General features: G+C 59.9%; 57 protein-coding genes and 1 pseudogene (1 of these 58 cut by a window edge). 28 read left to right on the top strand and 30 right to left on the bottom strand.

Features of this window, described 5'->3' with window-relative positions; translation table 11 throughout:
* The 3 genes from I4W09_RS02595 to I4W09_RS10355 form a co-directional block, all read left to right on the top strand.
* Window positions 1-189, top strand: partial view of a hypothetical protein gene (locus tag I4W09_RS02595; protein ID WP_196031581.1) — the 3' end only. The gene continues 1,833 nt to the left of window position 1, outside the view; the window shows 189 of its 2,022 coding nt (coding positions 1,834-2,022); the start codon falls outside the window, past its left edge; its stop codon occupies window positions 187-189.
* A 250-nt stretch (window positions 190-439) separates the two neighbouring features.
* Window positions 440-1,075 carry a GyrI-like domain-containing protein gene (locus tag I4W09_RS02590; protein ID WP_196031579.1) on the top strand — a complete coding sequence of 212 codons (636 nt, stop codon included), beginning with the start codon at window positions 440-442 and terminating at the stop codon, window positions 1,073-1,075.
* A 47-nt stretch (window positions 1,076-1,122) separates the two neighbouring features.
* Window positions 1,123-1,374 carry a histidine kinase dimerization/phospho-acceptor domain-containing protein gene (locus I4W09_RS10355; protein WP_230318634.1) on the top strand — a complete coding sequence of 84 codons (252 nt, stop codon included), beginning with the start codon at window positions 1,123-1,125 and terminating at the stop codon, window positions 1,372-1,374.
* Between the two features lie 79 nt (window positions 1,375-1,453).
* Here the strand turns inward: I4W09_RS10355 and I4W09_RS02580 are convergent, their stop codons facing one another.
* From I4W09_RS02580 to I4W09_RS02555, 6 genes are read right to left on the bottom strand one after another with little or no spacing between them, the layout of a single operon-like run.
* Window positions 1,454-2,890 (bottom strand): sensor histidine kinase, encoded by a 1,437-nt coding sequence (locus I4W09_RS02580; RefSeq protein ID WP_196031575.1) that lies wholly within the window; start codon window positions 2,888-2,890, stop codon window positions 1,454-1,456.
* Window positions 2,878-3,540 carry a response regulator transcription factor gene (locus I4W09_RS02575; protein WP_196031573.1) on the bottom strand — a complete coding sequence of 221 codons (663 nt, stop codon included), beginning with the start codon at window positions 3,538-3,540 and terminating at the stop codon, window positions 2,878-2,880. Before I4W09_RS02575 ends, I4W09_RS02580 begins: the two co-directional genes overlap by 13 nt.
* Before the next feature lie 45 nt (window positions 3,541-3,585).
* Entirely contained in the window at window positions 3,586-3,963 is a 378-nt protein-coding gene (locus tag I4W09_RS02570; RefSeq protein WP_196031570.1) for a hypothetical protein, read from the bottom strand.
* Between the two features lie 16 nt (window positions 3,964-3,979).
* Window positions 3,980-4,789, bottom strand: a complete 810-nt coding sequence (locus I4W09_RS02565) for an ABC-2 family transporter permease (protein ID WP_230318633.1) — start codon at window positions 4,787-4,789, stop codon at window positions 3,980-3,982.
* Window positions 4,790-4,794: 5 nt separating this feature from the next.
* Entirely contained in the window at window positions 4,795-5,565 is a 771-nt protein-coding gene (locus I4W09_RS02560) for an ABC-2 family transporter permease (protein ID WP_196031565.1), read from the bottom strand.
* Window positions 5,562-6,290, bottom strand: a complete 729-nt coding sequence (locus tag I4W09_RS02555; protein WP_196031563.1) for a lantibiotic protection ABC transporter ATP-binding protein — start codon at window positions 6,288-6,290, stop codon at window positions 5,562-5,564. Before I4W09_RS02555 ends, I4W09_RS02560 begins: the two co-directional genes overlap by 4 nt.
* Before the next feature lie 195 nt (window positions 6,291-6,485).
* Here I4W09_RS02555 and I4W09_RS02550 point away from each other — a divergent pair, with 195 nt between their 5' ends.
* The 4 genes from I4W09_RS02550 (at window position 6,486) to I4W09_RS02535 (ending at window position 10,124) form a co-directional block, all read left to right on the top strand.
* The gene (locus I4W09_RS02550) at window positions 6,486-6,587 is read left to right on the top strand and encodes a TetR/AcrR family transcriptional regulator (protein WP_230318632.1); all 102 of its coding nucleotides are present in this window, start codon (window positions 6,486-6,488) and stop codon (window positions 6,585-6,587) included.
* A gap of 43 nt (window positions 6,588-6,630) precedes the next feature.
* Entirely contained in the window at window positions 6,631-6,870 is a 240-nt protein-coding gene (locus I4W09_RS02545) for a restriction endonuclease subunit S (protein ID WP_196031561.1), read from the top strand.
* A gap of 999 nt (window positions 6,871-7,869) precedes the next feature.
* Window positions 7,870-9,204 (top strand): hypothetical protein, encoded by a 1,335-nt coding sequence (locus tag I4W09_RS02540; protein WP_196031559.1) that lies wholly within the window; start codon window positions 7,870-7,872, stop codon window positions 9,202-9,204.
* A gap of 2 nt (window positions 9,205-9,206) precedes the next feature.
* Entirely contained in the window at window positions 9,207-10,124 is a 918-nt protein-coding gene (locus tag I4W09_RS02535) for a YecA family protein (protein WP_196031557.1), read from the top strand.
* A 410-nt stretch (window positions 10,125-10,534) separates the two neighbouring features.
* Here I4W09_RS02535 and I4W09_RS02530 read toward each other — a convergent pair whose 3' ends face one another.
* Window positions 10,535-10,726 (bottom strand): DUF6019 family protein, encoded by a 192-nt coding sequence (locus tag I4W09_RS02530; protein ID WP_196031555.1) that lies wholly within the window; start codon window positions 10,724-10,726, stop codon window positions 10,535-10,537.
* Between the two features lie 213 nt (window positions 10,727-10,939).
* Complete coding sequence (locus I4W09_RS02525; protein ID WP_196031553.1) at window positions 10,940-11,359, bottom strand: YjdF family protein; 420 nt, start codon at window positions 11,357-11,359, stop codon at window positions 10,940-10,942.
* A gap of 268 nt (window positions 11,360-11,627) precedes the next feature.
* On the opposite strand from I4W09_RS02525, the gene I4W09_RS10350 reads away from it, so the two are divergent.
* Window positions 11,628-11,861: a P-loop NTPase family protein gene (locus tag I4W09_RS10350; protein WP_230318631.1), complete on the top strand. Its 234-nt coding sequence runs from the start codon at window positions 11,628-11,630 to the stop codon at window positions 11,859-11,861.
* Window positions 11,777-12,016, top strand: a pseudogene (locus I4W09_RS10650) (AAA family ATPase); the annotation flags it as partial. The gene I4W09_RS10350 and the pseudogene I4W09_RS10650, both read left to right, overlap by 85 nt.
* A gap of 207 nt (window positions 12,017-12,223) precedes the next feature.
* Here I4W09_RS10650 and I4W09_RS02515 read toward each other — a convergent pair.
* Window positions 12,224-13,387 (bottom strand): iron-containing alcohol dehydrogenase, encoded by a 1,164-nt coding sequence (locus I4W09_RS02515; protein ID WP_196031551.1) that lies wholly within the window; start codon window positions 13,385-13,387, stop codon window positions 12,224-12,226.
* Between the two features lie 44 nt (window positions 13,388-13,431).
* Complete coding sequence (locus I4W09_RS02510; RefSeq protein WP_161115259.1) at window positions 13,432-14,283, bottom strand: aldo/keto reductase; 852 nt, start codon at window positions 14,281-14,283, stop codon at window positions 13,432-13,434.
* A gap of 287 nt (window positions 14,284-14,570) precedes the next feature.
* On the opposite strand from I4W09_RS02510, the gene I4W09_RS02505 reads away from it, so the two are divergent.
* The 4 genes from I4W09_RS02505 to I4W09_RS02490 all read left to right on the top strand — a co-directional run bounded on the left by I4W09_RS02505 (window position 14,571) and on the right by I4W09_RS02490 (window position 17,840).
* Window positions 14,571-15,560: an aldo/keto reductase gene (locus I4W09_RS02505; protein ID WP_196031549.1), complete on the top strand. Its 990-nt coding sequence runs from the start codon at window positions 14,571-14,573 to the stop codon at window positions 15,558-15,560.
* A gap of 6 nt (window positions 15,561-15,566) precedes the next feature.
* A complete protein-coding gene (locus I4W09_RS02500) occupies window positions 15,567-16,274 on the top strand; it encodes a RibD family protein (protein ID WP_196031547.1) in 708 nt (235 codons plus the stop codon).
* Window positions 16,271-17,272: an alpha/beta hydrolase gene (locus I4W09_RS02495; protein ID WP_230318630.1), complete on the top strand. Its 1,002-nt coding sequence runs from the start codon at window positions 16,271-16,273 to the stop codon at window positions 17,270-17,272. Before I4W09_RS02500 ends, I4W09_RS02495 begins: the two co-directional genes overlap by 4 nt.
* A gap of 118 nt (window positions 17,273-17,390) precedes the next feature.
* Window positions 17,391-17,840 carry a flavodoxin family protein gene (locus I4W09_RS02490; protein WP_196031545.1) on the top strand — a complete coding sequence of 150 codons (450 nt, stop codon included), beginning with the start codon at window positions 17,391-17,393 and terminating at the stop codon, window positions 17,838-17,840.
* A 224-nt stretch (window positions 17,841-18,064) separates the two neighbouring features.
* Here I4W09_RS02490 and I4W09_RS10645 read toward each other — a convergent pair whose 3' ends face one another.
* From I4W09_RS10645 to I4W09_RS02470, 4 genes are all read right to left on the bottom strand, one after another.
* A complete protein-coding gene (locus I4W09_RS10645) occupies window positions 18,065-18,910 on the bottom strand; it encodes a prolyl oligopeptidase family serine peptidase (RefSeq protein ID WP_271756710.1) in 846 nt (281 codons plus the stop codon).
* Between the two features lie 67 nt (window positions 18,911-18,977).
* Window positions 18,978-19,772: an EFR1 family ferrodoxin gene (locus tag I4W09_RS02480; protein WP_196031543.1), complete on the bottom strand. Its 795-nt coding sequence runs from the start codon at window positions 19,770-19,772 to the stop codon at window positions 18,978-18,980.
* A 42-nt stretch (window positions 19,773-19,814) separates the two neighbouring features.
* Entirely contained in the window at window positions 19,815-20,441 is a 627-nt protein-coding gene (locus I4W09_RS02475) for a flavodoxin (RefSeq protein WP_196031541.1), read from the bottom strand.
* 46 nt (window positions 20,442-20,487) lie between these two features.
* A complete protein-coding gene (locus tag I4W09_RS02470) occupies window positions 20,488-21,336 on the bottom strand; it encodes an aldo/keto reductase (protein WP_196031539.1) in 849 nt (282 codons plus the stop codon).
* Between the two features lie 129 nt (window positions 21,337-21,465).
* Here I4W09_RS02470 and I4W09_RS02465 point away from each other — a divergent pair, with 129 nt between their 5' ends.
* Window positions 21,466-22,365 (top strand): LysR family transcriptional regulator, encoded by a 900-nt coding sequence (locus I4W09_RS02465; protein WP_161155290.1) that lies wholly within the window; start codon window positions 21,466-21,468, stop codon window positions 22,363-22,365.
* A gap of 229 nt (window positions 22,366-22,594) precedes the next feature.
* Here the strand turns inward: I4W09_RS02465 and I4W09_RS02460 are convergent, their stop codons facing one another.
* The gene (locus I4W09_RS02460) at window positions 22,595-23,050 is read right to left on the bottom strand and encodes a MerR family transcriptional regulator (RefSeq protein ID WP_230318629.1); all 456 of its coding nucleotides are present in this window, start codon (window positions 23,048-23,050) and stop codon (window positions 22,595-22,597) included.
* Between the two features lie 259 nt (window positions 23,051-23,309).
* On the opposite strand from I4W09_RS02460, the gene I4W09_RS02455 reads away from it, so the two are divergent.
* The 3 genes from I4W09_RS02455 to I4W09_RS02445 all read left to right on the top strand — a co-directional run bounded on the left by I4W09_RS02455 (window position 23,310) and on the right by I4W09_RS02445 (window position 25,727).
* Complete coding sequence (locus I4W09_RS02455) at window positions 23,310-24,074, top strand: carboxymuconolactone decarboxylase family protein (RefSeq protein WP_161155286.1); 765 nt, start codon at window positions 23,310-23,312, stop codon at window positions 24,072-24,074.
* A gap of 2 nt (window positions 24,075-24,076) precedes the next feature.
* Window positions 24,077-25,048, top strand: coding sequence for an alpha/beta hydrolase (locus I4W09_RS02450; protein ID WP_196031537.1), 972 nt, complete (start codon window positions 24,077-24,079; stop codon window positions 25,046-25,048).
* Window positions 25,049-25,196: 148 nt separating this feature from the next.
* Window positions 25,197-25,727, top strand: coding sequence for a flavodoxin family protein (locus I4W09_RS02445; protein ID WP_196031534.1), 531 nt, complete (start codon window positions 25,197-25,199; stop codon window positions 25,725-25,727).
* Window positions 25,728-25,836: 109 nt separating this feature from the next.
* Here the strand turns inward: I4W09_RS02445 and I4W09_RS02440 are convergent, their stop codons facing one another.
* The 4 genes from I4W09_RS02440 to I4W09_RS10640 form a co-directional block, all read right to left on the bottom strand.
* On the bottom strand, window positions 25,837-26,931 hold the full coding sequence (locus I4W09_RS02440) for a DUF8462 domain-containing protein (RefSeq protein ID WP_196031531.1): 1,095 nt from the start codon (window positions 26,929-26,931) through the stop codon (window positions 25,837-25,839).
* A 248-nt stretch (window positions 26,932-27,179) separates the two neighbouring features.
* Window positions 27,180-29,420: a DNA gyrase subunit A gene (locus I4W09_RS02435; protein ID WP_196031530.1), complete on the bottom strand. Its 2,241-nt coding sequence runs from the start codon at window positions 29,418-29,420 to the stop codon at window positions 27,180-27,182.
* A 45-nt stretch (window positions 29,421-29,465) separates the two neighbouring features.
* Window positions 29,466-31,463 carry a DNA gyrase/topoisomerase IV subunit B gene (locus I4W09_RS02430; protein WP_117820832.1) on the bottom strand — a complete coding sequence of 666 codons (1,998 nt, stop codon included), beginning with the start codon at window positions 31,461-31,463 and terminating at the stop codon, window positions 29,466-29,468.
* Between the two features lie 157 nt (window positions 31,464-31,620).
* Window positions 31,621-33,003, bottom strand: a complete 1,383-nt coding sequence (locus I4W09_RS10640; protein ID WP_196031529.1) for an ATP-binding protein — start codon at window positions 33,001-33,003, stop codon at window positions 31,621-31,623.
* A 414-nt stretch (window positions 33,004-33,417) separates the two neighbouring features.
* On the opposite strand from I4W09_RS10640, the gene I4W09_RS02420 reads away from it, so the two are divergent.
* Window positions 33,418-34,425, top strand: a complete 1,008-nt coding sequence (locus I4W09_RS02420) for a DUF4352 domain-containing protein (protein WP_196031528.1) — start codon at window positions 33,418-33,420, stop codon at window positions 34,423-34,425.
* A 110-nt stretch (window positions 34,426-34,535) separates the two neighbouring features.
* Here the strand turns inward: I4W09_RS02420 and I4W09_RS02415 are convergent, their stop codons facing one another.
* Window positions 34,536-38,903: a hypothetical protein gene (locus I4W09_RS02415; RefSeq protein WP_196031527.1), complete on the bottom strand. Its 4,368-nt coding sequence runs from the start codon at window positions 38,901-38,903 to the stop codon at window positions 34,536-34,538.
* 155 nt (window positions 38,904-39,058) lie between these two features.
* Window positions 39,059-40,063 carry a helix-turn-helix domain-containing protein gene (locus I4W09_RS02410; RefSeq protein ID WP_230318628.1) on the bottom strand — a complete coding sequence of 335 codons (1,005 nt, stop codon included), beginning with the start codon at window positions 40,061-40,063 and terminating at the stop codon, window positions 39,059-39,061.
* 340 nt (window positions 40,064-40,403) lie between these two features.
* On the opposite strand from I4W09_RS02410, the gene I4W09_RS02405 reads away from it, so the two are divergent.
* From I4W09_RS02405 to I4W09_RS02390, 4 genes are all read left to right on the top strand, one after another.
* Window positions 40,404-40,724, top strand: coding sequence for a PadR family transcriptional regulator (locus I4W09_RS02405; RefSeq protein ID WP_006234594.1), 321 nt, complete (start codon window positions 40,404-40,406; stop codon window positions 40,722-40,724).
* Complete coding sequence (locus tag I4W09_RS02400) at window positions 40,696-41,334, top strand: DUF1700 domain-containing protein (protein WP_230318627.1); 639 nt, start codon at window positions 40,696-40,698, stop codon at window positions 41,332-41,334. The genes I4W09_RS02405 and I4W09_RS02400 overlap by 29 nt, the downstream gene beginning before the upstream one ends.
* Window positions 41,335-41,349: 15 nt before the next feature.
* Window positions 41,350-41,631, top strand: a complete 282-nt coding sequence (locus I4W09_RS02395) for a hypothetical protein (protein WP_161155314.1) — start codon at window positions 41,350-41,352, stop codon at window positions 41,629-41,631.
* 174 nt (window positions 41,632-41,805) lie between these two features.
* Window positions 41,806-42,111 carry an ATP-binding cassette domain-containing protein gene (locus I4W09_RS02390; protein ID WP_161155269.1) on the top strand — a complete coding sequence of 102 codons (306 nt, stop codon included), beginning with the start codon at window positions 41,806-41,808 and terminating at the stop codon, window positions 42,109-42,111.
* 169 nt (window positions 42,112-42,280) lie between these two features.
* On the opposite strand, the gene I4W09_RS02385 is transcribed toward I4W09_RS02390, so the two are convergent.
* The 4 genes from I4W09_RS02385 to I4W09_RS02370 form a co-directional block, all read right to left on the bottom strand.
* On the bottom strand, window positions 42,281-42,730 hold the full coding sequence (locus I4W09_RS02385) for a PH domain-containing protein (RefSeq protein WP_161155268.1): 450 nt from the start codon (window positions 42,728-42,730) through the stop codon (window positions 42,281-42,283).
* A gap of 267 nt (window positions 42,731-42,997) precedes the next feature.
* Window positions 42,998-43,405, bottom strand: coding sequence for an arginase family protein (locus I4W09_RS10635; protein WP_371732491.1), 408 nt, complete (start codon window positions 43,403-43,405; stop codon window positions 42,998-43,000).
* A 30-nt stretch (window positions 43,406-43,435) separates the two neighbouring features.
* Complete coding sequence (locus I4W09_RS02375) at window positions 43,436-44,575, bottom strand: HAMP domain-containing sensor histidine kinase (RefSeq protein ID WP_196031525.1); 1,140 nt, start codon at window positions 44,573-44,575, stop codon at window positions 43,436-43,438.
* Complete coding sequence (locus tag I4W09_RS02370; protein ID WP_230318626.1) at window positions 44,572-45,264, bottom strand: response regulator transcription factor; 693 nt, start codon at window positions 45,262-45,264, stop codon at window positions 44,572-44,574. Before I4W09_RS02370 ends, I4W09_RS02375 begins: the two co-directional genes overlap by 4 nt.
* Window positions 45,265-45,393: 129 nt before the next feature.
* Here I4W09_RS02370 and I4W09_RS10715 point away from each other — a divergent pair, with 129 nt between their 5' ends.
* From I4W09_RS10715 to I4W09_RS02355, 4 genes are all read left to right on the top strand, one after another.
* A complete protein-coding gene (locus I4W09_RS10715) occupies window positions 45,394-45,483 on the top strand; it encodes a CD1871A family CXXC motif-containing protein (protein ID WP_022094046.1) in 90 nt (29 codons plus the stop codon).
* Window positions 45,476-46,378: a 4Fe-4S binding protein gene (locus tag I4W09_RS02365; RefSeq protein ID WP_196031521.1), complete on the top strand. Its 903-nt coding sequence runs from the start codon at window positions 45,476-45,478 to the stop codon at window positions 46,376-46,378. Before I4W09_RS10715 ends, I4W09_RS02365 begins: the two co-directional genes overlap by 8 nt.
* A 29-nt stretch (window positions 46,379-46,407) precedes the next feature.
* Complete coding sequence (locus I4W09_RS02360; protein WP_196031519.1) at window positions 46,408-47,379, top strand: TlpA family protein disulfide reductase; 972 nt, start codon at window positions 46,408-46,410, stop codon at window positions 47,377-47,379.
* A gap of 253 nt (window positions 47,380-47,632) precedes the next feature.
* The gene (locus I4W09_RS02355; protein ID WP_196031517.1) at window positions 47,633-50,887 is read left to right on the top strand and encodes an ABC transporter ATP-binding protein/permease; all 3,255 of its coding nucleotides are present in this window, start codon (window positions 47,633-47,635) and stop codon (window positions 50,885-50,887) included.
* A gap of 300 nt (window positions 50,888-51,187) precedes the next feature.
* Here I4W09_RS02355 and I4W09_RS10505 read toward each other — a convergent pair whose 3' ends face one another.
* The 5 genes from I4W09_RS10505 to I4W09_RS02335 form a co-directional block, all read right to left on the bottom strand.
* Entirely contained in the window at window positions 51,188-51,322 is a 135-nt protein-coding gene (locus I4W09_RS10505) for a hypothetical protein (RefSeq protein WP_268865630.1), read from the bottom strand.
* A 401-nt stretch (window positions 51,323-51,723) separates the two neighbouring features.
* Complete coding sequence (locus I4W09_RS02350; protein WP_196031514.1) at window positions 51,724-52,197, bottom strand: flavodoxin; 474 nt, start codon at window positions 52,195-52,197, stop codon at window positions 51,724-51,726.
* Between the two features lie 31 nt (window positions 52,198-52,228).
* Complete coding sequence (locus I4W09_RS02345; protein WP_196031512.1) at window positions 52,229-52,438, bottom strand: hypothetical protein; 210 nt, start codon at window positions 52,436-52,438, stop codon at window positions 52,229-52,231.
* A gap of 4 nt (window positions 52,439-52,442) precedes the next feature.
* Entirely contained in the window at window positions 52,443-53,462 is a 1,020-nt protein-coding gene (locus tag I4W09_RS02340; RefSeq protein WP_196031510.1) for an aldo/keto reductase, read from the bottom strand.
* A gap of 7 nt (window positions 53,463-53,469) precedes the next feature.
* Window positions 53,470-54,318 (bottom strand): aldo/keto reductase, encoded by an 849-nt coding sequence (locus I4W09_RS02335; protein WP_196031508.1) that lies wholly within the window; start codon window positions 54,316-54,318, stop codon window positions 53,470-53,472.
* A gap of 150 nt (window positions 54,319-54,468) precedes the next feature.
* On the opposite strand from I4W09_RS02335, the gene I4W09_RS02330 reads away from it, so the two are divergent.
* Window positions 54,469-55,350, top strand: a complete 882-nt coding sequence (locus tag I4W09_RS02330; protein ID WP_196031506.1) for a LysR family transcriptional regulator — start codon at window positions 54,469-54,471, stop codon at window positions 55,348-55,350.
* Window positions 55,351-55,395: 45 nt separating this feature from the next.
* Window positions 55,396-56,349, top strand: a complete 954-nt coding sequence (locus I4W09_RS02325) for a tRNA dihydrouridine synthase (RefSeq protein ID WP_196031504.1) — start codon at window positions 55,396-55,398, stop codon at window positions 56,347-56,349.
* Window positions 56,350-56,467 lie beyond the last annotated feature (118 nt).

Below are 56,467 nucleotides of genomic sequence, written 5' to 3'. Positions count from 1 at the left end.
AATTCGCAGGGGATTGAGCATGATTACTGCTATTTGCTCACTTTGCTCATTTGCCTTGTTCTTAAAATCAATGAGGAACTCTCTGTGTTCACCGGAAAAGGTGGAGTTGAGGATTTCGTCGATTGGCCTTGGATCGACGAGAAGATGCTTAATGATATCCTCACCCGCATGCCACAAGGACAAGAGTGAATGACGCTATCCAGTGAGTATCAAATGGGTACCACTTTGCGGAACATCCTCACGCACTGCATGCAACGTGATGGAATCAGAGCAACACCATAAACCTTATGGACGCTTCTCCTCATTGAGTGGGAATAGAACAAACGTTCGATTCTGTGTTATAATATCCTGCAATGGGCGCGGCCTCTTCCGAAGCCGCGCCCATTGCTATATTTGGTCGGATATCGACGGAAACTCAAGCTCAGGGAGGTTTGTTGCGATGGCGTACGATTTCAAGAAGGAGTTCAGGGAGCTCTACAGGCCGTCGGGCAAGCCGGGCGTCGTAACCGTTCCGCCTATGAGCTACGTTGCCGTGCGGGGCAAGGGCGATCCCAATGCCGAAGGCGGCGAGTACCAGAACGCGTTGCCGCTGCTCTACGGCGTCGCATATACCATCAAGATGTCGAAGAAGCGCCCGCGGGAAATCGAGGGCTATTTCGACTTCGTCGTGCCGCCTCTCGAGGGCTTCTGGTGGCAAGACCGCACCGATGGCGAGATTGATTATGCGCGGAAGGATGACTTCAACTTCATCTCGTGCATCCGTCTGCCCGATTTCGTCACTCGCGAGGACTTCGACTGGGCAGTTTCGGAAGCTGCCGCCAAGAAGAAGCTGGACTTCTCGGCGGTCGAGCTGCTGAGGGTCGACGAGGGCCTTTGCGTTCAGTGCATGCATACCGGGCCTTACGACGACGAGCCGGCGACCATAGACGCCATGCGCACATTCGCGGCGGAACGGGGCTACGCCCCCGACTTCTCCGAAGCCCGTCTGCATCACGAGATTTACCTCTCCGACCCGCGCAAGTGCGCGCCGGAGAAGCTCAAGACCGTGATCCGTCATCCCATAAAGTTGATTTAGCGAAGCGAGTGACGCCGATCGCTTCGGCTTTTTTGGGGGGGCTCACCGTGGCGTGGTCGGCAACGGGACGCGCCCTGCGACCGGTGGCGGAGGCCGAGGCGCGGGAGCACGCGTTCGTTTGCACCGCCTCGCACGACCTCGTCACCCCGCTCATGGCGGTGACCGCGAACTGCGACGTGCTTGAAGCGGAGGCATCCGATCAGGCCGGCCTTGCGTCCTGGGTCGCCATCATCCGTGCAGCGGCGGACGAGATGGCGACTCGCATCGCTGACATGCTCATGCACATGGGCGGCGACTAGACAGGGCGATCCCTGCAACGGGCATTATTATCCGGGAAGCGTTTAGTTGCGAGCCACGCCGGTGTGAGGGCCTGATTCGTCAGGCCCCGCACAGGGGGACCGCGATGGTGGCCACCGCGCCGCCCGAGGGGCTGTTGGCGAGCGAGACGGAGCCCCCGTGGGCGCTCGCGGCCTCGGAGGCGACGTGGAGGCCGAGCCCGTAGTGGCGGCCTCCGTCGCGCGAGGAGCGGGAGGAGTCGTCTGTGAAGAGGCGCTCGCAGCCGCGTTCGAGGGCGGCGGGAGAAAAGCCCGGTCCGTCGTCGGCAACCTCGATGACGAGCTGCCCGCCCGCGACGTCGCAGGAGACAGCCACGCGCGAGCGTGCGTGCTCAGCGGCGTTGGCCACGAGGTTAGCGGCGGCTCGCGCCAGGCTGGTTCGGTCGAGCGGGGCCTCGGGTGCGCCCGCGACGGCGGGGCCCGTGGCCGCGTCGAGCGTCACGCCTCGCGCCCGGGTGATCTGGGCGGCCTCGGCGAGGACCTGTTCGCAGAGCTCGGCCGGCCGCATGGGGACCCTCTCCGCCCCGCCGGACCCGCGTGACGCCTCGATGAGCAGGCGCACGTAGCCGTCGAGCCTTTCGACACTGCCGGCTATGTCGCGCGCGGCGGCCGCGAGGTCGGCGTCTTTCTCGTCTTCCAGCTCCTCCGCCACGAAGTCGGCGTTGGCGCGCAGCACGGTGAGCGGCGTCTTGAGGTCGTGGGCGAGCGACGCCACCTGCTCGCGCTGCCCCCGCTCCGCGGCCCACCGGGCCTCGAGCGACTCGGCGAGGGAGGTCCGCATGGCGTCCATCGCGGCGAGGACGTCGTTCACCTCGCGCACGTTGGTGCTGCCGCTCGCGAAGTCGAGCTCTCCCGCGCCGACGCGCCCCGCCGCCTCCGCGAGCGGCACCATCTTGCGCGAGATCACGCGGCTCGCACGGCGCGCCACGAGCGCGAGCGCGAGCGCGCTTCCCGCAGCGGCGCCGACGAGCATGAGGCTCTGCGGGTTGGGAAGCAGGCCGGCAAGGTCGCGCGAGACCCACTGCGGCAGGTACTCGCTGACGAGCGCACAGGCCCCGCCGCCCTTGAGCGGGAACGCGGCGTAGGTGAGGCCCGAGCCCCCGCCCTCGATCTCCACTGTGCCCGGATCCGCGGCGAGTGCCGTACGGGCCATTTCCGTCGCGTCCTCGAGCCGCGTGCCCTCGAGGTCTGTCATCAGCACGTATCCGTCCTTGTTCAGGATGAGGTAGCGGTACGCCGTCGGCACGTCCTGCTGCCCGCAGACGCCGTCGCGTGCCAGGCCCTCCGCGACCTCGCGCGCATTGGCCGGCCCCCAGCTTGCCTCGTAGACGAAGCCCGCGTTGATCGCCGCGGAGAGTACCATGAACGAGGCGAACCACGCCGCGGCGACCGCCGCGAACGCGTAAGCGAAGTAGCGCGCGATGACGAAGGAGAGCGGCATGCCCCCGCGACCTCGCGCCCCGATCTTCAGAGCTGCCACTTGTACCCCATCCCCCAGACGGTCGCGATCGGATCGGCGCCGGCCTCGGAGAGTTTCCTCCGGGCGCGGCTGACCTGCATGGATATGGCCGCGTCGTCGGCGTCGCTCTCCCAGCCGAGCACCGCCTCGCGTATCTGTGCGCGGCTCATGACCTGCCCGGGGTGGCGGGCGAGGTACTCGCAGATGGCGTACTCGGTGGGCGTGAGCGGCACAGCCTTGCCGCCCACGGCGAGGCCGCGCGCCCCGAGGTCGATCCGCACCTCCCCGAAGGAGAGGGCGTGCGAGCGCGGCCGGCGCTCACGGCGTAGATGGGCCGCGACCTTGGCGCGCAGCTCCGCGGCCCCGAAGGGCTTGCGGACGTAGTCGTCGGCGCCCAGGCCGTAGCCGGCCACGGCGTCCTCCTCGGCCACGCGCGCGGTCAGGAAGATGATGGGCCCGTCGAAGTCCGGGCGGATCTGCCGCACGAGCTCGAAGCCGTCGAGACCCGGCATCATGACGTCGCAGAGCACGAGGTCGAAGCGCGAGAGGTCCATCCCCGGGACCGCCGTCGGGTCCGCTGCCTTGACGACCTCATGGCCGTCGCGGCCGAGGACGCGCGCGAGCGCGTCGAGGATCGCCCGTTCGTCATCCACTGCCAGTATCCTCGCCATGCTTGACCTCCTGAAACTCTCGTCGGAATTGTACTAGCGCCGCGCTCAGCGGTCCAGAGCCCTGCGCGCAGCCGCGGGCGCCTCGGCCGCGTCGCACGCACGGTAGCGCACGCCCGAGCCGCCGCGCGCCTCGATCTCGAGCCAGCCCTCGCCGTCCGACTCCCACCCGAAGAAGATGAGCTGGAGCTCTCGGACATTGCCTCTGTCGTCCGCGGCGTCCACCAGGTAGACGTAGTTTGCCCCCGCCCCGGTGGCGTCGGCGTAGGAGCTCGCGTGGCTGCCGGGCTCGGGCGCGGGCGCCCACATGGCGATCTCAGGGTTGGGCAGCGCGCGTTCGGAGATCGAACGCAGCGCCGACCCCCAGCCGGCGTCGAGCAGGGCATTCCCGCCCAGGACGAGCCCTGCGGAGAGGAGGACGAGCATGGCGGCGAGCGGCCTCCTACGCATCTACCCTCCCGTCCTCGAAGCGGCGGAACCAGGCGAGAAGGACGGCGTCGGCTGCCAGGGTGAGCACGAGGCCAGCGATCGCAGTCGTGAGGAGAGGGCCCGCCGCGCGTGCGGCGTCGATGAAGGCCTCCACCCCGAGCGACCCCAGGCGCGCGGGCCAGGCGAGCGGCACCCAACTCAGGGGCGTCGCCAGGGCACCGGTGAGCTCGCCGGTCATGAGGCCGTGCGCAAGTCCGCCCACCGAGAAGAACGCGAGGAGCACCCCCGCCGCGCCGGCGCCGATGGCGACGTTGCGGCCGAGGCGCAGGGCCACGCCGAGCCCCAGCGCGTAGAGGGGCAGGCTGCCCAGCACGATGCCCGCCCAGGCGGCCGCAAGCGGAGCGGGCCCGAGCGGCAGGCGCCCGGCGACGGCGAGCACGGCCCCGAACACGCCGAGCGCCACGGCCAGCGCGCCCGCGCCGAGCGCCGCAAGGGCGAGCAGCTTCGCCGCGACGGCGCGCCCGCGCGAGGGGACCGCCGTGAGGTTGGCGAGGCGCCCGGCAGCGCGCTCCTCGTCCACGGCGAGCCCGCAGACGATGGCGGACATGAGCGGCATGAGGGCGCCGAGGAACTGGGCGTAGGCGTCCGCGCCCAGCGCCGGGTCCCATCGGGTTACGGAGAAGTACTCGCCGCAGGCAAGACCGGCTGCCAGGCCGCAGACGAGGTGCACCGCCGTGAGCGGGGAGCGCGCCAGGCGCAGGGCCTCGGAGAGCAGGGCCCGCGGGAGAGTCGTGCGCGGCGTCGGGTCGGAGAGTCGTGTCATGGCCATCATCTCTCCTCGGAGCGCGCGAACCAGGCCGCGCCCGCCGCCGTGAGCGCGGCGAACGCGAGCGCGCTGACCGCAAGGCCCGCTAGCGTGAGCATGCCGTCCGCCGCGAGCGCCCCGCCGAGCGCCATGTCCGCCGCGAGTGGCTCGCCGCTCGGCAGCACGGGGATGAAGCTCGTGGGGATGACCATGCTCGCCGACGGCGGAAAGAGCTGCGGCAGCGGCACCAGCGACCAGGCGAACCCGCCCACGAGCTGCGCGGCGAGCGGGCAGAAGATGCCCGCGAGCATTCCGAGCCGCGCCGTGAGGAAGAGCCCTGCGGGGATCATCCACGCCGCGGTCACCGTGTTGGCGAGCGCGCAGAGGAGCATCGTGAGGGTGCCCGCGGCCGTGAGGCCCTGCGAGGAGAACGCCGATCCCGCGAGGTAGATGCCGAAGACCACGAGGTTCGAGAGCGCGCAGAGAGCGAGGCACCAGAGCGCCTTGGCCCACCAGGCGCGCCCGAGCGGGAAGCCCAGGCCCAGAAGCCCCCGCATCCGCGTGCGAGCGTCCGCCCGCGCGACGCACGCCACCACGAGCGAGAGAGACACGGGCAGGAAGAGCGCGTACCAGTAGTTCCACGCGCTGAAGATCTGCACGCCCCGGTAGGGCATCGCGCCGAGCAGCGGCATCGGCAGCGCCATGAGCACGGCCAGGCGAACCGGTGCCGCGTGGCGCGACTTCAGGGCCTCGGCGCGCAGGCCCGCGAGCAGGCCGCCTTTCTCGCCCGTCATGCCGCCACCTCCCCGCGTGCTCGTCGCCCTTCCCGGCAGAAGCTCATGAAGAGTTCCTCGAGGTCCTGCCCGGGCCGAAGCGCATCCTCGTAGGCGAGGCGCCCCCCGCAGATGATGCCGATGGTGTCCGCCATCTGCTGCACCTCGGAGAGGATGTGGCTCGAGACGATCACCGTCGTGCCCGCCGCCGCGAAGCCGCGGATCTGGTCGCGCAGCTCCTCGATGCCGATGGGGTCGAGGCCGTTGGTGGGCTCGTCGAGCACGAGCAGGCGTGGCCGGGCGATCAGCGCCAGCGCGAGCCCCAGGCGCTGCCGCATGCCCATCGAGAAGCGCCCGGCGCGCTTCTTCCCGGTGCCCGCGAGGTCCACGGCGGCGAGCACCTCATCTACGCGGCTCTCGGGAAGGCCCAGCAGCGTGGTGCGCACGCGCAGGTTCTCGCGCGCGGTGAGGTTGGGGTAGAGCGGCGCCTCCTCGATGAGGCTGCCGATTGCGTAGAGGTCCTCGCGGCGCCAGGCGTGCCCGGCAAAGAGGATCTCCCCGGCCGTCGGCCGCAGCATCCCGCAGATCATCTTGAGCGTTGTCGACTTGCCGGCGCCGTTGGGGCCGAGCAGCCCGTACACCTCGCCCTCGCGGATATGAAGGCTCACGTCGGCCACGGCATCCTGCGCCTGGTCGCCGCGGCCGAAGCGCTTGGTGAGCCCGCGCGTCTCGAGCATGTAACCCATGGGTTCGTCCTTTCTCTTCCGGGCGCGCGGGCCGAGTCGCCGTGCCCGCGCGTCTTACCTTTCGGGTTCACCATCCATGGTGGGGCGCGTTTCTAACGAAGCCGTAACGGCCGTTGGGCTCTTTTGGCGCCAGCCCTTCTCGAACCGTACGCCGCTCATGGTATTTCTATCGTGATAATAAGGACGGAGGTGCCCGTGGCACGCAATAAGTGCCCGGAGGAGACGGTCGAGAAGATTCTCGACGTTGCCGAGCGGCTCCTCGTGGAGCGCGGCTACGAGCACACCACGATGATCTGAAGAGCAATACGCTAAATCGAAAAAGGTAATCGAAGCCGCGCCTGTGGACTTATCGAGGGTCGAGATTCCCGCCCCATCCATCGGCACCCAGCAGAAGGTCGTCGACATCCTCGACCGCTTCGACACCCTAACGAAATCGCTCAACGACGGTATCCCCGCCGAGATCGAGGCACGCCGGGCGCAGTACGGGTACTACCGCGACCGCCTGCTCGACTTCCCGCGCAAGGCAGGCGCCACGCGCAGCATGCTCTGGATCTTGGGCATCGGCTCGATGTCGGCGTAGATGTTGAGCGTGACCATGGCGTTTCCCTCCATGCCGAGAGGCTGTATAAGCCGCCGTGGCGGACGAATCATGTCCTCCCAAAAAACATGCGTAAGATCGAGCGGAGGCTGAGCACGCCGAATCGGAGCAAGGGCACCCGAAAAAGTGCCGGAAAACTCACCGATTTCGCGGGGCGCTGATGGCGCGAAGGCGGATATTGGGAAGATGACAGGCCGGATTTGTCGCGTCGAGTTGACCGTCTGCAATCTGAATCGTTCGGCGGTTTGCTTTGTTATGGCCGATGCCGCACGAAACGTACCGAAATGTGTGCGCATAGGTGCGGCCCGTCCCTATACCTTGGCTTTCGGTTGCCAACTGATTTGCGATCAGCCCGAAATAAGGCGACGATCGGGATCCTCTAACTCGGTTTCTAAGGCGCTTAGAGCCGGCTCATAAGGGCGAAAACAAAGCCACCCGTGACGATTCTTTCAGTCATCGCTCTTGTGCATTCCATTTGACCTGCGGAAATGCTAGGCGGCAAACCCGCTGGCTACGATTCACTTCGCTAAACAGACGCCAAAGAGGAAAATCAGCCGTTTTATCATCCATCTCGGACGTTTCAGGGCCTCAAAACCAACCCGTTTTTGTCCCCGGGACAAAAATGAAACTGCGGGCTCGCGGTTTCGAAATAGTTTGCGAATTTGTCCAGGGCTTGTCTCAAACGCTTACGCGAGGACACGCGGAGGGATTCGGCGGCAAGGTGGACAAAACCGACAACCAAGCTAGACCCAATCGGAATGGCGCCACGACAAACGAGCGTGAAAGAGTGGGAGTAGAACAGACGTTCGACCATATGATATAATACCTGCTAATGGGCGCGGTTTCTTCCGAAGCCGCGCCCATTACTATATCTGGACCGATATCGACGGAAAGCTCTAATTCCAGGGGCAGCTACGACAACATACAATTTCAAGAAGAAAATCAATAGCATTGCGAGGAGTGAGTTAGATAAATAACGAATTGAAGGCCATTGCGCCGATTAAAATGGAATGCCTTGCTAAGGAAATCAGAGAATGCATCGAGTCGATCAGGAACTATATCCAGATTGACCAGCAAGAAATTCTGCTGATGGCCGTTACCGATATTTCGAATTTCAGCAATCCCTCTCCTGAAGGCGACATTCTTTTCTATAAGCAAGGTGGCTTGCCGTCCCGCCCTGTCGAATACTTGCAAAGTCTTATCGCTTCAACGAACAACACGATTTGTCTTCATGTCACGGACGAAGATATCGAACGGCTTGCCCACCAATACTTGCACGATCAGGAAATGCTATTTGAAAAAGCGACGCAGTATTTGATGTTTCGAAGTTTGGTGATCGAGGACGACAGCGAAACTAGCTGTCTGGTCTTTGAGGCCCAAATGATGCACATGGTTAGAGGGAATCGATACCGCTTTCTCCAACTTGATTATATTCAACCACTCGTGCTCGTTCACGACAGCGAATTCCAAAAGCTGTTTGGAGTTTCCGCAAATGCTGTGATTGACGGATATGAAAGGCTCGAAAAGGCTTTGTCGAACGGAAGACTTGAGGGCTTGGCCGCTTTGAGGGAGCTCTTTGAAAAAGCCGGTTCTGCTGACGAGGCTGACTTTTCGATAATTCCAGAGAAGGATTTACGGGCGGCTGAGGAAGCGTTCCTTGAAGCGTGCTCCGTGCATCATTTCAATGTAGGTAGAATAACCAACTGGCCAAAGACGTTTATGGACGCCTTGTCGTTCGCTCCTGGTGAGGCCTCCTTCTTCGAAGAAGGAGAGATGCGATACTGGCCCATCGTCACGCTTCCCATTGTCGACAGGCCTTTCATCACGCTAAACGGGAAAACTTATTGCTTCGACTACTACTCGCTTACTGATAACTTTTATAGAGCAGTCCAGAAAGCGATTCTGCGTCTCGATCCTGGCTATTCAGAGCAGTGGCAGCAAAGGCAAAAAGAAGCCAGCGAAAGCATGGTCGAATCCGTTTTTAAGGAAATGCTTCCTGGATGCATTTCATATGCCGATAATTACTACGGAAGCAAGAAACATCGAAATGAGAATGATCTTCTGGTCATTTACAGAGATGCGCTTTTGGTAGTTGAGGTCAAAGCGGGCCGCTTTACCGACGCTCCACCAGTGTCTGATTTCGATTCGCACATTAAACGCTACAAAGAGCTGATACAGAAATCAAATAGCCAATGTGCGCATATGAGGGACTACATTAGAGATTCTGGCGCGGAATTGCTTCTGTATGATCAGGGCATGCTGCCGAAAGCGGCTCTCAATATCTCAAATATCAATAGAATTTCTGCCTTTCGGTGACGATGGAGAACATCAACACTTATGCAGCGCGCGCCGAAAAACTTGGATTCTTAAAATTGAGGGAGGGTGTGTCTTGCATTGCCATTGATGACCTAATGACCTACAGAGAGTACTTCGATAATCCTCTTGAATTCCTGCATTTTCTCAAACAAAGGGAGATGGCATCTCTTAACGAAAGAATTGCCCTTAACGACGAGTTTGACCATCTCGGCATGTATATTGCCCACAACTGTTATTCCCTCGAGATTGACAACGCCCCTAAAGGGGAGATTCTATGCATAACGGGCTATAGGGAAGATCTGGATAGTTATTTCGAGAGGGTTGATACACCTTTGCCGCAACTCGAGAAACCTCGGCAAAACATGCCGAAGCGTTTCCGCGAAATTATCGACGTATTATTCAAATCCAACAATTCCCAAGCTGTCAGCATATCTTCATATTTGCTGGACTTCTCCAGTGATGCTCGTCAGCAGCTTTCAGATGACATAGATAAGGTTTTAAAACAGCAGGCGAGAACCGGTAGACAGTGTGCTCTCTCGTTTTCGGGCAAGGGAGACTCGATTTGTATGACTTACTTTGTTCTTCAAGATGAGTTGCATGATGCACAGACGGATCAAGAGATGTTCGATTATGCCGCTTCGATCCTTCTCGCTAATGGCGAGAAGGATCGAATGATGCTGTCCTTTCGATTCGATGCGAATTACGTTCTACAAAGTGTTAACGCTCGTTCAATCGACATTGACCAAATCCCGCCGAGCCGAATTGATGAATTGAAAAGCCACGGTGAGCAAATGGGCGATTTTAGGGTTGTCAAATACAAGAGGGAGCATGGAAAAATAGGAAGGAATCAACCCTGCCCTTGTGGGAGTGGAAGGAAGTACAAAAAGTGCCATGGGCAGAGCAATTTAATTAGTTCTTAAACCCTGAAAGCCTGACAGCAGAATACGTTTAAATTTGCCACCAGGCTACATCAAACGACGGTGCATAAACGAATCGACGCGAAAGGCAAGGGTAAGCCGATAAGGATTTGAGCTGCACTTTTGAGTACTGTTAGGCTTTCTTTCGTACGAGAACCCATGGTAAAGCTGTCAGCGATAGCGGTGAGTAAAACAACGATCTAGCATCCGTTCCACGTCGGAGCAGAGATTATTTCTTTGTTGTTTGCTCCTTTTCACCTTTGATTTTGTACTCTATTCCATGTTTCTTGAGGCGGCAAAGTACAGGGAGATAGTCGGAGGAACGGAAATAACGATTTAACCCAAATGAATGAACAAGCGTTTATTGCCCCCGAGGACGAAACGAGGCCGTTTCGGAGACAGCGAAACTGGATTTATCGATCCTCTTGATCCAATCCAGGTCCTTTTAGGTCTATTTCGTTTCGGATGTCTTCATCGGCTTTCTTGCCAGTGATGGCACCGTAGGCTTCTTTTATGCCATTCTTCACTGCCCATTTGATAACGAAATACAGCGAAATCAAAATAAGGACTGCCGTTCCTGCGCTTATGCCTAATTCATCCCACATGATTCAATCCTCATAATTCCGATTTGTAGCTCGATTTTGTACTCGAATTATGACTTGGGCCTGCAGCGTTGTCTAGGACAATTGCGGTCGTCATCTTTGAGCAGTTGTGTTGAAAGCGAGGATGCGCCGCTGACGAACGGCGCAATAGAAAGCGGTATCGGTTTTCAAGTGAAAATGACATCGCTTCTGTATAGAGCATCCTGCAAATGGCGATCAACGGCCGCGATGCTTCTGCTTGCGCTTCAGCTTTCGCTGCTCGAAGCGCGCCTCCGCCTCATCCGCGCGACGCTGACTTCTTGCTTGAGCCGACTCCTGCTTCATCGCTTCCCGCTGTGCCGCGAGCGCCTGTTGTGCCTTGGTGCTCACCGCGGGCCGTTTAAGGGCTTTCGCTGCCTCGCGAGCGCGCCGCTTGGGGTTCTTCGCGGGTTTGCTTGTTTCAGTGACCTTGTCGCCGAAGAACGAGAGCTTCTCCCATTCGCTTGTAACGAATTGCAGGATCTCCTCATCGGACGGCTCCGCGCCGAAGACGATGCGGGCGACGCCATACCTTCCGCCCTCGACGTGCTCCGCCAGCCCGACCCAGAATTGGCCGTCGTGATATACGGTCAGGGTGGACGACACGCTGATCTGCATGGCTGGTTCCTCCTTTATGTAGATGACCATGCAGAGAAGGGACAACCAAGGAGGCAGGTTACTGATGCGGACTCCCGCACGCCCACGACTACCCGACGGGGACTGTGTTTTCATCTCTGATGTCCGCATTGTAGCACGCGTGAATGCGCCCGGCATCGCTGCCGACATGGCGCGACCGGGATTCGCTCCCCGACGCGCCCTTGTGTATATTGTCTTCTCGGTTTCGAAACTTTAGAAATATTCGAGTTTCGAAACCGAGAGGGAGCGGATGATGGCATGGGTGGACCGCACTACGTACATGGAGCGGCTTTGGGCGCTCGAGGGCACCTGGGACATCAAGGTGATCACGGGGATGCGCCGCTCCAGCAAGTCCGAGCTCATGAAGGCGTTCTCCACCTCCGTTGCTCGGAAGGACCCATCCTCCAACAACGTCTACATCGATCTGCTGGACCTCGACAACGAGCTACTGCTCGAGTACCAGCGCTGCATCGCGAAATCATAGAGCGGCACAAAGAGGGCGCCCGCAACCGTCTCTTCATCGACGAGGTGCAGCTGTGTGAGGGGTTCGAGAAAGCAATTAATAGCATTCATGCGCGTGGCGGATGGGATATCTACCTCACGGGATCGAACGCGTTCCTCCTGAGTTCGGACCTGGCGACCCTGTTCACAGGGCGCCACGGGGAGGTACACATCCTCCCCTTCAGCTTCGGCGAATACCGCTTCTCCTTTGACGAGCAGGGGGCCGTCGACGACGACTTCGACGGATTCATCAGGCGCGGCGGGCTCGCCGGGTCCTACGATTACGATGACATCTCGGAGTCGTACGGTTTCCTTCGGCGCGGGCGGATCGGGACCCCCGCCGATCTAGAGGCACTCGGTCAGAATCTGGAACACCTCGCTGCGCTCCAGTTTCTTGGCGCAGCCGCCGGTGAGCACGCAGGTGCCCGCAACCTTGTGCAGCGTCTCGTCGGACGCGTCGGAGCCCATCTCGGCGAAGCTCGTGGGAAGCCCCATCTTGCCGATGAACGTCTGCAGGCGGTCGATGCCCTCGAGCGCCACCGTAAGGTCGTCTTTGCCCTTGGCGTCGACGCCCCACACCTCGCTCGCCCAGCGGGCGAACTGCGCGGGCGCCTCGGGGGCCAGGTGGCGGTAGAGCGCAGGGTGGATGACCGCGAGGCCCATTCCGTGGTTGGTGTGGGTGTACGCGCCGTACTGGTGCTGGATCATGTGCGCCTGGAAGTCCGTTGACTTGCCGATCTTGAGCACGCCGTTCTCGGCCATGGCGGAGTCGTATACGAGCTCGCTTCTGGCATCGAGGTTCTGGTCGTCGTCCGCGATGATCCGCATGTTGCGGATGACGTTACGCTGGATGGCGAGGTTGATGTCGTCGGTGACATTGCGCCCGCGCGGGCTTCCGAAATAGCTCTCCATGCAGTGCGAGAGCGTGTCGAACGCGCCGCTCATGAACTGCGCGTGCGGTACGGTGAGCGTGAGCGCCGGGTCGAGCGCCGCCCACATGGGCATCGCCCCCAGATAGGCGCCCTTCACGTGTGTCTCCTCGTTGGTGATGACGGCGCCGTTGTTCTGCTCGGCGCCCGTGCCGGAGAGTGTCACGATGCAGCCCATGGGAATGAACGAGCTCGGCATCTTGCCGTCGACGTGCTCGAACGTCTCGATGTCCTCGTCAAGCATCGCCTGCGCGGAGACCACCTTGCAGCAGTCGAAGACCGACCCGCCGCCGACGGAGAGAATGAAGTCGACCTGTTCCTTGCGTGCGAGCGCGGCGCCTTCCTGGCACTTCTCGTAGGTCGGATTGGGCATGATGCCGCCGAAGTCCACCACGCGCTTGCCCGCGCTCGTGAGCTTATCGACCACGTGGCCGTAGACGCCGGTTCGTTTGACCGAGCCTCCGCCGTAGGCGAGCATCACTGTCTTGCCCATGGCACCCATCTCGGCGTCGAGCGCCTGGTCCATGGCCCCCTCGCCGAAGTAGTTCCTGACCGGGTAGTCGTACGTGAATGAGTTCATGGCAATTCCTCCTAGTAAGTTATCAGTGCGGTCTAACCGCTCGTCTACACGTTGCGCACGAGCCCGGACATCCATTCGATGGTGGCGGGGTCGTGGTGGTCGAAGAACGCGCTGCGCCCGGTGTCGAGCGCGGCGATGGCGACCATCTCGTCGTCGCCCAGCGCGAAGTCGAAGACGTCGAAGTTTTGCTCCATGCGATCGCGGTGCGTGCTCTTAGGGATACAGACCACACCGCGCTGCAGCAGCCAGCGCAACACGACCTGGGCGACCGTCTTGCCGTGTGCCTCGCCGATGCGAGCGAGGACCTCGTTGCGGAAGAGGTCGTTTCTGCCCTCCGCAAAGGGCGCCCAGCCCTCCATGGCCACCTCCTTGCCGGCCATGTACTCCTGCGCCTCGCGCTGCTGGAAGAACACGTTGCACTCGACTTGGTTCACGGCGGGGGCGATGCGGTTGAACGAGATGAGGTTTGCGAGGTGATCGGGGTAGAAGTTAGCTGTGCCTATGGCGCGGATAACGCCCTGCTCGTAGAGCTCCTCCATGGCGCGCCACGCGCCGAAGACGTCGCCGAACGGCTGATGGATGAGGTAGAGGTCGACGTAGTCGAGCCCCAGCCGCTTGAGCGACGCGTCGAAGCCGCGCTTGGCCCCCTCGTAGCTCACATCCGACATCCACAGCTTGGTCGTCACGAACACCTCGTCGCGCGGCAGGCCGCTCGCACGAATGGCAGCCCCGACCGCCTCTTCGTTGCCGTAGCTCGCGGCCGTGTCGAGCAGCCGGTAGCCGACCGAGAGCGCGTCCTCCACGGCGCGCTGGCATTCCGCGGCGTCCGGGATCTGGTACACGCCGAAGCCGAGCTGCGGCATCCTGACGCCGTTGTTCAAGGTGATGTAGTCCATGGTGCCTTCCTTTCTCGCAACTTGACGTATCCACCATACGAGGGGCGCCGCGCCGGCGGAAGTTTCCGTTGGTGAGGGTTCTATAACGCTGGGGTGCGCACGGGGTTATAACCCGCGGGTTCAGGGCACCGCACCAAAGGGGGATTCCGTCGAGCGCTTTGCGGTCGTACGCTTGGCGATGAGAGAGCAAAGGCCATCGACAGAGGATGTGCCTAACGGAGTCCGATGAACGGGCGGACGTGGGCGTCGCAAACAAATGACGGATATCATAGACAGGGAGAACAGGAATGGACAAGCGCGTTTTGGGAAAGAGCGGCATCGAAGTCAGCCCGCTCGGCATGGGCTGCATGGGAATCACGCACGCGAGCGGAGACCCGATGCCCGACGACGAGGCCGCGAGCGTCGTCCGTCAGGCCCACGAGATGGGCTATACCTTCTTTGACACGGCGGAGTGCTACGTTGGCACGTGCGCTGATGGGACCGAGGCGCACAACGAGGACGTGGTGGGCAAGGCGCTCGCGCCCGTGCGCGACGAGGTTGTCATTGCCACCAAGTTCGGCGTCACGCACGCCCCGGACAAGACCATCCTCGTGGACTCGCGCCCCGAGGTTATCCGCATCTCGGTGGAGAAGAGCCTGCGCCGGCTGCGCACCGACCACATCGACCTCTACTACCAGCACCGAATCGACCCAAAGGTCGAGCCCGAGGTCGTTGCAGACACCATGGCAGACCTCATCAAGGAAGGTAAGATCCGCGCCTGGGGAATCTCCGAGGCGACGGAGGAGTACCTGCGTCGCGCCGATGCGGTGTGCCCCGTCTCCGCCGTTCAGAACCGCTACTCCATGATGGCACGCTGGAACGAATCCCTGTTCCCCGTGCTCGAGGAGCTGAACGTTGCCTTCGTGGCCTTTTCTCCCATGGCGAACGGCTTTCTGACGGGCGCGTACAGCCACAACACCAGATTCGAGGGCGCCCAAGACTACCGCGATGGCATGCCGCAGTACACAGAGGAAGGCGAAAGGCGCGCCGAGCCCCTCATGCGGTTCGTTCGCGAGCTGGCTGAGCTGCACGCGGCGACGCCCGCCCAGGTCTCCCTTTCCTGGATGCTCGAGAAGAAGCCCTATATCATTCCCATCCCGGGCAGTCGCAAGCCCGAACGACTGCTCGAGAACCTCGGTGCCGCCGAGGTCGGGCTCACCGACGATGAGGTTGCCAAGATCGACGGGCTGCTCAACGGACTCGACCTCATGGTCTTCGGCGGGCACACGGTAAGGTAGGGAGCCATGAACATTAGACCCTATGTCGTCTGTCATGTCTTTGCCGGGCTCAACGGGCGTATCGACGGCGCGTACATGCTCGACCCCGCCGCCTCGCCCGCACGCGCCGCGTACTCTCGCAAGCAGGTCGAGTTCGGGGCGGACGCCGTGGCGTACGGGGCCGTGACCACGAAGGGCTTCGTCGGGTCGCGCCCCCTTGCGCTCGATACCCACGGGAGCGCGCCCAAGGGGGACTTCGTGGCGCCTCATGACGAACGATCGTTCTACGTCTCCGTCGACCCCGCCGGGGAGATTGCATGGGAGTCTGCGACCTATCGTCGCGCCGGCCGTGCGGACGCGCACGTCATCGAGATCCTCACCGAGGCGGCATCGCCGGCGTATCGCGACTATCTGCGAGAGCGCGGCGTCTCATACGTGCTTGCCGGCTCGCGCGGGCTAGACCTCCCGCTCGCCCTGCGCAAGCTGCGCGAGCTTTTTGGCATCGAGCGCCTGCTCGTGTGCGGCGGCGGAAAGACGGACATGTCGTTTCTTGCCGCGGGCGTGCTTGACGAGCTGAGCCTCGTTCTCTCCCCGACGGTCTCGGGGGAGCCCGAAACGGCTTCCGTCTTCGACGAGATGCCTCGCTCAGCCGGCGGTTCGCACGTATTCTCGCTTGAGCGCGTCGAGCGCCTTGCCGGCGACGGCCTCCACCTCGTCTATCGAGTGCGGCGATGATGCCGCGCCGTTCGTTTCTGGAGGCTGCCGTGTGGTTGGCCGCTGCGGGCAGCCTTGCCGGCTGCTCGTCGGACGGGACCGCCGGGTTCGCGCGCGGCTCCGCTCCGGGCCCGGTCACGGCGGACACGCCCATCTACGACGTCATCAACAACCCTTTGCTCGATGGCTACGGACGGCTGCTCTTCCCCACAACGCTCCATCCGCCGACGGAGGATATGACGCTCGATGACCTTTCCGCTTGCCTGCCGTGGTACTCGGAAATCCATACGAGCACCACGGTCGACGTCGTCAGCTATCTGCTGTCAGAGCGCGCAGCGGAACGGACGTTCTTCTACGACATCTACACGGATGCCGAGAAGGCCGCCGACCCCTCGCTCGCCAACACGGGGCTCTTCCGCTTCGCTGCCGAGGGAGCGGGCGGCGCGTCTGCACCGTTTGCCGTGGTAAGCGCGGGCGGCGGATTCGCCTACGTCGCTGCCATGCACGACTCCTTCCCGCACTGTCTGCACCTGGCCCGTTCCGGCGTCAACGGGTTCGCGGTCATCTATCGGCCGGACGCGCAGCTCGCCTGCGAGGACTTGGCCCGCGCCGTCTCCTTCATCTTCGAGCACGCCGACGAGCTCAGCGTGGACACGTCGGGCTATTCGCTGTGGGGCGGCTCGGCCGGTGCGCGCATGGCGGCATGGGTCGGCGGCTACGGCCCGGCCGCCTTTGGCGCGCCAGTAGGAACGCCCCAGCCCGCGGCGGCCATCATGCAGTACACCGGCATGAGCGAACTGACGGGTGCCGACCCCGCGACCTACGCCTGCGTGGGTGATCGCGACGGCATCGCGAGCTGGCGCACCATGCAGGCGCGTCTCGAAGCGCTCTCAGCAACGGGCGTGCCCACGGAGTTTCATGTTTACGAAGGCCTGAGCCACGGCTCTGGCCTGGGTGTCGACACCGTGGCAGAGGGCTGGATCGACGATGCCCTCGCGTTTTGGAAGGCGCAGCGATGAGGATGGCAAGACGTACACACCCCACGGTTATAAGCTGCCTACGAGCAGGAACTTCTCGCCGGATCTTCTCACGCCTATGGTAAAGGCGGTATCAGACAATACGTAAGGAGTGAGACGTATGATTCTTTTCATCAACGGAAGCCCCAACAAGGATGGCAACACGGCGCGCCTGGCGCGCGAGCTCATCGGCGATCGCCCGTACGAGCAGCTGAATCTTGCCGAGCACAAGGTCTACGGCTACGGCCAGAACTACGGCGACGATGACTTCGAGGACGTGCTCGCGCGCATCGAGGCGGCGGACACCCTGGTCGTGGGGTCGCCCGTCTACTGGCACAACCTCTCCGGCATGCTGCGCAACCTGCTCGACCGCTTCTACGGTCCGGTGCGCGAGGGCAGTATGAGCGGCAAGACGCTCTATTTCGTGTTCCAAGGTGGCGCGCCCACGCGCGAGATGCTCGATTGGGGCGAGTACACCATGAAGCGCTTCGCCGCGCTCTACGGCATGACCTACGGCGGCATGGTCGACAACACGCACGAGGCAAGGGCGCTCTCGAAGAAGCTCGCGTAGTCCCGACTTGCGTAACCCAGTTCGGCGGCGGTGGGCCCGTGAAGACGGAGGCCCACCGCCCCTTTTCGTTCGCCAAGTGTATGATCGGACGGGCGCTGCGGACGACTACCTGCATGAGCAGGGCACCCAGAAACGCGAAAACATCTGAACCACAAGCAGGGTCGCAAGGACTATGTCGACCGTGCGGCGCAGCGCCCTTCTCGTCAGTCCCTTTATTCTCCGCGTCATGAGAACAACCATCCCATGATGTCCTCGTCACGGGCAAAGAGGTAGCCGCCCGCTCCGTGCTGGCCCGCGTCCGCAGCAAAGCCCCGCTCGGTGAAGTAACTCGTGGGCTTGACATCGAGCACCACCAGCTCGCTGATGCGCTCCTCGGAAAGCCTGCGAGCTCGATAGGCGGCGCGAATCTCCTCGTACGCCTCGCGCGCGGGTCCGGAGCCGTAATAGTCATCGTTCTCGCCGATAGCCATATACACGGGAACCTCGGCTGCGGCGAGCGTCTCGATGTCGCCGTCCCAGCGCGAGATGGTGTGAAGCGCGCGTCGGTAGAGCTCGGGGCGTGTTCCCAAGACGATGGAGATGGTCTCGCCGCCGCCCGAGCATCCGCTCAGGTACACGTGGTCCGCATCGATGCTGTAGGCACCGAGCAGCCATTCGGTGAGCTCCACCACGTCTGACGCCGATTGCTCGTCCCAGTCGTCGAGCTGGGGCGAGGCCACGATCATGTCGGCGATGTAGTCGTTCGCCACGAAGGGGTAGTCCTCCTGAAGATTCGCCCCCACGCCCTGGAAGTAGAGCCCCTCCCAGCCGGGGCAGGCCACGTAGAGCGCATAGGGCACGGACCCGTTGTAGGAGTCCGGCACATGGAGCGAGAAGTGCAGCGTCCTGCCCGATGGCGTCTGCAGGGCGTCGTCAACGACGAAGCCGCGGTCTGTCTGCGACCCCTCCGTGAGGACGTAGCCGCCAAGCTCACGGACATCCGCGCAGCCGACCAGGCCTTCCCCGAGTACCAGCCCGCCCGCAGCGAGCGCGGCAGCCTCGATAAAGGACCTGCGTGAAAGATGGCTCACGTGCATAGTTCCTCTTTCTGAATGAACCAAGCCGAAGCCGCAGGCTTTCGGCTTGGCGAGAAGCGCATCAGCGGCCGCTGTTGGCCTCTTGCAGCTCGGCAAGGGTCACGTGTTCGTTGCGGAAGCGCGCCGCGGGGTTCTTGTCGCCCGCCGCGCAGGTGATGGCGTGCGCGGGGCAGGCGTGCATGCAGGCGAGGCAGGCGTTGCAGCCAAAGCCCGCCTGCGCGTTACGGACGGCCTTACCGCCCTCGAGCGCGATGCAGCCAGCCGGGCACACCTTTGCGCACGCCCCGCATCCCATGCACTTCTCGGAATCAACGGTCAGGAATCCGCCCAGCGCCGCCGGCTCGAAGCACAAGCCCCGGCTCATGAACTGCTCGTGCGCCGCGCGGTCCTCGTCGGTCACCGGCTCGATCCAGCGGCGGCGCGCCGCGACGTCCGCGCGGATGCGCGCAAGGTTCTCGCCGATCTTCTTCTCGGGAATGCGGGCGCGCTGCTCGTCCATGTCGAAGTTGGGCAGCCAGTTGTCCACCATGAGGAGTGTGGTTGCGTAGGCAGGGTTGAGCCCCGCCGCCCGCGCGTCCTCCAGGCACAGCTCGACGGCATTGGCGTGCCGGTTGCCGTAGGTGCAAACGAAGTAGAGGTAGGGCGTGTCGAGCGTCGCGCGCTCGAGGAACGTCTTCACCATGTCGGGCATCATGTGCCCGTAGATGGGGTACACGATGCCAATCGTATCGTCCGCGTAGGCGAGCTCGCCCTCGCGGCGCAGCTCCTGCGGGATGCTCAGGACCCTCTCGCCCTCCGCGGCCAGCTCGCGCGCCACGTAGAGGCAGTTGCCCGTCCCGGTGAAGTATAGGATCATTCGAAACTCCCAGATTGTCAGCGGTCTGTCATCTCTAATTGCTTATGCCAGGCCGAGACCGGCGACCCAATCGCGAACCCCGGACTCGTCCACACTGGACGAAAAGCGCTGGCCCTCCTGCCACTCCCCGCTGCCCGCGGCCTCGGCGAGTAGCTCGCCGCTCCGGCCAAGACTCGAGGAGGAAGAGGTGCAGAACGGGAGCACCGTCTTGCCGTCCCAGTCGTTGCCTGAGATGAAGTTGTCGATGGGCCAGGCCGCGATGCCCCACCAGATGGGATACCCCACGAGCACGGTGTCGTAGTTCTCCCAGCCGTCCGGCGTGACCTGCGTAAGCTCGACGTCGCGCAGGCTCTCGTCCTCGTGCTCGCGGGTCACGCGGCTACTGTCGTCGGTCCAGTCGAGGTCATCGTCGGAGTAGGGCTCCGTAGGCGTCACCTTAAAGAGATCGGCGCCGAGCTCGTCGGCGATGGTCTGAGCTACGGCAGCGGTGTGGCCCTGTGCCGAGTAGTAGGCCACGAGGACGTTGCCGCCTGCAGCGGGCGCGGCGGCGGGCTGGTCCTCGGCGGCGGCTTGGCCGTCGTCACCCTGGTTGCAACCGGAGAGCATCGTTGCGCACAGCGCGGCTCCGAGTAGGAAGTTTCTTCTAGTCACGGTCGGGTTTGCGGTCATGGGGCATCTCCTCCGTTGGCTTGGTTGGTCCGTTATCGTCTGAGCGCTACTCCTGCGCGTCGAAATCGGGGCGTATGGCCAGGTAGCCCGCGAGTGCTTCCTCAGTGGCGGTGTAGTAGGTCATGGTCCCGTCGAGCTTGGCAATCTCGGCCATCTCGTCTTCGGTGAGGGAGAAGTCGAAGATGTTCGCGTTGTCGGCGATGTGGGCGGGGTTCTTGGAGCCGGGGATGATGGAGGTTCCCATCTGCACGTGCCAGCGCAGGATCACCTGGGCCGGGGTCTTGCCGTACTTCTCGGCGAGAGCGACGAAGACGGGCTCCTCCAGAAGACCTTTGTCGCCGTGGCCGAGCGGGTACCACGCCTCGATCACCGTGCCGTACGGCGCGAGGTAGGCGCGCAGGTCGCGCTGGGCGTGGTAGGGGTGGCACTCAACGGTCACGAGCTGCGGCTTGATGTCGGCGACCTCGATGACCTCGGCAATCTTGTCTTGCGGGAAGTTGGAGAGGCCGAGGGCGCGCACCTTGCCCGCGCGGTAGGCCTCCTCCATCGTGCGCCACGCGGCCAGGTAGTCGCCTACCGGCTGGTGCAGGATGAGCATGTCGACGTAGTCGAGCCCTAGGCGCTGGAGCGTGGCGTCCACCGCCGGCATGCCCGCGTCGTAGACACTCGGCCAGAGCTTGGTGGAGACGAAGATCTTGTCGCGTGCGATGCCGCTCTTGGCGATGGCACGGCCCACGGCGCGCTCGTTCATGTAGGCGTTGGCGGTGTCGATGTGCTCGTAGCCAGCCGTGAGCGCGGCGGTTGCGGCCGCCTCGGCCTCGGCCGGGGTCATGAGGAAGGTGCCCAAACCCTCGATGGGCATCTCTACGTCGTTGTTGAGCTTCAGATACTCCATGGTCTCCTCCTTAATGGTGACTTTTCGAATACGAGGCTACGGCGTTTACTGACGCGCGAGAAGTTCACGTTGGAATGATGGATATAACCATGGGGTATATACGGCACATAATGCGTGACAGGAGGATCGATGTACAACCCACAGCTTGACACTTTCATCCGCGTGGCGGAGGCGGGCAGCTTCTCCAAGGCGGCACAAGAGTCCTTCATCACGCCCACGGCCGTCATCAAGCAGATGAACCTGCTGGAGTCGCGGCTAGGCCTTACGCTGTTCCACCGATCGCATCAGGGGCTTTCGCTTACGCGAGCAGGCAGGTCGCTGCTCGCCGACGCCCGCCATATCGTGCAGTACTCTCAAGAATCAATCGCACGCGCCCGCGTCGCCGAGCGCGGAGAGAAGCGCATCATCCGCGTGGGAGTGTCGCTCATGACGCCCAGCACGCCGCTCACGAAGCTATGGCCGAAGGTGAAGGAACGTTGCCCTGGCATGAGCCTTCAGGTGGTCACGTTTGAAAACACACCCTCGGCGGCGCGCGGTTTGGCGAACCTCGGGCAAGACATGGATATCGTGGTGGGGATTTTCGACGATGCCTTTCTTAAAGAGCGCGGATGCCTGGGCCTCGAGCTTTCGCGCGAGCCGCTCTGGTGCGCCGTTCCCGTCGACAGCGAGCTCGCCAAACGCGACATCGTCACATTCGACGACCTCCACAATCACAGTCTTATGCTTATACGCCGGGGCTGGAACACCGAAATCGACCGCGTACGCGACGAGATACTCTTGCATCATCCTCAAATCGCGCTCGTAGACTTCCCGCAATATCGGGTGGAGGTGTTCAATCGCGGCGCGAACGAGGACCTCGCGCTTGCGACGCTGCCGTTGTGGGCCAACGTCCACCCCATGCTCAAAACCGTCCCTACCGATTGGGACTGTCTCGTGTCTTACGGGCTGCTTCATTCGCCGCACCCCGCAGACCATGTGCGGGAGTTCCTCGATGCGGTGTCTGCCGTGCTCGAGGCAAAGCATCGATAGGCAATCGCGAACAGATGCGCTTATGCCTATGGGAATAACGGGAACTGGCTTCTGAGCTTGCGTTTTGATACCGTCGAGTACCGCCCGATGTTGTTTCGGCGTCGCCATAGAGCAAAGCCATCAGCGAAATGACGGGAATAACAGCCTCCGAACCTTCTGTTCGGAGGCTTTCTTTTTGCATGTCTGCCTAAACGACTCCTTGCCAAAGCCCCTTGAGCATCGGGCGGCATTATTGAGCGTGGGCGCTATCGTAGGTATCTTTGATCTCTTCCGGCAAATCGTCGGGAATCAGCGCCTTCACTCTATCCTCGTTGCCATCTTGGATCGCCTGCTCGTAGTACCAGCATTTGAACTTCAACATATCCAGCGCACGGTTCATGTTCGCGATTTCCGATTCCATGTGGGCCTTCCGCTCCTCGAACATGGCCTTGCGCTTGGGATATGTCGATGGGCCCTCCGCGCACCATTCCATGAACAGCCGGATGTCCTTGATCTCCATCCCAGCCTTCTTTAAGCATTCGATGACCCGAAGCGCCTCGAGTTCCGTATCGCCGAATCGGCGAATGCCGGATGTTCGCTCCAATTCCGGGAACAATCCCTGCTTGTCGTAATAGCGCAGCGTGGAAACGGGCAGACCGAACATATCCGCCACCTGTCCGATTGTGTACATGGTTCCTCCGGACAAATCTCGAATTTACTCCTTGACCTAAAGTTAGGTTTAGGTATTACCTTTATTTTCGTCAATATATATAAGGAGTGCAAGGGATTTTCGCCAAAGGCGCGCGCTTGCCGGAACGATTTTCGCCGGCGGCGTGAACGGCGTGGGCGAAATCGCCGGGCATCCCGCTCTGGAGCAGGCGCATCGAATGGGCATGGAAATCTAGGCGCGGCTTAGCTGCGCGAAAGCAGTTTGTACTCAAAACCATCGACAGGAGGAATCAAACATGACGATTAAGCAGACAGCGGGCAGGGATGCCCTGGGGGACTTTGCCCCCAAATTTGCGCAGCTCAATGACGATGTGCTGTTCGGCGAGGTATGGAGTCGAGAAGACGGGCTTTCCCTTCGAGATCGCAGCATAGTGACGGTGGTTGCCCTAATGGCGCAGGGCCTGACGGACTCTTCGTTTCAATATCATCTGATGTCCGCAAAGAACAATGGCGTGACCAGGGCTGAGATAGCGGAAATCCTTACGCATGCGGCGTTTTATGCGGGATGGCCCAAGGCGTGGGCGGCCTTTCGCATGGCGAAGGAGGTCTGGGCGGATGACAATGCCGCTGATGCAAGAGCTAAGCATCAAAACGAGATGGCCTTTCCCATCGGTGCCCCCAACGACGCATTTGCGAAGTACTTTATCGGGCAAAGCTACCTCGCGCCCCTTTCCACCGAGCAGGTCGGCATTTACAACGTTACGTTCGAGCCGGGCTGCCGCAACAACTGGCACACCCATCACGCCAAAAGCGGCGGCGGGCAGATCCTCGTCTGCGTGGCTGGTCGAGGGCTTTATCAGGAATGGGGCAAACCGGCACAGGAGCTGTGCCCTGGCGATGTAGTAAATATTCCCGCGGGCGTAAAGCACTGGCACGGTGCGGCGCCCGACAGCTGGTTCTCCCATCTCGCGATGGAGGTTCCGGGCGAGAAGGCCTCCAACGAGTGGTTGGAGCCCGTGAATGACGAGCAGTACCTTAAAGCGACTGACAAGGAGGCTTAGGCATGGAGCAGTTGAAACTGACGCAGGAATGGGACAAGGTGTTCCCCAAAAACGACAAGGTTGAGCACAGCAAGGCGACCTTCCACAACCGATACGGCATCACGCTGGCTGCCGACGTGTACGTGCCTAAGAACGCGGATGGCAAGCTGCCCGCCATCGCTGTTAGCGGCCCGTTTGGCGCTGTGAAGGAGCAGTCCTCCGGTCTGTATGCGCAGAAAATGGCGGAGCTGGGCTTTTTCGCAATTGCCTTTGACCCGTCCTATACCGGCGAGAGCGGCGGTACACCCCGCCATGTAGCATCGCCGGACATCAACACCGAGGACTTCTGCGCAGCGGTGGATTTCCTCTCTGTGCAGGAAAGCGTTGACCCGGAGCGTATCGGCATCATCGGTATCTGCGGTTGGGGCGGCATGGCAGTCAATGCGGCGGCCATAGACACCCGTATCAAAGCTACCGCGGCTATGACCATGTACGATATGACCCGCGTGACCGCAAACGGCTATTTTGACGCCGAGGATTCCGAGCAGGCGCGCTTTGAAAAGCGGAAAGCGCTGAACGCGCAGCGCACCGAGGACTATAAAAACGGCAGCTATGCGCTGGCGGGCGGCGTGGTCGATCCACTACCGGAGGATGCGCCGCAGTTCGTGAGGGACTATTACGCCTACTACAAGACTCCGCGTGGTTACCATCCCCGCAGCCTGAACTCCAACGGCGGCTGGAATATGACGTCCTCGCTGTCGTTTTTGAATATGCCGATTTTGCAATACAGCAGCGAAATTCGCTCTGCGGTACTGCTGGTGCATGGCGAGAAGGCGCACTCCCGCTATTTCAGCGAAACCGCGTACGGCAAGCTGACGGGGGACAACAAGGAATTGCTCATTATCCTTGGTGCCAGCCACACCGACCTTTACGATCAGATGGACATCATTCCGTTTAGAAAGCTGAAGGCATTCTTTGAGGAATATCTGAAATAAGGTGTGCCTTGATTTAATGCCAAGTCTCCAGCAACGATTCTTCTAAAGAGTGGGAGTAGCTGAAACGAGGCGATTGAATAACTCCATACGTTTAGGTTAAAACAAACTAATATGCCGCGCGCCTGCGGCATGAAGGAGGGAGATTTCTATGAACATCGTTGTATTGAGCGGTAGCCCGCGCAAAGGCGCCAATACCGACACCATGGTCGAGGCGTTTGCCGAGACCGCGCGTGAGGGCGGCCATACGGTCGAGGTCGTCCGCGTTGCCAGCAAGAAGATTGCCGGCTGCTTGGGATGCCAGTATTGCTTCGCCCATGAGGGCACCTGTGTGCAGAAGGACGACATGGCCGACGTGATCGAGTCACTGAAAGACGCCAACATGGTTGTCTTCGCCTCGCCCATCTACTGGTTCGATATCACCGCGCAGGAGAAGGCCGCCATCGACCGCCTGTACGCCTTCGGTGCCACGGGCTTCCCGTTCACCAAGACGGCCCTCTTGCTCGATAGCCACAGCGAGGGCGTCTATGATGCGGCGATCGCCATGTACAAGTCAACCTGCGCGTACTGCAAGTGGGAGGACCAGGGTATTGTCACCATCAGCGGTATGACCGAGCGCGACAGCATGGCATCCTCGCCCAAGTTGGAAGGGGCGCGAGAGCTCGCTCGCAAGTTCGCCTAAGGACAAGAGGGGCGCATGGCAATCGGTGTTGGTGGAAAATGCTTGCTATCCTTACCAAGAGGAATGCTGATTGCCATGCGTTGATGCTTCCGCGGACAATTCCGGCGTGCTAAAACGCCTTCTCGTTCAAGAATTCCCTGAGCGCGGGGATGTCAAAGCCAACGAGACCACGCCCCCGCTCTCCGATGACGCCGTCCTCGAGGAGGCGGCGCTTGTATTGGCTTGCATAGTTGCTTGCGACGCCCATACGCTTGGCTATCTCCGAGACCCTGCTGGGGCCAGAATCGGGCAGCATCGCGAGCAAAAACTCAATGTCTTTATCGGAAAGCTCCCGATAGGTCGTTTCGAGAATTCGATCGCGCAGTTCCATGCGGGCAAGCAGAGAACCCTGCTGGACATCAGATGCGCTGATTTTGGGCGAGCTCTCCGAAACATCCCATGTGCGATATCCGACAAGCTGCATCATATAGGGAAATCCGTCGACGGCCTTCACGGCATCCTCGAGCGCTTCTGGCGTGATTGAGCGGCCTCCGGCCTCAACGGTTTTGCGGAATGCGTTTGCAATTTCAACGTCAGTGATTCGTCCCAACTGATGATATTGGGAACGCCTGAGGAACGAGACGGAATCGTTACGCAGCAACGCCGATACTTTGTAGGGCAGTCCTGCCATGAGTAGGGCAACTTTTTTACCTTCGCGTACAAAGTGCTGGTAAACAGAGGCAAATTGAAGCATTTCTTCGAGATCGACGGTGACTTCATCGATGGTGATGAGAAGTCCGATGTCATGTTTTTCGAGTTGCTTAAAGATGCCATTCATGCGCGTGCGCCAGTTGCCCTGAGCCTCTTGAGCATATGTCCAATCGATGCCCACTGGACCAATTTGAACGCCGTTTATGCGCGCATGAGGCTGTGAGAGGTAGCTATCTGCGGCTTCTTTGGTTCGCTCGATAATATCTTCGAGCATGCCTGGCATGGCGGAGACATTTGCTGCGATCCAACCGTGTTCAAGCGCCGTTTCTGAAAGGAGCGAGAGAAGCGCCGTCTTGCCCGTTCCCCTTGCGCCCGTAAAAATAGTCGACAGGTTTGGATCTCCCGGGCCGTTGATAAAACCACGGTTGATGTCACGCAGAATATGCTCGCGACCCGCTAGAAAGGGAGGGATACTTCCGAACGTCGGGGTAAAGGGGTTCTTGCTGTACTCCATGGTGTCTCCTTTGCAAGTTTTGCTAATTTTTGCAAGTTTTGCTAATTTTTGCAAGTTTTGCTAACGACCGACCAAAGGGCATCGAAGCAGTGACGCTGACATTTTTTAACGCAGAAAAATAAGCAGAAATCAATTAATCTGCGTTAAGAAATAGTTGAGAAGAAAAACGACGAGTCCCGGGCGCAATGCCGTTGCGCTCCGGGCCTCGTCGCTTTGCGAAGTATCTAACGGTCTCGTTGCCGTGGTACCTAGTCAAACAGGCTCGGCATGTCGTTTTCCTTCATGAGGGCACCGGCTGAGGGGAGGCTCTGCGCGGTGAACTTCTCGGCCGAGACGCCGGCGCCAAGAATCTCCTCGGTCGTGCCGACGGTGGTGACCGAGCGGCCCTTCTTGGCCGTAAAGGCCTGGACGCCCTGCGTGTTGGTGGTCGTCTTGGTCTTGAGCAGCGACGTGTTGAAGTTCATCAAACGATAGTCGCTCGAGACCAGCGCGATGTCACGATCTGTGTTGAGCACCTGGGCATACAGCAGCTTGCTGCCACCGTAGATGGCGTTCTTGAGGCGTTTGCGGTTGGTCTTGGTGACGTATCCAGAAAGCGCGACGCGCACCACGCGGCCGTTCTCAAAGACAAACAGCACGTCGGCCTTGTAGTCCTCGGGGTCGATGACCCAGATGACACTCTCGTCGGGTTCCATCTCAAGATCGGTCGGCAGGTACGAGCCCAGCTGGGCCGACTTGGTATCCTCAAACGTCGCGACCTTGCACTTGTATACCTGACTCTTGTTGGTAAACACGAGCAGCTCGTGCGTGTTGGAGGACGGGAACTCGATAAAGGGCTTATCGCCGTCCTTGTACTTGAGCGTGGTCGCCTTCTTGAGCACGCGGTCCGTCATCTTCTTAAGGTAGCCATCGCGCGAGAGCATGATGGTCACCGGGTACTCCTCGACCTCGGGCTCCAGGCTTACCTCGACGACCTCATGGGGCTCGATCCTGCCCGTGCGGCGCGGCATCACATATTTCTTGTTGACCGCGGCCAGCTCGTCGCTGATGACCTTCTTGATGTTCTCCTCGCTGGAGAGGATCTCCTCAAGCTCGGCAATCTCACCCTCGAGCTTAGCGATGTCCTTGGTGCGGTTGAGAATGTACTCTTCGTTAATGTTGCGGAGCTTGAGTTCGGCAACAAACTCGGCCTGGGTCTCGTCGATGTCGAAGCCGCGCATAAGGTTGGGCACGACCTCGGCCTCGAGCTTGGTGCCACGGATGATGGCGATCGCCTTGTCGATGTCGAGCAAGATAGCCTCGAGGCCGTGCAGCAGGTGCAGGCGCTCGGACTTTTTGCCTAGGTCAAAGTTGATGCGGCGACGCGTGGACTCAATACGCCACTTGACCCACTCGTGCAGGATCTGGCGCACGCCCATAACACGGGGATAGCCGTCGACGAGCACGTTGAAGTTGCATGAGAACGAATCCTGCAGCGTGGTCGAGCGATAGAGCTTGGCCATGAGCTTGTCGGGGTCGACGCCGCGTTTAAGGTCGATGGCGATGCGCAAGCCCGAGAGGTCGGTCTCGTCGCGGATGTCGGCGATCTCTTTGACCTTGCCCTCCTTGGAGAGCTTGACGATGCGCTCGATGATGACATCGGTCTTGGTGGTGTAGGGGATCTCGTACACCTCGATGATGCGCTCTTCGGGGATCCAACGCCAGCGGGAGCGAATCTGGAAGCTGCCAAGGCCGGTCTCGACGATCTTCTCCATCTCCTCGCGGCGGTAGATAATTTCGCCGCCGGTCGAGAAGTCGGGCATGGGCATATATTCGAGCAGGTCGCAGTCGGGATCCTGCAGGTAATGCATTGTGGCAGTGCAGACCTCGTTGAGGTTGAAGCCGCAGATGTCGGATGCCATGGCGACGCCGATGCCCTTATTGGCCGAGACAAGGATGTTGGGAAACGTGGTGGGCAGCAGGCGCGGCTCCTTCATGGCGCCGTCGTAGCTGTCGACGAAGTCGACCGGATCCTTGTCGATGTCCTTGAAGATCTCGGCGCTGATGGGGGAGAGCTTGGCCTCGGTATAACGCGAAGCGGCGTAGCTCAGGTCACCCGAATAGTACTTGCCAAAGTTGCCCTTCGACTCCACGAAGGGAGCGAGCAGTGCCTCATTGCCGGTGGCCAGACGCACCATCGTTTCGTAGATCGCGGCGTCACCGTGCGGATTGAGCTTCATGGTCTGGCCCACAATGTTGGCGCTCTTCTGGCGCTCGCCCTTGAGCAGACCCATCTTGTACATGGTGTAGAGCAGCTTGCGGTGCGAGGGCTTAAAGCCGTCGATCTCGGGGAACGCACGCGAGACGTTGACGCTCATGGCGTAGGGCATGTAGTTGACCTCGAGCGTCTGCGTGATCGGCTGGTCGGTGACCTCGGAGTGCAGGCCGATGACGTTCTCGGCGTTGACCTGCTTTTTCTTTGGCTGGTTCTTCGTCTTCTTCTTTGCCACGATTTCCTCTTGAACTTCTTATGGGCCGTCGTTATCGATTTGCTGTTACTGCAGGTCCAGCTGGTCCAGGTATTCCTTGCCGTGCTCCGAGATATGGCGCTTGCGGCCCGCCTCGTCGTTGCCCAGCAACAGATTGAACATGGTTTCCATCTTGGTGACGTCCTCGGGCTCCACTTTGATCAGGCGGCGCGTCTCGGGGTTCATGGTGGTGAGCCACATCATGTCCGGGTCGTTCTCACCAAGACCCTTGGAGCGGTTGATGGAGCACTTCTGATCGCCAATCTCCTTGAGGATGCCGTTCTTCTCGAGCTCGGTGTAGGCAAAGTAGGTCTTCTCTTTGCAGTTGATCTCGTAGAGCGGTGACTCGGCGATATACACGTAGCCCTCGTCGATAAGCGTGGGCACCAGGCGGTAAAGCATGGTGAGCACGAGCGTGCGGATGTGATAACCGTCGACGTCGGCGTCCGTACAGATGATGACCTTGTTCCAGTTGAGGTTATCCAGGTCAAAGGCACCGAGGTTCTTGATGCGCTTGTCCTTGATTTCCACGCCGCAGCCCAGCACGCGCATGAGATCCATGATGATGTCGGACTTAAAGATGCGCGGATAGTCTTCCTTCAGGCAGTTGAGGATCTTACCGCGGACGGGCATAACGCCCTGGAACTCGGCATCGCGCGAGGTGCGAATGGCGCCTGCTGCCGAGTCGCCCTCTACGATGTAGATCTCGCGGCGGCTCTTGTCCTTGGAGCGGCAGTCGATGAACTTCTGCACGCGGTTGGCCATGTCGGTCTTCTGCTGTAGGTTGGTCTTGATGCTCTGACGCGTCTTCTCGGCGTTCTCGCGCGAACGCTTGTTGATGAGCACCTGCTCCATGATCTTGTTGGCAGCGTCTTTGTTCTCGATTAGGTAGGTCGAGAGGCGCTCCTTAAAGAATGCCGTCATGGCCTGCTGGATAAAGCGGTTATTGATGGCCTTCTTGGTCTGGTTTTCATAGGACGTCTGGGTGGAGAAGCAGTTGGTCACCAGCACCAGACAGTCCTGGACATCCTGCCACTTAATGCCGCTCTCGTTTTTGTTGTACTTGCCCTGTTGCTTAATGTAAGCATCGATGGCACTGGTCAGAGCGCTGCGGGCGGCCTTCTCGGGCGAACCGCCGTTCTCGAGCCACGATGAGTTGTGGTAGTACTCCTGCATCATGAAGGTGCGCGAGAAGCACATGCACGCGGTAATCTTCACGTTGTAGTCGGGCAGGTCCTCGCGATCGCGACCGCGACGGTCGGCCTCGATAAAGAAGGGCTCGGTGAGGTAGTCGGTACCGACCTTCTCGAGCACGTAGTCCTCGATGCCCTTGGGATAGCAAAAATCCTCTTCGGAAAACTCGCCATCGTCGCCCTCGATACGCAGGCGGAAGGTCACGTTGGCGTTGACCACGGCCTGGCGGCGCATTGTCTCGCGATACCAATCGTGGGGAATGCTGATGGAGGTAAAGACCTCAAGATCGGGACGCCACTTAATGGTGGTGCCGGTGCGATCCTCGTCGCTGGGCTCAATCTCGAGTGCCTTCTTTTTGGCACCGACGACCTTGCCCTTCTTAAAGTGCAGGGAGTACTTGTTGCCGTCGCGCCAAACCGTGACGTCCATGTATTCGGAGGCGTACTGGGTTGCGCATGAGCCCAGGCCGTTGGTGCCGAGCGAGAAGTCGTAGTCGCCGCCCTGGTTATTGTTGTATTTGCCGCCGGCGTAGAGCTCGCAAAAGACGAGTTCCCAGTTAAAGCGCTTCTCGGAGGGGTTCCAGTCGAGCGGGCAGCCGCGGCCGTTGTCCTCTACCTGAATGGAACCATCGCGAAAGGCGGTAAGGGTGATGAGCTTGCCGTAGCCCTGGCGCGCCTCGTCAACGGCGTTGGACAGGATCTCGAAGGCGGCATGCGCGCAGCCGTCGAGTCCGTCCGAGCCAAAGATGACGGCGGGGCGCAGGCGTACGCGCTCCTCGTCCTTGAGCTGGCGGATACTGTCGTTACCATAGTTTGCGGTGTTTTTTGCCATACTCGCTCTCTCGGTGCTCCTTTGCTGCGTTTTAGTCATATAGATAGTCAAGGTAGCATAGCCCAGCCCACAGACGATTCCAACCAACACGAAATCCATCGAACAATCGTTCGATTAGATAATGAATGCTTGGAATGCGGGAGGGACCTGTCCTGTCCTATCCAAACATCTGCGGCAGGTCGATGAAGACGGTTCGATCGCTTTCGCCAGCTTCGAAGCCCGAACGGGAGAAGAATCCATAGCGATGGCACTTGAGTCCCGTTGCCTCGACTTGGGCGATTTCCTCGTCGACCATTTTTTGCGTGATGGGGGATTTGCGGAACTTTGCTTCGTAGAATGCGTAGCCCTCGGGGTCTTGCGTTACCACATCGAATTCGCCGCTCGTTTTGTTTGCGGGGTCGTCGTACCAGTACTTGCCTATGGCGTCGAAAGCCGGTTCGATCTTGCCGGTCCTGTTCTGCCGCACGAGGTATTGACGGCAGATCTCCTCGAACATATGAGGAACGTAGTTTTCCTCGAAGTCTTGGAAGACGTGACGATCATAGAAGACTTCCGGGTCGAGCAGCTGACGCGCTGAGGCATTGCGGAAAACATAGCGATAGTAAAATAGCGAAAGCGGATCCACTACAAAGTAGCCAGACTTGCGCTTGTTCGTAGGGTCGTTGATGGGTGCACGCTTTTGGACGATTTCGAGTGACATGAGCTTGTCGAGCACGTCTGCCATGGCCGGACCGCTCGAGACGTGCGACTGTGCCAGCACGTCCCCCCAACGGGAGTAGCCTTGTGCGAGAGCCCCGAAAACTTCGTTGGCGTTGGTCATCTTCGAGATCTCGGCGTTGAGATAGGACGGCACCTCGCTTTCTAAGCGGGCGCCAGGTTCCGTGACGAGCTCGATGATGTTGTCGCGTACGCTTTGGGATTGATCGATGAGGCGATTGTAAAAGGGGATACCGCCAAAAACGCTATAGAGCCGCACCTTGTCCTCGGGCGAGAACGCGGGATAGAACTTCGCAGCGTCAAAGTAATCCATGGGCTTAAGCTCAAGCGTGAGATCAATTCGCCCGTAGAGGGGGCTTTCATGCTCGATGAGGGATTTCATAATCTCAACGTAGGAGCCGCACAGGACAATGTTTAAACGTGAGTCTTCCCTGTGGGCGTCGATTGAGGTCTGAAGAATGCTGTCTAAGCCTTTAACCGCATCTCTCAAGTAGGGGTATTCGTCGAGAACGAGGGTAATGTTCTTGTCTTTAGCTTGGGCAAACAGAAATTCGATGAGCTCGCGGATGCCTGTGAAGGCGAGCGGAGGAAAGCTCAGCGCTTCAGCAACAAGGACGGACAGACTCTCGAGGTTGTCTGCCTCGGAGGTTTGGCGGCACTCGTAATAGACCGTTGCGACGTCCGACAAATCGGTTAGCGCCTGCTTGATGAGCTCACTTTTTCCGACGCGACGCCTGCCGTAAATGAGAACATTGCGCTGCTCGGGTGCTTTGAGCGTTTTCTTAATACGGGCGAGCTCACGCTCCCTGCCAATAAATTCCACTTACTCGGTTCCTTCCGACTCGGTTTTGTCCGAGTTAATTGTATCGCATGGATCAGTTTATGCTCGAGTTTACTCGGACAAAACCGAGTCGGTTCTGCCCGAGTAAATTTGAAGGCGGCCGAATGCGTCTTGCTGCGTTTGCGGTTGGATACGTTGTCGAAAACGTGTCGTGCGGATTGTTGGATCGAATCGAACATTGGGACAGACGTCTCGTTTTATGGGCCGGGGGCGTGCATGTGCGAGTTCTTTTGGCCCATAAGGAACGCTGGTGGGTCGTTATTTGGGCCACGGGTCACTTCGCCGGCGCCGTGTTTCGTCATACGCTCATAGTGGAAGCCGATGCCACGGGACGACGAAGGCCTTGGGCAATGGATGAGCTGCAAGCCGAAAGGAGCGGTGAGAATGATGAGGCCCATGACAAAGAAACTGCTGTTAGGAATTCCCACCGTGACGCTTTCGGCCGTGCTGGCGTGTACAGTGGCCGGCTGTGGCGGTAGTGCTCCGAGCGGCTCGCCTGGCGGTTCGGGCGGCAGCGCGCCTGTGCAGGAAAAGCCCAAGGCCTATGAGTCGCAGACGGTCGAGGTGGCAGGCATTACCTATGAGTCGGTGGCTCACGGTACGTTCTATCGCGGTGATGCCAAGCAGCAGGACGGCTTTTACCTGCACATCAAGATTACCAACAACAACACAAAGAACAGGACGTTCAGTTCCTTTAACGTGCATGCTGCTCAGGGCGATCTTGAGGCAGGCGACCCGTTGTTTACTTCCGGCAAGGCGGCTGTGCTCGACTACGTCGCAAGCGAAGCTCCCGATGATCTGCACAAGGGAATTGACCTTTCCGAGAGGCCAGATATCGGTCCGGGCGAGACCGTTGAGTATGTTTACTTCTGGGCGCCCAAGACGGCGTACTACGGGCCCATCACTGTCGAGTTCGTAGACGCTTACGCCCCTGCCAAGAATCATGAGGCCATGCACTTTGACACCACGGACTGCGAGACCAAGGAGTTCAAGGCGGCCGGCGGCGTGGCCGATTCTGGCGAGAAGGCAGATTTAACGGGCATCGACTGCGCATCGTACAGCATCGAGGCCGCCGATGGGTACACGCTGGATTCGTCCGACGAAGAGCGCGAAAAGGCAAACTTCTTCCACGACGAGACTGGAGGACGCCTGAACATCAGCATTTTCCCGCGCTCGCCGGAGGAAGAGGTTGCAAGCCTAGAGCAGGTCTACGAAGGCAAGGAGACAACAACCGACCAGGTCGAGTACAACGGCATAACGTGGCTGCGCTTTACCGGTCCCGACAACGGCCATACGCTGTTTGCGACGGCTCCCGCAACGGGTGAAACCGTCCGCGTGTCGATTGGCTGGAAGATCGATTGGGACGCCGCCGTGCCCATGATGGAGGCGCTGAAGCTCAAGTAACGCTGTGATTCCCATGTCAGGCGACTCAGGGCTGGCTCCGAGTTATCGGGGCCAGCCCTTTTTGGTGCTCGATAAGCCGAGTCGGCGTCTCTCACAAAAGTAACTAGGAGCTAGCGAGGCTCATCCGAATTGGCCTCATTGGCGGTGTCGGTTTCGAGCGCCGTGCGGCGGGCGCTGTAGGCGACGAGGCCGGCGCCTGCCGCGGCGAGTGCTGCGGCGGCTGCCGTAAGGGGAGCGTTGACATCGCCCGTGCCCGCAAGCGCGCCCGCTTTTCCGGAGCGCTTTTTATTGCCGTGATTCTTGCCGCTGCCAGATCCACTGCCGCCTCCGGAGCTGCTTCCGCCGGAGCCACCTCCACTCGTGCCGCCATCGCCGTCGACCGTCATCGGGGCGTCGTGAAGTCCTGTCGTATCCGCGCTGTCGCATACGCCGACCTGAACTTCTGAGCGTTCGCATGTCGCGTCGGGCACATGAAGCTCGTGCAGTACGGCACCCAGCGCCGAGTTTGCGCCTGGTCGAATTTCCTCGAGCGTTACGGGATCGAGCGCCACCAGATCACGCGCTTTCGCATACAGCGTTACGCGTTTGCCCACTTCGTCGCTCCAACTCTCGGGGATGGCGAAGCTCATGCGGAACTGTGCCGTGCAGCCTGGTGCCAGCACGGCGTTGCCATTGTCGGCAACCAGCGGGTGCGTCGCAAAACGTGCGCCCAGCGTCTCGAGCGCGTACTTCACGCGTGCCATGTCGTTGGCCGAAGCATCCTCGGCGAGCTCCGGATCGTAGATTGATGCCATGCGTGCATTCGCTCCGAACCCGATGGATGCGCTGGAGAACGGCTGGCTGGAGCCCTCTCGGTACAGATCGATCGTGCCGGCGGTCAGCAAGGTGTTGCCGTCGTTTCGCACCGTGACCATAAAGGATTCGCCTGCTGCTCCGGGCACCACCGCACCCGAGGTAGCGACCGCGCCCGTCGGAGTGGCACACGCCACCAGGGGCACTTCGATGCCGTGCAGCTCTGCCTCGCTCTTCTCCGCGCTCACAATGTGCGTGGCGAGCGCGGAGAGCATGCCTCCCGACGTCAAAAATGTCGTTATCTGATCGACGGGATGGTCCAGCTCGCACATCACGAACGGTTCCGTGAACAGATCGCCTGCCAAGGTGCTGGCGAAGATGCGGAAGTGCTTGCCCATCACTGCTACCGGGTTGCCTTCTTCGTCGTAGGTCTGTCCCACCTTGCCGTCGGTGTTCTCTACATAGAGCACGCACCTGCCGTTGTTGCTTACGCTAAACGATGCCGGGCCACAGCCTGCGGCACCCACGGGCTGCGTTGCAAATGCCGATGCGCCTCGCGTCCAAGTAATATGCTGCAGTCGCTCGTTGACGGTAGCCAAAAAGCCCGTGTGCTGCGGCCACGGCACCGCGTGGGGTACTGCGGCATCTGGCGACATAACGCCCCAACCCGCGATGGATTGGCCGATCACGGCGTACGATGCACAGCCACAACCGTCTGCGGTCTCGTACGCAACGGGCACCACCATTTTGCCGTTGATATTCTCGGGCGCGCCCAGCTCGATACTCGACGGTGCCTGCGGAAAGCGGAGAACTTGGCGGAACGTCAGGCTATCGCCCGAAACGTCCGACCACAGGGTGAAGCACTCCAGCGCAACCTCTGCCTCATTGCCCAGCGCCTTTTCTGAGGTGGCTCCGCGGCGATGGAGATAGGCGCCCGACAGGCGGCCGTCGACCAGCGTCTTACCCGCTGTGATACGCGGGCACTGCAGGCAATGGTAACCGTCCTCCTGCAGGCGCCCGCGCGAGATGCTGCGCCACGACGTGTGCGATATCACGCGAACTTCGCTATTACTTATGCGCAGGCGCACAACGGACAGTATGCCGGATGTGCTCGCCGCATCGAAAAAGGTGTTGTCGCCGTCGGGGCGCTCGCCCGAGACCAGCAGCACGTAAGCGTCCTGGTTTTCTCTTCCGTCCGTATATTCCACTACGTCGAAGTCGTAATCGAATAGGCCGTCGCGCTCCACGTCGCCCTCGCCAAAGCCAAGGGGGAAGTCCACGGGCGTGGGAGCGGACCACGTGCCGTTTGCCTTTGTGTGCACCACCAGGCGCGAGCGGCCATTGTCGCCGTAGCGCACCGAGGCGATACGGAACAGGCATTCTACGCCGGCGATCATTGCCAGCTTCATGTGAGCTTCGCTGAGCACGCCAGTAAACAGCACGTTGTCGCTCGAGGGTTTTATGCCGCCACGCTCGTCCTCCGACACGCCGGCAGAATTGGCGTTGGGGTCCGCAACGGCGTTCGTCGCCTGAACGATGTAGGTATACTCATACATCGGCGCGGCGTTTTCGTCGTTCTCTATCAGTGCGTGGACGAAATGCTCGACCTGTCCCGTGTCGTCGCTCTCTGCATCCGCCTCGAGCTCAATGCGCGTGACCGCTTGATCCCAATCGCGCACGACAGGCGCAACGTTTGCGGCAGTGGCATTAACCTCGGCGCGTGCGAGCAGCTCGGCGTTGGTGACGATGGTGGCCGATGCGATAAACTGCGGCACACCACCTGCCTCGGCGTTGCCGGCCGAGCCGAAGCAGGCATCCAGCGTATAAGGCGTATCCCCACCCAATGCAAGCTCAGAGCACTGGAGTACATACTGGTCGCCGTTGTTCACCGACATATTCCACGAATCGAGGAGTGTGGGCCACGATCCCGACCAAGCTTTGGTGGTCCACTTGAACATTACGAACTGGAGTATCACATCGACATCGACGTCTGCACCTACGCGCAGTCGCGGAAGCTGGTGTCCATCCGCCTTCTCGTACCCAATGAACAACGTGAGGGATGCGGCGCCGCGCACGGCAGACGAGGCGACGCCTGCAACGCCGGCGCCAAAGGTGACGGCAAGCCCGATCTGGATGGTGAACGAGCCCGACGTGTTGGAATAGTCGAGCGAAATGTTCTTGAAAAACGCCGCGCCGCTGCCGTGCGTGTGGGCACCCACGGCGAGCGCCAGCTTCGCCAGCACCCAGGGGTTGACGTTTAGGAAAAAGGGCACCGGTCCCAAGGTGAACTGCTCGGTCCAATTGAGGTCGGTTCTTACCTGGAAGAGAGCCTTAATATTGCCGTATGCGGGATCGTTGTTGTTGCCCCAGGTTTTGCCCACCCAATCGTAGGCGAGCGAGCCATACAGCTGTGTGGCGATATCCATCGTGAACAGCGGCGTGCAATGGTGGCGAAGGAGCTTAGTGTTTCTTGGATCGGTGCCCGAACCGGCACTCATACTCTTGTACTGATTCCACTTCCCCTCCATCTCGTCGAGGTAGCGGTTTGCCTGCTTGGCGCCCGATTCGCGCGGCGATTTCTTCCAGTATTCCGGATCAGGGTTGCCCGAATCGTTCATATAGCTGGCTGGTTTGTATCCTCCGCCAAACAGCACGTATCCGGCAAACGAGAAATCGAACAGAATGGGGAACGAGGGCATCCAGCAGGTGAACTTGTTGCCGCCGATGCCGGGAAACGCCGCTGGGAAATCAAACGGAGTGATCTCTTGGTCCATGGTAGTGGGGACGATAGTGGTCGATCCGGATTCCGCCTTTGCGGCCGGTGCGGTGACAACGGCCATGGGGGAGGAGAGCGTGTAGGTTTTGCCCTGATAGTCGAGGACAAAGCGCAGCTTGCATCCTTCTTCCAGAAGGACCGATGCCGCGTCGAGAAACTTGTCTTCGAGTGTGAACGTTGCCAGATTGTCCGAACCCGATGCACTGGCCTTGACTTGGCCAATCTGCGTGACGGTTTCGGGCGAGCTACCCGCAGCGGGCATTACCTTGTTGATGTGCAGCGTTGCCTGTCCACCCTGTGGCAGATGTGCCTGCACGGTAAAGGCGTGCGTGTCGGGTTGGTCGTTTCCGGCGTCGTCCTTCGGCAGTGCCATAAACGTGGCGTCGGCGTACTGGATGTCCCATTCGTCGAATGTGAGCTGGCGAAAGTACGGCTCGCCGTCGGAAAGCGGACGCGTGGGCGCGGTTATGGCGGTGCCGCCCTGGATACGCGCAAGGGGAATCTCGACATCACGGTAGCCCGCCACGCTAATGGAGATGCCGCCGTTAAAGTCGTACGCGTCGAGAAGCGTTGCCTCGTCCACGTAGCCTTCCGAAAGCGGCGCGACCTCAAAGATGGCCGTGCCTTCGTCATCGGTCGTGGCGGTGAGCTGCTTGCCTGCGGCATAGCGCGATGTGAGCGTGACCTGGGCACCCGTGATGGGCGTATTCTTGTTGGCGACGTCGACCACGACCACACCGAACATGGTGCGCGAGAGAACGAGCACCCTGAAGGGGTCTTTTTCGTCGGCATAGGCTTCGGTGGGCGCGAACGGCAATATGAAGGCGTTTGCGCTTCCCGGCGCGCGCGGCAACATAATGCTCGCCAGTGAGGACGCTCCGGCAACGAGTAGCGAACGGCGATCAAGCATTTTGGGCTCCCATCCCGCAGATATCGGTGGAAATAATCCAATTTTGCGAGAAGGTGCCCCGTGGTGGTAGTGCCGTTCAAGGGTCAAAATGTCCAAATTGATCGAGCGAAGCGCCGGGTTCCGGAACGCGTTCGATGCGCTTGGCAGCCCGGTTGTTAACGCAACATATGCGCGACCAGCTCGGCGCGTGTGCCGATACCAAGCTTTGCGTATACGCCGGATAGGCGGTTTTTGACGGTGCCCGGCGATACTCCCATATGGCGTGCGATTTCGGCGTTGGTCCACCCACGACAGGCGAGCATGGCCATGGTGAATTCCGTGGTCGTTAGATCGTCGGCCACGTCCTCGCCCGAATCAGGGTTGTGGATGCGCCGCCAGCCGTAGCTGAAGCGGTACGTGATCTCGATGATGCGCGCGAAGTCGTCTGGGTATTGCGTTTTTAGGCACGCCTCGATGAGCCCCTGTAAAAGGCCGTGGTGCTCGCCAATGAGCTCGATAAGGCCGTCGGGGCGCGCAATGCCCCAAGCGGCTCCGAAGTGTGCCTTTGCGGCGTCGATGTCCTTGAGGCTCATGCATGCCATGGAGGCTGCCAGGTGCAGGAACAGTTCCGAGATCGGATAGCTTCCCTGTTTCATGATCAGGGCGTTTTCCGCCATGCCCAGGCTGCGGCCGTATTCGCCGCGCAGATACAAGGCGTGCGCCATCACGTAGCTGGCGAACAGGCGCAGGCCTTCGGGCAGATGCGCCGCAAGTGGATAAAACTCTTCGGCAGAATACGGGGAAGGCAAGTGCAGCAGGACGCTTGCGGCCGAGGCGAACAGGATATGCGTGGCGTGGATAGCGGATGATTCCTCGTCGGCCGGCGTATCGAGGATGCCAGCAAGGCACCGGCGGGCGTCGGCGATACGGTTGAGCGACAGGCTGGCGTATCCGCAGATAAAGCATGCGGAATAGCGCAGTGCGGGATCGGTGGCGTCAAGATAGGGGCGCGCCGTCTTGGCAGCGAGGGTGGCCTGCCCGCGAAAGTACAGCGCTTCTGCTGTGGCAATGGCGCGCGAATCGGGGTCGGAAATGCCTGCAACCGCAGCGTCAATCTGCCCCGGCACAAAGGCGGTGCACATCAACGGCATGGGAACGCATGGGTAGCCATCGCAGTCCATCTTCCATCTCCCAACAGCTGGCAACAATAGCAGCAATTGTACTCCTGTTGCTCGGGACTGGAATTTGTGGGTATCGCCGACGATTATGCCGAACGTATAAAGGAAGACTAGCGGCTCTCTTGAACCCGAGGTCGAAGGGGGCGTTGTACAAGGCATATGGGGCCGAGTGGAAGTGGATCAAAAGAGCGTTACTTGACGTTTCATGCATAATGCCAACCGCCCCGCGACATCACGTTCGCAGCGCGCAGGGGCCGGAGAATCTTCGCGATGAGAGTTGACGTCTAATACCTTGCATCGTATAGTGTGTATAGCATAGTATATGACGAGAGGAGGTGTGCGGATGGAGGCCCAGATGAAGCGCGGCTTCCTGGAGGCCTGCGTGCTCGCGGCCGTCTCCGGCGAGGAGTCCTACGGCTACCAGATCGTGAAGGACGTGCCGGCGAGCATGGGGCTCACGGAGTCGACGCTCTACCCGCTGCTCAAGCGCCTGGAGAAGGCCGGGTGCATCACGGCGCGCTCTGCCGAGCACAACGGGCGGCTGCGCCGGTACTACCGCATCACGGACGATGGGCGTGCGCGCATCGAGGAGTTCCTGGCCGAGTGGCCGTCCGTACGGGAGATTTACGCATACGTTGAGGGGGCGCACCATGACGCGCGATGAGTTTCTGGGCCGGTTGGGCGAGCTGCTTGCCTGCCTGCCGGCCGAGCAGGTGGAGGAGACCAAGGCGTTCTATGCGGAGGCTATCGCCGACCGCATGGAGGACGGTATGAGCGAGGAGGAGGCCGTGGCCGCCATGGGCGCCCCCGGCGAGGTTGCCGAGGCCACGCTCGACGACCTGCCCGCCGTGCCGCGCGCGATCGCGAGGACGCGCCGGCGCAGCACCGCGCTGCTGTGGGTGCTGACCATCGTGGGCTCCCCGGTGTGGGTGCCGCTGCTCGCCGCCTTCGCCGCCGTGGCCGTCACGGTCTATATCTGCATCTGGGTGCTGGCGCTCTGCGTGTGGATCGTCGCGGCGGCACTCGGGGGCGTGGGCGTAGTTGGGCTCCTGCTTGCCGTAAGCGGCGTCACCATCGGCCACTTCCCGTACGCCCTCGCCTCGGCGGGCGTGGGGCTCGGCCTCGTCGGCGTGGCGCTCTTCGTTGGTGCTGGCGCTTGGGCCGCCTCAAAACAAATTGCGCGCCTCTCGGCGCTCTGGGCGAGGAAGGCCGCCTCGCCCTTCTGGAAGGGTAAGGGCGAGAAGGGCGGCGCTGCCGCGCATCTCGCGGCGTAGAAAGGAGTGAGTACCATGACCAGCGCGAAGAAGATCTACCTCGCCGTGGCGGGCGGGCTCGTTGCCGCGGGTGTTGTCCTCGCGGGCATTGGCTTTATCGCTTCGGGTTTCGACCCGGCCGTGTTCACAACCCAAATCGACACGCGCGACAGCACCATCGTGCTCGGCGGCGTCGAGGTGGACGACCCGACGGGCCTCCCCCTCATCGAGCAGCTCGCCGGAATCGGCGAGGTCGACACCTCCGGCATCACCGCGTCCGAGTCCCCTGCTGCCCCGGAGGCGCCCACCGCTCCCTAAGCATAGCGTGCCCGGACGCCCCGTCCGTCGGGCTGTGCAAGCCTGTGGAACCCGGACCTCAACCCCAACCCAACCGGCCTCGAGCCTGCGTCGATTCGCTCCCCGTCCCGCGCGGGGGCCCATGACGCATACCCAAAATCCATCCGAGGAGAAAGGAACGCAATGACGACAGCCATGCCCCTCCGCCTTCACGGGGTCACGAAGGCGTACCGCGGGAGGACCGTCCTCGGCCCCATCGACCTCGCCCTCGAGGCGGGGCGCGTCTACGGGCTCATCGGCGAAAACGGCGCCGGGAAGTCAACGCTCATCTGTATCGTCACTGGCACCGCCAGCCCCAGCTCGGGCTCGGTTGAGCTGTTCGGCGAGCGCGGCGGGCGCGGGCTTGCCGCCGCCCGGAGGCGTATGGGCTACATGCCCGACGCGAGCTCGGCCTACCCGGGGCTCTCTGCGCGGGAGAATGGATTTGCAACGGTTGCTTAAACATTTTTTACAGGGACAGCCCTGCGTTCCTGAACTCAACTGGGCTCATGTAGACCAGTGTCGAAGGGGCAGTCGCCCCAGTCCGCGTACCAGACCTGTGTGCCGCCGAGGGAATACTTCCTCCAGTAGGGCCAGTGCGGGACGTCCATCCTCTCTTCCTTTCGGGGCGTCAGGCGCCGGGCCCAAGGCCGCACCTGCGCCCCAGCTCCGCCACGAGGGCGTCGTTGTCTCTGACCGAGACGATGGCGTCGCCGTCGTAGGGCGCCTCGATGTAGACGCGGTCGAGCGAGTTGGCCGTCCCCGCCCAGAGCGTCCTGGTGCGCCGGACGCCCCGCACGTGGGCGTAGGGTATCACCGAACGCGTCCCAGCGTACACGACGACGAGGCGGTCGCCGTAGAGCTCGAGGCGATTGCTGCGGACGGGAAGGGCAGCCAGGGCCACGAGGGCCGGGATGGGCAGCAGCGCGAGCCAGCCCCATAGGAGCGCGGGACTCGAGCTCAGGAAACACGCGATACACGCCGCGGATAAACCGCCCGCCACAATCACCATGGCCGCTATGAACCACGGGTCTGTCCTGCCGGGGAACACCCGCTCCGGCCGCTCGCCCTTCTCACCCATTACGGCCCTTCCGTCTCTTGCACCCCTCCCGGAACTGTCCGCATCAGTATAGCCAATGCTTTTTCTGATTTGTTGAGAAGCCGGCATTTGGGGGCATTTTGGATAGCGAACAGTTCAAACAAGAAGCTGAGAAAATAGAACAAAGCCTGAGTGCCTTGAGAGTCGCCGAGCGCAATGCAGTGATTCCCTTTATGAACGGCGACTTTACCCAATGGGATCTATATCTGGCATCCTCCTCTGAGTATGCGATGAGACTGATAGACGGATTTATCTCCATGCTCGAATCGAGGAATCTTGTTTGCGTCGCCCAGCTTCTCCGCGCACAGGTTGGAGTCTGCCTGCGGACATTCGCGTTATTCGCCGCCGAAGACCAGGATGACTTTCTCCCAAAAGGCTGCCAAGTACCATGGCGTGAGCGTTGGGGTAGCCATCATTCAGCGTGGATACATCCGGATGCGCATAGATCCAGACGATTCCAACGTTCTCGTATTTCCCGTGCAGGTAATCGAAGAGGGCAAGCGACACCATGCGGTTGCCGCCGACGGTCACGACTCTGTCGGGGTTTTCTGCCGTAAGCTTCCTCTGCGCATCCTGAATCCCCGCCAGGACTTCGTCCTCGGCATAGATGCGAACTGCCTCCCATTCCTCATATCCAAGTTTTGGGACGCGTTTCACAATGCCGAGTGGAACCCCTGGACAGTCGGATCACGTGGTGGCCCCCTTTGAGAGGGTCACGAGCATCACGGTTCCGTTTTCGGAACTTGTTTCGACCTCTACAGCGCCACCGTGAAGCGCTGCAATCTCCCAAACGAGCGCTAACCCGAGCCCTGCGCCGCCGTATGCCCTGCTGCGGGATTTGTCTAGACGAAAGAACGGTTGGAAGATGCTCTCACGGTACTGCTTGGGTATTCCCGGGCCCTGGTCCTCGACTCGCAGGAGCACGTGGCTGTCGCTGTCGCTGATGGAGACGTTGACAGTCGAGCCGGAGCGGCTGTAACGGATGGCGTTTTCGGCCAGGTTAAACACCAGCCGATAGAGGAGCGTGTCGCTCCCGATTACTAAAGCGTCTCCAGCACAATTGAGGGCTATGCCCTTATTTTCGGCAAGTGGCGCAAGGTCGGTGAGGACCTCTTCGGACAAGGGACCAAGTTCAACACCGTCCTCGCAAGGAACGCTGCGGAGCTCACTCATCTCGAGCAATACCTTGGTCATTCGAGACATGCGCTCGGTTTGTTCTTGTAGCAGGCTAAGCAACTCGGCTGTTTCGGGTTGCAAACCGGAGTGCTCGGAGATGAATAGTTCAATCTGTGCTTGCATAAGGGCAAGCGGGGTGCGCAGCTCGTGTGCGGCGTTGCCGGTAAACTGACGCTGTGCAGAGAACCCTTCACCAAGCCGGGCGATCATGTCGTTGAATGAGACGCTGCATCGCTGTAGCTCGGTGGGTACATCTTCACTGAGTCGGATTTCGCTTAGGTTGTCAGGCTGCACACGCTCAACCTGGGCTGCAAAAGCCCGTAGCGGTTTGAGTGCACGGCCGCTCACAAAGTATGCCAGCACGCCGCCAAGGAGTGTGACTCCAGCCGTGATGTACCAGGTTGTCGTGCCAAAAGACTCCTGTGCGTCGTTTACGACGATCGTGACCTTGTCATCGGGGGTCGCTTTCGTTGGGTCGAACGCCTGGGGCGAATCTTCGCCGGTTGCGTTAAAGGCCGAGATGTTGCTGCCGATGGCATCCATGTAGCGCATGCCCGTATAGCCGACCAGGCAGTTCGTCAGCACGCACGCCGCACACGTCAGCAGTGCCGTCATAATCGTTATGCGCCATTGCAGCGAAAGCCTTTTCATTCGCCATCCTCCATAACGTAGCCCTCTCCAATCCGATTGCGAATCGGGTCGTATCCCAAAGCGCTGCGTAGCTTTTTGCGGAGTGACGAGATGTGAACGCGGGTTGCGTTGCTAAAGCTGTTCACGCTGCTATCCCAAACGTGCTCGATAAGCTCCTCTTGACTTACCGGACGCCCCTGATTAAGCATCAGGTATTCCAAGATTCCCGTTTCCTTGCGCGTAAGAGATAAAGCCTCACTGTCCACGGAAGCGATGCGCGCCTTGGTGTCAAAGCGGAGCTTTCCGCAGGTTAATACTATGTCGCTTTGTGCGAAGCGCCTGAGGGTAAGGCTGCGGATCCTTGCCGCAAGTTCGTCCAGATGAAACGGCTTGGTGAGGTAATCGTTGGCGCCGGCATCGAGTCCGTCGACTTTATCGGATACTTCGCCACGTGCGGACAGAATCAGCACCTTGGTCTCGCAGTCGGTTTTCCTAAGTTCCCTGAGCACGGTCATGCCATCGATACGGGGAAGGTTGAGGTCGAGCACCACGAGGTCAAAGACTTCGACGCCCAGCAGGTCGAGCGCCTCCCGTCCATCGTGACAGCAGTCGACGCTGTACGCCAAGTTTCGCAAGCTGCGCGCGATTGCATCGCACAGTGCTCGCTCGTCTTCGACGATCAAAATACGCATAACAGTCTCCTTGCACATTCCAAATCGCGCTTAACACGGATTTTATAGTCGATATGGTCCAATGGTCGCGTAACGAAAGGAGTGGTTGGGTTGTTCAAAGCGGTAAAACCCGTGGTACAGGTCGCTTTGTTGATCGTCGGAATTACCATGGTGTGCTTTGGTGTTATGCGTGGCGAGGCGGATGCCGTGCTGGCCAAAGCGATTAGGCTGTGCTTGGAGTGTATCGGAATTGGATAAAAGAGAAAACACTGCGTCGCATGTTTTGGCCCGATTTCGCGGATTCATTCAGGCGGCGGCGACGCTGGTCACCAACATTCACCTGCCAAACTTTGCCAAAGGCGGCATCTATCAGGGCGCGGGAAAAACAGTCTGCGTACCTGGACTTAACTGCTATTCGTGCCCCGCGGCATCGGGTGCGTGCCCCATCGGGTCGTTTCAGTCGGTGGTAGGTTCATCCAAGTTCAACTTTTCTTACTACGTCACCGGTACGCTCATTTTGCTCGGCGTGCTGCTGGGACGCTTTGTATGCGGCTTTCTGTGTCCGTTTGGCTGGCTGCAGGAGCTGCTTCATAAGATTCCCAGCAAAAAGTTTTCGACGAAAAGGGTCAAGACGCTTACGTATATCAAATACGTTGTACTGCTATTTGCCGTGGTATTGCTGCCTGTGCTGGTGGTCAACGATCTGGGGATGGGAGATCCGTTCTTTTGCAAGTACATCTGTCCCCAGGGTGTGCTCGAGGGCGCCATTCCGCTGGCGGCTGCCAATGCCGGAATTCGATCTGCGCTGGGACATCTCTTTACTTGGAAACTTGCCGTTCTCATTGCCGTGGTAGTGCTGAGCGTTTTGTTCTACCGCCCCTTCTGCAAATGGATTTGTCCACTCGGCGCATTCTATGCGCTCATGAATAGGGTGTCCCTACTGGGGATTCGGGTTGACGCATGCAAATGTGTCTCGTGCGGCAAGTGCTCAAAGGTTTGTCAGATGGACGTTGATGTGGTCCGCGCGCCCAATCATGCCGAATGTATCCGGTGCGGAAAGTGCATCGGGGCCTGTCCCGTCGACGCCATCAGCTATCGCTATGGCCTGGATGTGTCGGCGGAAAAGCTCCCCTTGACCGCCGATAAAAAGTAAACAAGCTTCGACAAAACGGAGGAATGACCATGAAGCTTTCTAAGATTGCGGCCCTGTTTATGGTGCCAGTATTGGCCTTGTGCCTTGTGGCGTGTTCGGCGCCCAGTGGCAATGCGAGCGAATCTGCGAGCTCCGATCCTAAGATCGCAGAACTCACTGCGCAGAAGCCGACCAATGCCGATGAGGCCGCCGAGCTGTATGCGAAGCTCATGAAAAAGGAGAACGATATCCTTTCGAGTGATAACGCGCTGTGGGAAAAGGTATTCAATGCGGCAAATAAAGACTCGGTAATGATTGAGGACGGCAGCAATTACGGCGATTTCCTGCTCAAGACCATCGACGGCGCCAAGGATGAGTTCACGGCGGATGAGCTCAAGACGCTCAAGGCCGGTGCGCAGCAGATCAAGGAGATCGAGGACAAGCTCGAGAGCTTGGAGAAGGAGTTCCCCGGCTGTGGAAGCACACCGAGCGAAGGCGAGAGCGTCGACGCTTCGGCCGCTGGCATGACGGCTGGTGCCAATGCTTCGAGCGAGGCGACGAAGTTCCCCAGCTTTACGGGCAAAGACCTGGATGGCAACGACGTGAGCAGCGACGAGCTGTTCGCTAAGAACAAGGTCACCGTCATGAACTTCTGGTTCACCACGTGCAAGCCGTGCGTGGGTGAGTTGGGCGACCTTGAGGACCTGAATAAGGAGCTTGCCAAGAAGGGCGGCCAGGTCGTGGGCGTCAATTCCTTTACGCTCGATGGCAACAAGGGCGAGATTACAGATGCCAAGGACGTGCTGAGCAAGAAGGGCGTGACATATAAGAACATCTGGTTCAAGTCAGATAGCGAGGCCGGTAAGTTCACGTCAAATTTGTTCTCGTTCCCGACAACGTATGTCATCGATCAGAACGGCAACATCGTAGGGGATCCAATCGTGGGAGCCATCAGCTCCGCCGAGCAGCGCGCAGCACTCAACAAACTTATCGACCAGGCGATTGCGAATAGCGAGCAGTAAAAAACGCGTAAAGCATAGCGAGGATCGTGTGTCGCTGTGCGAAGTAGTCCGCTACCTTTCAAGATAAGCTCCACCATATAGAGGTCCCGCTCGGGACCTCTTCTTTTGAGCACCGTCCCGTTCGTTTTTTGGCGCGGTTCGTTACATTCCTCACTGGCGCCGGCAAAAAATGGGGATAGAGTAGGACAAACGCGTCGAATACGAACGGCGGGGGAGAGCGGGCAGGGTGCCTGCGCAGGAGAGGTTGCCGTCCATGCTGGAGCTCAAAGGTATTTGCAAAAGGTACGTCACGCAGTCGTTTACGCAGGTGGCGCTCGATAACGTGAGCCTGTCTTTTCGCGATAACGAGTTCGTGGCCATTCTGGGACCTTCGGGGTCGGGTAAAACCACGATGCTCAACGTTATCGGTGGGCTTGATCATTTCGATTCCGGCGACCTGCTCATCGATGGCATTTCAACCAAGGACTTTCGCGATCGCGATTGGGATGCCTATCGCAACAACCGCATCGGCTTTGTGTTCCAGAGCTATAACCTCATTCCACATCAGACCATTTTGGAAAACGTGGAGCTGGCGCTCACGCTCACGGGCGTGGGGCATGCCGAGCGCCGCCAGCGTGCGCGCGAGGCGTTGGAGAAAGTCGGCCTGGGCGAGCACGTTAACAAGCGTCCGAGTCAGCTGTCGGGCGGGCAGATGCAGCGCGTGGCCATTGCCCGCGCCCTGATCAACGACCCCGAGATTGTGCTGGCAGACGAGCCGACCGGCGCCTTGGATTCAACGACATCCGTACAGGTCATGGATTTGCTTAAGGACGTGGCGCGCGACCGCCTGGTCATCATGGTCACGCATAATCCCGAGCTGGCGTACCAATATGCCACGCGCATCGTCAACCTGGCGGATGGCAAGATCACCGACGATTCCGATCCTTTCGATGTCGCTGACGTCACGCGCCGCGAGGCCAAGCCTACGCGCAAAACCTCGATGAGCTTTGTGACGGCGCTGGGGCTTTCTGCCCGAAACCTTATGACCAAAAAGGGCCGTACGGCCATGACTGCCTTTGCGGGCTCGATTGGCATTATCGGTATCGCGGCGATTCTGGCGCTGTCCAACGGCGTAAACGGCTACATCAAAAAGGTCGAGGAGGATACGCTCTCGAGCTACCCGCTCACCATTTCCAAACAGGATTACGACCTGTCGTCCATGATGGGCGGACAGAGGGCCACGGATGACGATACGTCCAAGAACGAGGGTTCGTCCGACGACGGCACCGACGGCAAGGCTCAGGGGACCGATAGGATCCCTGTGGTCACGGCCGTAAAGGATATGTTCGCAAGCGTTAAGTCCAACGACATGACGAGCTTTAAGGCATGGCTCGATGCCGGTGGCGACGGCATCGATAAAGAGGTCAACGCCATTCAGTACGGCTACGGTGTATCGCCGGTTGTCTATCGTGCCGGCAAGGGCGATGAGAAGCCTGTCCGGCTGGTGCCCAACGCCATGACCGAGGCCATGAGCGGCGGCGCGAGCTCGGCAGCAATGGTGAGCATGGAATCCATGGGAACCTCGGTCTTCAACGAAATGATTGACGATCAGAGTCTGCTCGACAGCCAGTACGATGTCGTTGCCGGTCATTGGCCTACGTCTGCTAACGAAGCCGTAATGGTGCTTTCGAGCCGTGGAACGGTGGGCGACTACACGCTCTACAGCATCGGCGCGCTGGATATCAACGAGCTCAACGACCTGGTTAACAGCGCCATGACGGCTGACGGTAAGATCGAGACGCCCGAGACCGGCGCCGACTTTACCTACGACGATGCGCTGTCCACGACGTTTAAGGTGTTGTCGCCGGCCGATGCCTATCGCAAAAACGAAGAGACCGGCATGTGGACCGACATGTCTGGCGACACCGACTTTATGGCCGCCAAGGTTGCCGACGGTATCGACGTGCACATTGTGGGCGTGGTGCGACCTAACGAGACGGCCAATGCGAGTGCGTTGTCTCCGGGCATTGCCTATACGCATGCGCTGACTTGCCAGCTTATGGAGCGCGCCGCCGATTCGCAGATTGTGCAGGAGCAACTCGCCCACCCCGAGACGGATGTCTTTACGGGCAAAACTTTCGACGAACTGCAAGGCGAGGCCAAGCAAGGCGTGGATCTGGGCAGCATGTTCAGTGTGGACGAGGCGGCGCTGAAGAACGCGTTCTCGTTTGATACATCTGCGCTCTCGGGTGCGGCCGGCAGCATGGACCTGTCGGGTCTTGACCTGTCCGGGCTGGACATTGACCTTTCGGGTGTTGGGAGGGACATCGACTTCAGCGACATCATGGCCAAAGCGCCGGCTCCAGATTTCTCGGGCGTCTTTGACGGTCTGGAGCTCACGCCTGAGCAAATGCAGCAGGTGGGAACGCTTGCCAACCAGCTGTTTGAGGGATTTTTGCAGTCGGAGCAGTTTAAGGCGTTGTCGCCCGAGGATCTTAAGGACGCGTCGAAGCTCGCCGCCGCGTTCTCGACGTATCTTGAGAATGATGCTGCAGCCCAGCAAATCCTGGCCCAGCTCAAAGCCCTCGGCGGCGATGCCCTGGCCGAGCGCCTGCAGCAGGCGATGACCGACTATGTGCAAAAGCAGCTGGCTCCGTATTTGCAGCAGGCTATGGATCAGGTGATGAAGTCGATCAGCGATCAGATTGCGGCGACGGTGTCAGCTCAGCTCAAGATAGGCGCGGCAGGGCTCATGGGCCAGATGGCGACGCAGATGTCTTCGAGTTTTGCCAACCTGGCGAGCGCCATGCACGTGGATGCGAGCGCCTTTGCTCGTGCCATCCATTTCAACATGGACGCCGAAGACCTGAGTTCGCTCATGATGAGCTATGCGAAGGCGTCGAAGCTCACCTACGACAACAATCTGACCACGTTGGGCTATGCGGATGAGGCGGACCCCATCTCGGTTAAGATTTTCCCGCGCGACTTTGAGGCCAAGGAGCGCGTACTCGATCACATCGACGCGTACAACAAGCAGGTCAAAGCCGCTGGCCATGATGATCGGGCAATTTCGTACACCGACTACATGGGCATCATCATGGGTTCGGTGACCGACATCGTGAACACCATCAGCTTGGTGCTCATCGCATTCGTGAGTATCAGCCTGGTGGTGAGCTCTATCATGATCGGCATCATCACGTACATCAGCGTGCTGGAGCGCAAAAAGGAGATTGGCATCCTGCGCGCGATCGGCGCGTCGAAGCGTAACGTGGCCAACGTATTCAATGCCGAGACCTTTATCGAGGGCCTCATTGCCGGCGTCTTTGCTGTTGTCGTCGTGGTGGCCGTAAGCTTTCCGGTTAATGCCTGGGCGCTTGCTGCCAAACAAGTACCCAATCTGATGAGCCTGCCCGTGCAGGATGCGCTGGTGCTCATTGCAATTTCGGTACTGCTGACGGTCGTTGCCGGCCTGCTGCCGGCCCGCAGCGCATCCAAGAAGGACCCTGTCGAAGCCCTGCGCTCCGAATAATGTGACAAAGGGACAGTTCCTTTGTCACATTGAGCGGCTTGTGAATTCGAGGTCTAATACTTTTCCGACAAGTGAACGAGTCAAAATGGACCCCCGAAGTATCGACACTTTTGAGATGCAATTTCCTGCGGTTTTGATTGTTAAATCCTACGGTTTTGGCGTCAGAAAATGTCGATGCTTCGGGGGTCCAAAAACGGTCGTTCACTTCTCGGAAAAGTATTAGACCTCGTTATATTGGCGGCGTTCGCGAGCGGCAACCAGAGTGCAGCCTCCTAGCTCTTCTTTGCAGAGAGCACAAGGCTAATCCGCGACGCTTTCGCACACGGGCTCCAAGGCGTCTTGCGCGATGGCAAGCTGCTCGGCGCCGCCCAGGTTGCGCGCGAGATTGTTATCGCCGTTCTTGAGCAAGCGGCCGGCAGCTTGCGTGGCGAGCACGCTGGCTGGAGTTCCCTTTGGCGAAACACAATGTCGTTGATCATTTGGAGTGGCAGGATCAGCAGACATGCTACGAATGCCATGATGAGCGCAATCGCTGCGATCTTGCCGTTCGTGAGCATCAGTAAATCGAAGGTGAATGGTTTTCCGAGAAGTGAACGACCTATTCTGGACCCCTGAAGCATTCGCACTTTTGGATGCAAAAACCGCAGGATTTGAGCGACAAAACCGCAGGAAATTGCTCTCCAAAAGTGTCGATGCTTCGGGGGCTCGATTTCATTCGTTCACCTCGCGGAAAACCATTCACCTTCGTTGCGCAGAGACGGCTGGAGGGGTAGTTGGTGCCGGGTGACCGCTTCTGTCTTGGGCGGATTGTCGACTTGGGCCTCCGACGCGCCTCGTTAGAGGTACCTTGCCGCGAGCTTCTCGAGTTCGGTGTCGCTTGCGTTGTTGAGAATACCGCCGTCAACGATCTTTGCGCCTGGAGCGCTTGCCCTAAGGGCCGACGCCGTCTTGCCCATTCCGCTCCCGCCCGAGGTGGCAAACAGGACGATTGTTTTGCCTGTCAGGTCGTAAGACTCGAGGAACGTGTTGACAATCGCCGGCGCCACGTACCACCAGATGGGAAATCCCAAAAAGATGATGTCGTAGTCTTTGATGTGCTCGACTCTGGAGGTTATGGCAGGACGGCAGGAGGGGTCGGCTGCCTCGAGTGTGCTGCGGCTCTGTTTGTCACGCCAGTCAAGGTCGGCGCTTGTGTATGGATTGGCGGGTGCAATGGCGAACAGGTCGCTGTCCGCTACACGAGCCAGGCGACATGCAACGTCCTTCGTGGTTCCCGTTGCGCTGAAATATGCCACAAGTATCTTAGCCAATGGAGTTCCTTTCGTTGCTGCGGTTTGTCCTTCATTCGGTTGAGGCGTTGCGTAGCCGGTAGATGAGATAGTCAAGGCGTTCGAGCTTCTGCTGCCCCAAGTGAATATCGTCGAGCAATTCGCGACGATACCGTTTTAGTAGACAAATACGCGCGCAGTCGCTGGCGGCCGAGCTGTACAGCTCGATGAGATCTTCGCTGCAGCCGGCGTCGTGTAGGCCGTCGATGATGTTGTCGTCCATGTCGTTACTTTGCGATTTTGACTTTGGTAGTGCCGGCAAGCGGCTTTTCGCCGGGACGGGCCTTGGGACCAACGAGCGCGTGCGGTTGATAAAGCTCCTCGAGGAAGTCGATCTCGGCGGGGGAGAGCGTTATGTCGAGCGCGGCTACGGCGTCGTCGACTCGCTCGGGCTTGGAACAACCCACGATGGGCGCCTCGACCCCACGCGCCCAGTGCCACGCCAGCGCAATCTGCGCCATCGACACGTCATGATCGGCGGCAACCTTGGCCACGCGCTCAACGATGGGCATGTCGATGGCGCGGTCATGGTCATACTTATTGGCCATGGTCATGTCGGTGGTGCCACGTGTGCTCGAGCTTTCCCACGTGGAGCGGCAGAGGTGTCCCGACGCCAGGGGGCTGTATGGCGTAAGGGCCATGTCGAACTGGCGGCACACCGGAATCATCTCCCGCTCGTCCTCTCGGTACAGCAGGTTGTAGTGGCACTGCATGCTCGTAAAGGGCGTCCATCCGTGGCCGCGCGCGACGATCTGAAGGTTGTGCAGCTGGTATGCATACATAGCGCTGGCGCCGAGTGCGCGAACTTTGCCCTCGCGTACCAGGTCATTGAGCGCCTCCATGGTCTCTTCCATGGGAACGTCGTAATCGAAGCGGTGGATGATGTAGAGGTCTAGGTAATCGGTGCCCAAGCGCTTGAGCGAGCCTTCGATCTCGCGTTTGATGCCGTCGGCGGAAAGGCCGCCCTCGTTGAAGTGAACCTTGCTGGCCAGCACGACGCTCTCGCGGGCGATGCCCAGATTGCGCAGGGCGGCGCCTATGTACTCTTCGCTCGTGCCAAAGCTGTAGCAGTTCGCGGTATCGATAAAGTTGATTCCGGTGTCGAGCGCGCGTTTGATGACGGCGCGTGTGTCGTCGGGTCCGATGGTCCACTGGTGGAAGTCGGGGCTGGCCTCGCCAAAGCTCATGCCTCCCAGGCAGAGTTTAGAGACTTTGATGCCGGAATGGCCAAGGGTTGTGTACTGCATGATGCTCCTATTTCTGGCTCTCAACGTCGGGGTGCCAGGCGGCATATTGCGCAAGCTTCTCGGGCGTGCGCTCATAGAAGGGTTTCCCGCGATCGAGGGCAGCCATGGCGGTCATGTCGCTGTCCGTGAGCTCGAAGTCGAAGACATCGATGTTGTCGGCGATGTGCGTCGGATTCTTGGAGCCTGGAATGACGATATTTCCCTCTTGGATATGCCAACGCATAATGATTTGAGCAGGCGTTTTGCCATACTTGACAGCGAGGTCGCGCACGACGGGCTCGTCCATGATGCTGCTGTTACCGCGCCCGCCGAGCGGGTACCACGCCTGCAACGCGATGTCGTGCTGGGCGAGCAGCTTCTTCAGTTCGGTCTGCGGGAAATACGGATGGCACTCGACCTGAATAAGGGATGGAACGATCTCGCAATTTGCGAGAAGCTTCTCGATTTCGTTCTCGTCGAAATTGGAGATTCCGATGGAGCGGAGCTTGCCTTCCTTGTACGCGATCTCAAGCTTCTCATAGCCCGCCAAGTAGTCGCCTGCGGGTTGGTGCAGAATCATGAGGTCGATGTAAGGCGTGTTCAGACGCTCGAGCGTTTCGTCGACGGCGGTGTCGCTGTTGTAAAAATAGGGCCAGAGCTTGGTTTCGAGATACACGTTTTCGCGCGGCAAGTCTGATTCGCGCACGCCACGACCCACTGCTCGCTCATTCACGTATGCATTGGCAGTGTCGATGAGCTCATACCCCATGCCGAGTGCGGAGGTAACCGACGATTGGGCATCGTCGGGTTTAAGCAGATACGTGCCAAGTCCTAGCTGGGGGATTTTGGTGCCGTTATTGAGCGTGATGTATTCCATGCGTTTCCTTTCTCGATGGTTCTCTTCTGTAACGATAGTTTCGAGATTTGATAATGTATATTGCTTATAGCGACTAGCTAGATATACGGATTACGTATGTAGAATGAAACGGACCGAATGAGGTTCCCCGTTGTGCACGAAGGGGCAAGTATGGAGCTGCGAACGCTGCGTTATTTTCTTGCTGTGGCCCGCGAGGAGAACATGACCGAAGCTGCCAACGTGCTACATGTGACGCAGCCCACGCTCTCGCGCCAGATAGCTGATCTTGAGCGCGAGCTGGGCGTGGAACTGTTCGAGCGCACCAATCGATCGTGCGTGCTCACGAGCGATGGCATGCGCCTGCGCCAACGCGCCGAGGAGATTGTCTTGCTGGTGGAGCAGACCGAGCTGGAGTTGGCGGATCGGGAGCTCGGCATTACGGGCGTTATCCGCATTGGCGCCGGCGAAACCAAATCGATGCGGCTGGTGCTCGATGCCTTTGCAGAGCTGCATCGGAATTATCCAGGAGTGACGATTGAGCTCTATACCGGTAACGCCGATGCGGTGGAGGAGCGTCTGGAGCGTGGCCTGCTCGACTTTGCGTTGTTGCTGGAGCCCGTTAACGTCGAGAAATACGAATGGATTCGTATGCCCGAGGCGGATCGAGTCGGTGCTGTTGTTGCCGCGAGCGGTCCATGGGGCGGCCGGGACGTGCTGACGCCTGCGGACGTGGCGAATATGCCGCTGCTGGTGAGTTCGCGCACCTCGAATCGAGCGCTGGACCTAGAAACGTGGTCGAGTGGCGTCCTTGGCGTCGATGAACTCAACATCGTGGGGCATTTCGACCTGATCGGCAACGCGTCACATCTGGTGCGTTCGGGCGTTGCGTGTGCGGTTAGCATTGGAAGCTTGCTGCAGATAGATGAAGGCAGCGATTTGCGTTTTGTCCCATTTGAGCCGCCGCTTACCATTGCGTCGTATCTGGTATGGAAAAAATATCGCCTGCGTTCCCGCGCCTGCGAAGAGTTTCTGAACCGTTTGAATAGGATGTGACAAAGGGACGGCTCCTTTGCCGCATTGATTTGAGAGTAGATGTTGATGATTCTATCGTTGGCCCCCATGGAGGGGATTACCGGGCATGTGTTCCGTCGCGTGCACGCGGAGTGCTTCGGTGCGCTCGATTGCTATTACACGCCGTTCTTGCCGCCGCCACGGGTGGGAAACCGCTTTGGCGGCAAGGCGTTTAAGGAGATCGATCCTGCCAACAACCAGGGGCTCAATGTGGTGCCTCAACTGATGTCCAAGAACGCGGATGAGTTTGTGTGGGCGGCGCACGTGCTCGCCGACATGGGCTACCGCGAGGTTAATCTCAACCTTGGCTGCCCCTCGGGTACGGTTGTTGCCAAGGGCAAGGGCTCAGGTTTCTTGCGTAATCTCGACGAGCTCGAGGTATTCTTGAGCGACGCGTGCGAGCGATCGCCGTTGCCGGTGTCGGTAAAAACCAGGCTGGGGTTGGAGCGCGATGACGAGTATGAGCGTGTGCTCGATCTGTATTGCCGCATGCCGCTGGCAGAGCTGATCGTGCACCCGCGCGTGCAAAAGGACCGCTATACGGGATCGCCGCGCAAGGAGTTTTACGGCGAGACGCTGGAACGTGCGCCGTTCCCCGTGGCCTATAACGGCGACATTTTCGATCTTGAGGATATGAATGCGCTGGTGGAGGCCTATCCCGGCACGCGCCATGTGATGCTGGGGCGTGGCCTGCTCGCGAACCCCGCTCTGGCTCGCATGGTCAACGGCGGTCCTGCTGCCACGGCAGCCGAACTGCAACGTTTCCACGACACGCTGTTTGCGGCTTATGCAGAAGAGATTGGCGGTAACGCGGTCTTTCGTATGAAGGAGTGGTGGTTCTACGCCAAGTGCGCTTTCGCCGACCCCGCTACCGTTCACAAGCTCGTACGCAAGACTAAAAAGGTCGACGAATATCGCGCCGCCGTCGAGCGCGTCTTTCGCGAGCAGCCACTTGCACTCATAGCTCGCTTCCACGGCTAGTTGGTCGTTGGGGACGTTCTTTAACGACTAGTCATTTAAGAACGTCCATTACAGTCGAAATTGTCAGCCCGGGACCGTCTCGGGCTACGATTGAGGCGCGCCCAGAACGGGCCGCCGA

It is taken from the genome of Collinsella aerofaciens (assembly GCF_015670795.1).
GTDB lineage: Bacteria > Actinomycetota > Coriobacteriia > Coriobacteriales > Coriobacteriaceae > Collinsella > Collinsella aerofaciens_Q.
Note: the sequence above shows the minus strand (reverse complement) of the source record. Positions and strands in the feature narration are given on the sequence as shown.

Bases quoted from the DNA above. Each gene is read 5' to 3' on its own strand.
- I4W09_RS02390 (WP_161155269.1), top strand. From the start codon at position 41,806: ATGCCCCTCCGCCTTCACGGGGTCACGAAGGCGTACCGCGGGAGGACC.
- I4W09_RS02495 (WP_230318630.1), top strand. From the start codon at position 16,271: ATGATGCCGCGCCGTTCGTTTCTGGAGGCTGCCGTGTGGTTGGCCGCT.
- I4W09_RS02555 (WP_196031563.1), bottom strand. From the start codon at position 6,290: ATGGGTTACATGCTCGAGACGCGCGGGCTCACCAAGCGCTTCGGCCGC.
- I4W09_RS02415 (WP_196031527.1), bottom strand. From the start codon at position 38,903: ATGCTTGATCGCCGTTCGCTACTCGTTGCCGGAGCGTCCTCACTGGCG.
- I4W09_RS02465 (WP_161155290.1), top strand. From the start codon at position 21,466: ATGTACAACCCACAGCTTGACACTTTCATCCGCGTGGCGGAGGCGGGC.
- I4W09_RS02360 (WP_196031519.1), top strand. From the start codon at position 46,408: ATGAAGCTTTCTAAGATTGCGGCCCTGTTTATGGTGCCAGTATTGGCC.
- I4W09_RS02385 (WP_161155268.1), bottom strand. From the start codon at position 42,730: ATGGGTGAGAAGGGCGAGCGGCCGGAGCGGGTGTTCCCCGGCAGGACA.
- I4W09_RS02570 (WP_196031570.1), bottom strand. From the start codon at position 3,963: ATGCTCGTCCTCCTCTCCGCAGGGCTCGTCCTGGGCGGGAATGCCCTG.
- I4W09_RS02430 (WP_117820832.1), bottom strand. From the start codon at position 31,463: ATGGCAAAAAACACCGCAAACTATGGTAACGACAGTATCCGCCAGCTC.
- I4W09_RS02375 (WP_196031525.1), bottom strand. From the start codon at position 44,575: ATGAAAAGGCTTTCGCTGCAATGGCGCATAACGATTATGACGGCACTG.
- I4W09_RS02530 (WP_196031555.1), bottom strand. From the start codon at position 10,726: ATGTGGGATGAATTAGGCATAAGCGCAGGAACGGCAGTCCTTATTTTG.
- I4W09_RS02575 (WP_196031573.1), bottom strand. From the start codon at position 3,540: ATGGCGAGGATACTGGCAGTGGATGACGAACGGGCGATCCTCGACGCG.
- I4W09_RS02335 (WP_196031508.1), bottom strand. From the start codon at position 54,318: ATGGAATACATCACGCTCAATAACGGCACCAAAATCCCCCAGCTAGGA.
- I4W09_RS02480 (WP_196031543.1), bottom strand. From the start codon at position 19,772: ATGATCCTATACTTCACCGGGACGGGCAACTGCCTCTACGTGGCGCGC.
- I4W09_RS02440 (WP_196031531.1), bottom strand. From the start codon at position 26,931: ATGGAGTACAGCAAGAACCCCTTTACCCCGACGTTCGGAAGTATCCCT.
- I4W09_RS10715 (WP_022094046.1), top strand. From the start codon at position 45,394: ATGGTGTGCTTTGGTGTTATGCGTGGCGAGGCGGATGCCGTGCTGGCC.
- I4W09_RS02420 (WP_196031528.1), top strand. From the start codon at position 33,418: ATGACAAAGAAACTGCTGTTAGGAATTCCCACCGTGACGCTTTCGGCC.
- I4W09_RS02475 (WP_196031541.1), bottom strand. From the start codon at position 20,441: ATGACCGCAAACCCGACCGTGACTAGAAGAAACTTCCTACTCGGAGCC.
- I4W09_RS10350 (WP_230318631.1), top strand. From the start codon at position 11,628: ATGATGGCATGGGTGGACCGCACTACGTACATGGAGCGGCTTTGGGCG.
- I4W09_RS02405 (WP_006234594.1), top strand. From the start codon at position 40,404: ATGGAGGCCCAGATGAAGCGCGGCTTCCTGGAGGCCTGCGTGCTCGCG.
- I4W09_RS02510 (WP_161115259.1), bottom strand. From the start codon at position 14,283: ATGGACTACATCACCTTGAACAACGGCGTCAGGATGCCGCAGCTCGGC.
- I4W09_RS02590 (WP_196031579.1), top strand. From the start codon at position 440: ATGGCGTACGATTTCAAGAAGGAGTTCAGGGAGCTCTACAGGCCGTCG.
- I4W09_RS02490 (WP_196031545.1), top strand. From the start codon at position 17,391: ATGATTCTTTTCATCAACGGAAGCCCCAACAAGGATGGCAACACGGCG.
- I4W09_RS02450 (WP_196031537.1), top strand. From the start codon at position 24,077: ATGGAGCAGTTGAAACTGACGCAGGAATGGGACAAGGTGTTCCCCAAA.
- I4W09_RS02515 (WP_196031551.1), bottom strand. From the start codon at position 13,387: ATGAACTCATTCACGTACGACTACCCGGTCAGGAACTACTTCGGCGAG.
- I4W09_RS02500 (WP_196031547.1), top strand. From the start codon at position 15,567: ATGAACATTAGACCCTATGTCGTCTGTCATGTCTTTGCCGGGCTCAAC.
- I4W09_RS02565 (WP_230318633.1), bottom strand. From the start codon at position 4,789: ATGACACGACTCTCCGACCCGACGCCGCGCACGACTCTCCCGCGGGCC.
- I4W09_RS02410 (WP_230318628.1), bottom strand. From the start codon at position 40,063: ATGGACTGCGATGGCTACCCATGCGTTCCCATGCCGTTGATGTGCACC.
- I4W09_RS02455 (WP_161155286.1), top strand. From the start codon at position 23,310: ATGACGATTAAGCAGACAGCGGGCAGGGATGCCCTGGGGGACTTTGCC.
- I4W09_RS02325 (WP_196031504.1), top strand. From the start codon at position 55,396: ATGATTCTATCGTTGGCCCCCATGGAGGGGATTACCGGGCATGTGTTC.
- I4W09_RS02395 (WP_161155314.1), top strand. From the start codon at position 41,350: ATGACCAGCGCGAAGAAGATCTACCTCGCCGTGGCGGGCGGGCTCGTT.
- I4W09_RS02505 (WP_196031549.1), top strand. From the start codon at position 14,571: ATGGACAAGCGCGTTTTGGGAAAGAGCGGCATCGAAGTCAGCCCGCTC.
- I4W09_RS02340 (WP_196031510.1), bottom strand. From the start codon at position 53,462: ATGCAGTACACAACCCTTGGCCATTCCGGCATCAAAGTCTCTAAACTC.
- I4W09_RS02560 (WP_196031565.1), bottom strand. From the start codon at position 5,565: ATGACGGGCGAGAAAGGCGGCCTGCTCGCGGGCCTGCGCGCCGAGGCC.
- I4W09_RS02330 (WP_196031506.1), top strand. From the start codon at position 54,469: ATGGAGCTGCGAACGCTGCGTTATTTTCTTGCTGTGGCCCGCGAGGAG.
- I4W09_RS02525 (WP_196031553.1), bottom strand. From the start codon at position 11,359: ATGCAGATCAGCGTGTCGTCCACCCTGACCGTATATCACGACGGCCAA.
- I4W09_RS02470 (WP_196031539.1), bottom strand. From the start codon at position 21,336: ATGGAGTATCTGAAGCTCAACAACGACGTAGAGATGCCCATCGAGGGT.
- I4W09_RS02535 (WP_196031557.1), top strand. From the start codon at position 9,207: ATGGAGAACATCAACACTTATGCAGCGCGCGCCGAAAAACTTGGATTC.
- I4W09_RS02370 (WP_230318626.1), bottom strand. From the start codon at position 45,264: ATGTGCAAGGAGACTGTTATGCGTATTTTGATCGTCGAAGACGAGCGA.
- I4W09_RS02445 (WP_196031534.1), top strand. From the start codon at position 25,197: ATGAACATCGTTGTATTGAGCGGTAGCCCGCGCAAAGGCGCCAATACC.
- I4W09_RS02355 (WP_196031517.1), top strand. From the start codon at position 47,633: ATGCTGGAGCTCAAAGGTATTTGCAAAAGGTACGTCACGCAGTCGTTT.
- I4W09_RS02345 (WP_196031512.1), bottom strand. From the start codon at position 52,438: ATGGACGACAACATCATCGACGGCCTACACGACGCCGGCTGCAGCGAA.